At 70.2% G+C, this 57,671-nt stretch carries 46 protein-coding genes (1 of these 46 running past the window's edge); 20 read left to right on the top strand and 26 right to left on the bottom strand.

The window, feature by feature from the left end; all coding sequences use genetic code 11:
- Positions 1-1,455: the 3' portion of an N-acyl-D-amino-acid deacylase family protein gene (locus tag LDO11_RS11145; RefSeq protein ID WP_232141609.1), read on the top strand. It extends 93 nt beyond the left edge of the window; 1,455 of the gene's 1,548 nt are visible here — the last part of the coding sequence; its start codon lies off the left edge, out of view; its stop codon occupies positions 1,453-1,455.
- A gap of 889 nt (positions 1,456-2,344) precedes the next feature.
- Here LDO11_RS11145 and grxD read toward each other — a convergent pair.
- Positions 2,345-3,277 (bottom strand): Grx4 family monothiol glutaredoxin, encoded by a 933-nt coding sequence (grxD, locus tag LDO11_RS11140; protein WP_232141608.1) that lies wholly within the window; start codon positions 3,275-3,277, stop codon positions 2,345-2,347.
- A gap of 59 nt (positions 3,278-3,336) precedes the next feature.
- On the opposite strand from grxD, the gene LDO11_RS11135 reads away from it, so the two are divergent.
- Positions 3,337-4,251: a polysaccharide deacetylase family protein gene (locus tag LDO11_RS11135; protein ID WP_232141607.1), complete on the top strand. Its 915-nt coding sequence runs from the start codon at positions 3,337-3,339 to the stop codon at positions 4,249-4,251.
- A 103-nt stretch (positions 4,252-4,354) separates the two neighbouring features.
- Here the strand turns inward: LDO11_RS11135 and LDO11_RS11130 are convergent, their stop codons facing one another.
- Positions 4,355-4,615 carry a hypothetical protein gene (locus LDO11_RS11130; protein ID WP_232141606.1) on the bottom strand — a complete coding sequence of 87 codons (261 nt, stop codon included), beginning with the start codon at positions 4,613-4,615 and terminating at the stop codon, positions 4,355-4,357.
- A 67-nt stretch (positions 4,616-4,682) separates the two neighbouring features.
- Positions 4,683-5,381, bottom strand: a complete 699-nt coding sequence (locus tag LDO11_RS11125) for a hypothetical protein (RefSeq protein ID WP_232141605.1) — start codon at positions 5,379-5,381, stop codon at positions 4,683-4,685.
- 234 nt (positions 5,382-5,615) lie between these two features.
- Here LDO11_RS11125 and LDO11_RS11120 point away from each other — a divergent pair, with 234 nt between their 5' ends.
- On the top strand, positions 5,616-6,593 hold the full coding sequence (locus LDO11_RS11120; protein ID WP_129136921.1) for a transaldolase: 978 nt from the start codon (positions 5,616-5,618) through the stop codon (positions 6,591-6,593).
- A gap of 36 nt (positions 6,594-6,629) precedes the next feature.
- Here the strand turns inward: LDO11_RS11120 and LDO11_RS11115 are convergent, their stop codons facing one another.
- The 3 genes from LDO11_RS11115 to LDO11_RS11105 are packed head-to-tail and all read right to left on the bottom strand — an operon-like array spanning position 6,630 to position 9,269.
- Complete coding sequence (locus tag LDO11_RS11115) at positions 6,630-7,364, bottom strand: methyltransferase domain-containing protein (RefSeq protein WP_232141604.1); 735 nt, start codon at positions 7,362-7,364, stop codon at positions 6,630-6,632.
- Positions 7,365-7,395: 31 nt separating this feature from the next.
- Positions 7,396-8,019: an SGNH/GDSL hydrolase family protein gene (locus LDO11_RS11110; protein ID WP_100324195.1), complete on the bottom strand. Its 624-nt coding sequence runs from the start codon at positions 8,017-8,019 to the stop codon at positions 7,396-7,398.
- The gene (locus LDO11_RS11105; protein WP_232141603.1) at positions 8,019-9,269 is read right to left on the bottom strand and encodes an aminotransferase class I/II-fold pyridoxal phosphate-dependent enzyme; all 1,251 of its coding nucleotides are present in this window, start codon (positions 9,267-9,269) and stop codon (positions 8,019-8,021) included. The genes LDO11_RS11110 and LDO11_RS11105 overlap by 1 nt, the downstream gene beginning before the upstream one ends.
- Before the next feature lie 136 nt (positions 9,270-9,405).
- Here LDO11_RS11105 and rsgA point away from each other — a divergent pair, with 136 nt between their 5' ends.
- On the top strand, positions 9,406-10,479 hold the full coding sequence (gene rsgA, locus LDO11_RS11100; protein WP_343226126.1) for a ribosome small subunit-dependent GTPase A: 1,074 nt from the start codon (positions 9,406-9,408) through the stop codon (positions 10,477-10,479).
- A gap of 185 nt (positions 10,480-10,664) precedes the next feature.
- On the opposite strand, the gene LDO11_RS11095 is transcribed toward rsgA, so the two are convergent.
- Entirely contained in the window at positions 10,665-11,885 is a 1,221-nt protein-coding gene (locus LDO11_RS11095; protein ID WP_232141602.1) for a S41 family peptidase, read from the bottom strand.
- Between the two features lie 205 nt (positions 11,886-12,090).
- On the opposite strand from LDO11_RS11095, the gene LDO11_RS11090 reads away from it, so the two are divergent.
- Positions 12,091-13,359 carry a flavohemoglobin expression-modulating QEGLA motif protein gene (locus LDO11_RS11090; protein ID WP_232141601.1) on the top strand — a complete coding sequence of 423 codons (1,269 nt, stop codon included), beginning with the start codon at positions 12,091-12,093 and terminating at the stop codon, positions 13,357-13,359.
- Positions 13,360-13,434: 75 nt separating this feature from the next.
- Positions 13,435-15,726 carry an NADP-dependent malic enzyme gene (locus tag LDO11_RS11085; RefSeq protein WP_232141600.1) on the top strand — a complete coding sequence of 764 codons (2,292 nt, stop codon included), beginning with the start codon at positions 13,435-13,437 and terminating at the stop codon, positions 15,724-15,726.
- 48 nt (positions 15,727-15,774) lie between these two features.
- On the opposite strand, the gene LDO11_RS11080 is transcribed toward LDO11_RS11085, so the two are convergent.
- From LDO11_RS11080 to LDO11_RS11065, 4 genes are all read right to left on the bottom strand, one after another.
- Positions 15,775-17,037: a cation:proton antiporter gene (locus LDO11_RS11080; protein WP_232141599.1), complete on the bottom strand. Its 1,263-nt coding sequence runs from the start codon at positions 17,035-17,037 to the stop codon at positions 15,775-15,777.
- 175 nt (positions 17,038-17,212) lie between these two features.
- Positions 17,213-17,575, bottom strand: coding sequence for a response regulator (locus LDO11_RS11075; RefSeq protein WP_232141598.1), 363 nt, complete (start codon positions 17,573-17,575; stop codon positions 17,213-17,215).
- A 16-nt stretch (positions 17,576-17,591) separates the two neighbouring features.
- Complete coding sequence (locus LDO11_RS11070) at positions 17,592-18,032, bottom strand: response regulator (RefSeq protein WP_232141597.1); 441 nt, start codon at positions 18,030-18,032, stop codon at positions 17,592-17,594.
- Positions 18,029-19,837, bottom strand: coding sequence for a sensor histidine kinase (locus LDO11_RS11065; protein ID WP_232141596.1), 1,809 nt, complete (start codon positions 19,835-19,837; stop codon positions 18,029-18,031). The genes LDO11_RS11070 and LDO11_RS11065 overlap by 4 nt, the downstream gene beginning before the upstream one ends.
- Positions 19,838-20,163: 326 nt before the next feature.
- Here LDO11_RS11065 and aceE point away from each other — a divergent pair, with 326 nt between their 5' ends.
- A complete protein-coding gene (aceE, locus tag LDO11_RS11060) occupies positions 20,164-22,851 on the top strand; it encodes a pyruvate dehydrogenase (acetyl-transferring), homodimeric type (protein ID WP_232141595.1) in 2,688 nt (895 codons plus the stop codon).
- 71 nt (positions 22,852-22,922) lie between these two features.
- Here aceE and LDO11_RS11055 read toward each other — a convergent pair whose 3' ends face one another.
- Together LDO11_RS11055 and LDO11_RS11050 are read right to left on the bottom strand one after the other, a co-directional pair.
- On the bottom strand, positions 22,923-24,527 hold the full coding sequence (locus LDO11_RS11055) for a hypothetical protein (protein ID WP_232141594.1): 1,605 nt from the start codon (positions 24,525-24,527) through the stop codon (positions 22,923-22,925).
- 278 nt (positions 24,528-24,805) lie between these two features.
- The gene (locus tag LDO11_RS11050) at positions 24,806-26,926 is read right to left on the bottom strand and encodes an N-acetylmuramoyl-L-alanine amidase (RefSeq protein WP_232141593.1); all 2,121 of its coding nucleotides are present in this window, start codon (positions 26,924-26,926) and stop codon (positions 24,806-24,808) included.
- A gap of 82 nt (positions 26,927-27,008) precedes the next feature.
- Here LDO11_RS11050 and LDO11_RS11045 point away from each other — a divergent pair, with 82 nt between their 5' ends.
- From LDO11_RS11045 to LDO11_RS11035, 3 genes are all read left to right on the top strand, one after another.
- Positions 27,009-27,839, top strand: coding sequence for a helix-turn-helix domain-containing protein (locus tag LDO11_RS11045; protein WP_232141592.1), 831 nt, complete (start codon positions 27,009-27,011; stop codon positions 27,837-27,839).
- Positions 27,840-27,887: 48 nt separating this feature from the next.
- The gene (locus LDO11_RS11040; RefSeq protein WP_232141702.1) at positions 27,888-28,394 is read left to right on the top strand and encodes a hypothetical protein; all 507 of its coding nucleotides are present in this window, start codon (positions 27,888-27,890) and stop codon (positions 28,392-28,394) included.
- 488 nt (positions 28,395-28,882) lie between these two features.
- The gene (locus LDO11_RS11035; RefSeq protein WP_232141591.1) at positions 28,883-31,555 is read left to right on the top strand and encodes a bifunctional diguanylate cyclase/phosphodiesterase; all 2,673 of its coding nucleotides are present in this window, start codon (positions 28,883-28,885) and stop codon (positions 31,553-31,555) included.
- A gap of 12 nt (positions 31,556-31,567) precedes the next feature.
- Here the strand turns inward: LDO11_RS11035 and LDO11_RS11030 are convergent, their stop codons facing one another.
- Positions 31,568-32,404, bottom strand: coding sequence for a class I SAM-dependent methyltransferase (locus LDO11_RS11030; protein WP_232141590.1), 837 nt, complete (start codon positions 32,402-32,404; stop codon positions 31,568-31,570).
- A gap of 280 nt (positions 32,405-32,684) precedes the next feature.
- Here LDO11_RS11030 and LDO11_RS11025 point away from each other — a divergent pair, with 280 nt between their 5' ends.
- From LDO11_RS11025 to LDO11_RS11015, 3 genes are all read left to right on the top strand, one after another.
- Positions 32,685-33,398: an outer membrane protein gene (locus tag LDO11_RS11025; RefSeq protein WP_232141589.1), complete on the top strand. Its 714-nt coding sequence runs from the start codon at positions 32,685-32,687 to the stop codon at positions 33,396-33,398.
- A 330-nt stretch (positions 33,399-33,728) separates the two neighbouring features.
- A complete protein-coding gene (locus LDO11_RS11020; RefSeq protein ID WP_232141588.1) occupies positions 33,729-34,895 on the top strand; it encodes a catalase family protein in 1,167 nt (388 codons plus the stop codon).
- Complete coding sequence (locus LDO11_RS11015) at positions 34,892-35,731, top strand: SDR family oxidoreductase (protein ID WP_129136888.1); 840 nt, start codon at positions 34,892-34,894, stop codon at positions 35,729-35,731. The genes LDO11_RS11020 and LDO11_RS11015 overlap by 4 nt, the downstream gene beginning before the upstream one ends.
- A gap of 53 nt (positions 35,732-35,784) precedes the next feature.
- Here the strand turns inward: LDO11_RS11015 and LDO11_RS11010 are convergent, their stop codons facing one another.
- Positions 35,785-37,047, bottom strand: a complete 1,263-nt coding sequence (locus tag LDO11_RS11010) for a serine hydrolase domain-containing protein (protein ID WP_232141587.1) — start codon at positions 37,045-37,047, stop codon at positions 35,785-35,787.
- 224 nt (positions 37,048-37,271) lie between these two features.
- Here LDO11_RS11010 and LDO11_RS11005 point away from each other — a divergent pair, with 224 nt between their 5' ends.
- Complete coding sequence (locus LDO11_RS11005) at positions 37,272-39,164, top strand: PAS domain-containing hybrid sensor histidine kinase/response regulator (RefSeq protein ID WP_232141586.1); 1,893 nt, start codon at positions 37,272-37,274, stop codon at positions 39,162-39,164.
- Between the two features lie 106 nt (positions 39,165-39,270).
- Complete coding sequence (locus LDO11_RS11000) at positions 39,271-40,479, top strand: MFS transporter (protein WP_232141585.1); 1,209 nt, start codon at positions 39,271-39,273, stop codon at positions 40,477-40,479.
- A gap of 114 nt (positions 40,480-40,593) precedes the next feature.
- Here LDO11_RS11000 and LDO11_RS10995 read toward each other — a convergent pair whose 3' ends face one another.
- Complete coding sequence (locus LDO11_RS10995) at positions 40,594-41,370, bottom strand: hypothetical protein (RefSeq protein WP_232141584.1); 777 nt, start codon at positions 41,368-41,370, stop codon at positions 40,594-40,596.
- Positions 41,371-41,519: 149 nt separating this feature from the next.
- On the opposite strand from LDO11_RS10995, the gene LDO11_RS10990 reads away from it, so the two are divergent.
- Positions 41,520-42,077 (top strand): DUF2242 domain-containing protein, encoded by a 558-nt coding sequence (locus LDO11_RS10990; RefSeq protein WP_232141583.1) that lies wholly within the window; start codon positions 41,520-41,522, stop codon positions 42,075-42,077.
- Between the two features lie 39 nt (positions 42,078-42,116).
- Here the strand turns inward: LDO11_RS10990 and LDO11_RS10985 are convergent, their stop codons facing one another.
- The 3 genes from LDO11_RS10985 to LDO11_RS10975 form a co-directional block, all read right to left on the bottom strand.
- Positions 42,117-42,488, bottom strand: coding sequence for an EF-hand domain-containing protein (locus LDO11_RS10985; RefSeq protein ID WP_129136882.1), 372 nt, complete (start codon positions 42,486-42,488; stop codon positions 42,117-42,119).
- A 226-nt stretch (positions 42,489-42,714) separates the two neighbouring features.
- Entirely contained in the window at positions 42,715-44,736 is a 2,022-nt protein-coding gene (locus LDO11_RS10980; protein ID WP_232141582.1) for a M3 family metallopeptidase, read from the bottom strand.
- Between the two features lie 81 nt (positions 44,737-44,817).
- A complete protein-coding gene (locus tag LDO11_RS10975; protein WP_232141581.1) occupies positions 44,818-45,015 on the bottom strand; it encodes a hypothetical protein in 198 nt (65 codons plus the stop codon).
- 258 nt (positions 45,016-45,273) lie between these two features.
- Between LDO11_RS10975 and LDO11_RS10970 the strand changes: the two genes are divergently transcribed.
- From LDO11_RS10970 to LDO11_RS10960, 3 genes are all read left to right on the top strand, one after another.
- Entirely contained in the window at positions 45,274-46,518 is a 1,245-nt protein-coding gene (locus tag LDO11_RS10970) for a putative DNA modification/repair radical SAM protein (RefSeq protein WP_232141580.1), read from the top strand.
- A 41-nt stretch (positions 46,519-46,559) separates the two neighbouring features.
- Positions 46,560-47,969: a UdgX family uracil-DNA binding protein gene (locus LDO11_RS10965; protein WP_232141697.1), complete on the top strand. Its 1,410-nt coding sequence runs from the start codon at positions 46,560-46,562 to the stop codon at positions 47,967-47,969.
- Positions 47,970-48,134: 165 nt separating this feature from the next.
- Positions 48,135-48,629, top strand: coding sequence for a PepSY domain-containing protein (locus LDO11_RS10960; RefSeq protein ID WP_232141579.1), 495 nt, complete (start codon positions 48,135-48,137; stop codon positions 48,627-48,629).
- 76 nt (positions 48,630-48,705) lie between these two features.
- Here LDO11_RS10960 and LDO11_RS10955 read toward each other — a convergent pair whose 3' ends face one another.
- From LDO11_RS10955 to LDO11_RS10945, 3 genes are all read right to left on the bottom strand, one after another.
- Positions 48,706-49,449 carry a TspO-related membrane protein gene (locus tag LDO11_RS10955; protein ID WP_232141578.1) on the bottom strand — a complete coding sequence of 248 codons (744 nt, stop codon included), beginning with the start codon at positions 49,447-49,449 and terminating at the stop codon, positions 48,706-48,708.
- Positions 49,450-49,603: 154 nt separating this feature from the next.
- A complete protein-coding gene (locus LDO11_RS10950; protein WP_232141577.1) occupies positions 49,604-50,923 on the bottom strand; it encodes a ferredoxin reductase family protein in 1,320 nt (439 codons plus the stop codon).
- Positions 50,920-51,807, bottom strand: a complete 888-nt coding sequence (locus LDO11_RS10945) for a cytochrome c oxidase assembly protein (RefSeq protein WP_232141576.1) — start codon at positions 51,805-51,807, stop codon at positions 50,920-50,922. Before LDO11_RS10945 ends, LDO11_RS10950 begins: the two co-directional genes overlap by 4 nt.
- Positions 51,808-52,132: 325 nt before the next feature.
- On the opposite strand from LDO11_RS10945, the gene LDO11_RS10940 reads away from it, so the two are divergent.
- On the top strand, positions 52,133-52,597 hold the full coding sequence (locus LDO11_RS10940) for a CopD family protein (protein ID WP_129136875.1): 465 nt from the start codon (positions 52,133-52,135) through the stop codon (positions 52,595-52,597).
- 663 nt (positions 52,598-53,260) lie between these two features.
- Here the strand turns inward: LDO11_RS10940 and LDO11_RS10935 are convergent.
- From LDO11_RS10935 to coxB, 4 genes are read right to left on the bottom strand one after another with little or no spacing between them, the layout of a single operon-like run.
- Positions 53,261-53,791, bottom strand: coding sequence for a DUF2231 domain-containing protein (locus tag LDO11_RS10935; protein WP_232141575.1), 531 nt, complete (start codon positions 53,789-53,791; stop codon positions 53,261-53,263).
- Positions 53,791-54,162, bottom strand: a complete 372-nt coding sequence (locus LDO11_RS10930; RefSeq protein ID WP_232141574.1) for a hypothetical protein — start codon at positions 54,160-54,162, stop codon at positions 53,791-53,793. The genes LDO11_RS10935 and LDO11_RS10930 overlap by 1 nt, the downstream gene beginning before the upstream one ends.
- Entirely contained in the window at positions 54,162-56,693 is a 2,532-nt protein-coding gene (gene ctaD / locus LDO11_RS10925; protein ID WP_232141573.1) for a cytochrome c oxidase subunit I, read from the bottom strand. The genes LDO11_RS10930 and ctaD overlap by 1 nt, the downstream gene beginning before the upstream one ends.
- A complete protein-coding gene (gene coxB, locus LDO11_RS10920) occupies positions 56,690-57,412 on the bottom strand; it encodes a cytochrome c oxidase subunit II (RefSeq protein WP_129136870.1) in 723 nt (240 codons plus the stop codon). Before coxB ends, ctaD begins: the two co-directional genes overlap by 4 nt.
- Positions 57,413-57,671: the final 259 nt, after the last annotated feature.

The following is a 57,671-nucleotide window of genomic DNA, read 5'->3' as shown; positions in this document are numbered from 1 at the left end:
CCGCAGGCATTGCTGCTGCGCGATGTAAGGCTGGTCGATGGCACGGGTGCACCGGCGCGTGCCACCGACGTGCTGGTGCGAGACGGGCGCATCGCGCAGGTCGGTCGTGCAGCTGCGCGTGCACCGCGCGGTACACGGGTGGTGGAAGGCGGTGGCCGCGTGCTGGCGCCGGGCTTCATCGACCTGCACGTGCACGGGGATCCGCTGGAGGCGTCGTACGCCAGCTTCCTCGCCATGGGTGTGACCACCGTGGTGCTGGGCCAGGACGGCAGCAGCCCGGCCGGCGCCGCTGCCGGCGGGTTGCGCGGATGGTTCGATGCGGTCGAGCGCGCGGGGCCGGACATCAACGTGGCCGCGCTCGCCGGCCATGGCACGCTGCGCCGGCAGGCCGGCATCGCCGATGACAGGCGCGAGCCCGACGCCACCGGCATCGCGCGGATGCGCGAACTGCTGGGCGCGGACCTCGATGCAGGCGCCTTCGGCATGTCCACGGGCCTGGAATACGTGCCCGGCATGTACGCCGGCGCCGCGGAACTGTCGGTGCTCGCCCGCGCGGTGGCCGCGCGCGATGGCGTCGCCATGAGCCATATGCGTTCGGAGGACGACGACCGCGTGGAGGCCTCGCTGCGCGAACACATCGACGCCAGCCGCCCGGCGCGCACGCACGTGTCGCACCTGAAGGTCGTGTACGGGCAGGGCGGGTCGCGCGCGGAGCGGCTGCTCGCGGCGCTCGATGCGCACCGCCGCGCCGGCGTGGAACTCACCGCCGATGCCTACCCCTATGTGGCCAGCTACACCGGCGTCGGCATCCTGTTTCCGGACTGGGCACTGCCGCCGCACGACTACGCGCAGGTGCTGGCCACGCGTCGCGACGAACTGCGCGACGCGCTGGTCGAGCGCATGAGCCGGCGCGGCGGGCCGCAGGCGCTGCTATTCGGCAGTGGCCCGCACGCAGGGCGCACCCTTGCGCAGGTGGCCGATGCGATGGAGTTGGCGTTCGCCGATGCGCTGCTGGAGATCGGCCCGCGCGGCGGCAGCGCGGCGCATTTCGTGATGGACGAGGCCCTGCAGGCGCGGCTGCTGCGGGATCCGCACGTGGCCATCGCCAGCGACGGTGGGCCGGGCATGCGCCATCCGCGCGCCACCGGCACCTTCGCGCGCTGGATCGAGCAGACCGTCGCCGGCAGCGGGGTCGCGCTGGAAGAAGCGGTGCGCAAGGCCACCGCATTGCCCGCCTCCATCCTGCGCCTGCCCGACCGCGGCATCGTGCGCCCCGGGGCGATCGCCGACCTGGTGCTGTTCGAGCCGTCACGGGTGCGGGCGCGCTCGGACTACATCGATCCGTTCGCGCATGCGCAGGGTTTCGACCTCGTCGTCCTCGCCGGCGTGCCGGTGTTCGAGCAGGGCGAACGCACGGGGCGTGCGGGGCAGGTGCTGCGATCCATGTTGCGGTGACAACGGCGCATTCGGCATTCGGCATGCTCCCGGCCAAGTGTGGCTGCAGGCACCCGGTTGATCGGCCGTCTCCGGAGCAGCGCCGCTCTTCCAACTCCGGGCCATGTCGTATGGCTGAAGTGGCTCCGTTCGCGCGAAAGCCGGAGTGCGGGACGCGTTGATGGAGTGCTTCATTTGGAGGCGCGCCGCCCGTCGCGCGCACCGGGGGGTGTGCTCCCCCGGCCGGAGTCCGCGTCCAGCTACCACGGCCGGCCGCCGGCCATCCATGGCCGGCTGGGAGCACACCCCCCGGTGCACGCGACGGGCTCCGACGTTCGTGGGCTCCGGCGGGGAGTGCAGGAGCCGCTGCTGTGGAGTCGCCAACGGCCGCATGTGTGCGTTCGTCGGTTGCAGTCTGGAGACCGAGAGCGCTCAGCCGAAGTCGTCGATTACCGCGACGGCCTGACGTCCCTTGCCGTTGACCTTCTCCCAGGACGCCACGACAGGTCGGAGCCCGCCGTGGACGCAGGGGGATGTCCAGAGCCGGCCATGGATGGCCGGCGGCCGGATGTGGGAGCAGGACGCGGAGATATCCGGCTGGGCATCCCCCTGCGGCCGCGGTGGGCTGCGGTGACCCCACTGAGCGTCCGCGATGAGGGAACAGACGTCGAAAAAGCAGCCTGTTGTCGCGACCCTGGATGGCCGACCGCCGTGGTAGCAGACGCGGCGATATCCGGCTGGGCATCCCCTTGTGGTGCGGTGGACCAGCTTCGACTCCGAGCAGCCACTGCCCGACAGTCCGCAGGACGGACTCCATGAGCACTTCCCGATCGGGCGGACATCAAAAAGGGCAGCCGCTTCCACGACTGCCCTCCGTGTGCCACCGATGTCGCCTGCGGCGTGGCGCGGATCAGTAGCGCGGGATCGAGGCGTCAACCGTCTGCGACCAGGCGTCGATGCCGCCTTCCACGTTGTGCACGCGGGTGAAGCCCAGCGCGTGGAAATGCTCGGCGGCCTGGCGGCTGCGCACGCCGCCGTGGCACAGGAAGGCCAACGCGATGTCCTTGGGCAGCGCTTCCAGGCGCTCGCGGTTGCCGTCGTCGAGGGTCTCGAACGGCAGGTTCACCGCGGCCTGCGCGCGCTCTTCGGCGGGGCGCACGTCGACCAGCGTCAGCGTGCCCGCGCGCACCTGGGCATCGGCTTCGGCCGGCACCAGCGGCAGCACCGGCTTCGGCGCGTTGGGGTTCTCCACCACCAGGCCCTTGCCGCGCACGTCGTCGACCCAGTCGATGGTGATGCCGTCGGCGCGGCGCGCGCTGGCGGCATCGAACTGGATGCGGATGCCCGCACTCTCCACCGCGATCGCGTTGTCGCTGGCCTGCGCGATCTGGAAGCGCGGCTGGAAGCGGCCGTCGATCGACAGCGCCAGCGCGGTGTTGCTGCCGGCACCGTCGAGCGCCTCGCGCAGCATCTTCGCGGCTTCGGCGGTCACAGTGACGTTTGCCGGCGGGGTGCGGTCGGGTGCGGGCAGGCCGAGTGCGGTATTGAGATCCCCGGAACCGGCCATCTCCTCGATGATGTCGCTGCCGCCGACCAGCTCGCCGTCGATGTAGAGCTGCGGGATCGTCGGCCAGTTGCCGTAGGCCTTGATGCCTTCGCGGATCTCCGCGTCGGCCAGCACGTTGACGTGGGCGTACTCGACGCCGAGTTCACCGAGGATGCCGGCCGCCTTGGCCGAGAAGCCGCACTGCGGCATCGACGGCTGTCCCTTCATGAACAGCACCACCTTGTTGGACTGCAGCAGGGATTCGATGCGCTCGCGCACAGCGGGGGACAGGGTCATGGCAGCGGCTCGGCATTGCGGAAGAACCGCGTATTTTACCCGCGTGGCATCATCCGGGCATGAGCGCCCGGGAAACAGTGCGGCCCCCGTCGACCGCCGCCGAAGCGACGGTTCCGCAGCTTTCGCGCGTGCCGCGTCGCCCGCACGCGTGGCTGTGGTGGGTCGGTGCATCGCAACTGCTGGTGTTGGCGATCTGGCTGGCCTGGGGCTGGCCTGCCGGGCTGCCGGCCATGCTGGTCTCGCATGCGCTGGTGCTGGTGCCCGTGTTCCGGCCCCGTTCGCGGGTATATGCGCCGGTGCTGGCGCGGCTGCCGGTGGACGATCGCCGGGTGTGGCTGACCATCGACGATGGCCCTTCGGACGACACCGTTGCGATCCTCGATCTGCTCGACCGCCACCGTGCGAAGGCGACATTTTTCCTGGTCGGAGAGCGGGCGCTGGCGCGTCCGGATCTGGTGGCCGCGATCGCAGGTCGCGGCCATGGCATCGGCAACCACAGCCATACCCATCCGCAGGCCTGGTTCTGGGCGCTGGGCCCGCGGAGGATGCGCAACGAAGTGCTGCGTGCGCAGGACGCGTTGACCGCGCTGTGCGGACAGCCGCCACGCTGGTTCCGTTCGGTGGTGGGGATGACCAATCCGTTCGTGGCGGCTCCGCTGCGCGATGCCGGGCTCACCCGCGTGGCCTGGAGCGCGCGCGGCTACGACGCGGTGCGCACGGATCCCGCCGAGGTGGTCGCGCTGATCGAACGCGACCTCGCACCCGGCGCGATCGTGCTGCTGCACGAGGGCGCGCCGCATGGGCGCAGCGTGGAGATGATCGACCTGCTGCTGCAGCGGCTGGATGCGCTGGGTTACGCGAGCGTGCTGCCGGAGGCGCTGTCGGGCGCAACGGTGGTCCCCAACGGGATGGCCGCCGGTGCCACCCGATCATCACCAGCTGCCACGCTGGTCGGGACTGCCGAAGGTCGTTGATCCCGCGTCGTCCGCGATGGCGCGCGGATCGCTTGGATACTCCCGCCGCGCCTTGCCCGCTTCCCGCTTCCAGAAGAGGGGCAAGGCACCCCGGCAGGATCGTTCAGCGCGGCTCGCCGTTGTTGCCGCGGCCGACGTCGCTGCGCACGTCGTCCATGAACGATGGGCCGTCGCCGTCGTCGCCGATCTGGCCGTCGAGTTCGGGGTCGAGCAGGTTGGCCTGGTCGTCGAGACCGACGTTGTCCAGTGCCGCCTGCGAGCGCGGGTCGCGCAGTGCCGGCCCGCCGCGCGAGGCGACGGCATCGTTGCGGTCCTGCGTCTGTTCCGGCGATTCCGGGGCGGGTTCGCGGGTGTCCCTGGTCATGGCTGCATCCTCGATGTGGGGCATGCAGGCTGGCATCGCCGGTGTCGCGGCCGCGGCAAGGCGGTGGTCAGTGGGAGCGGGCGCGCTTCGCGGGCGTTCTGGTTGCCTTTGCGGCTTTCGCCGCCTTGCGCGGTGCCGCGCGCTTGGCGGCCTTGCGTGCCGCCTGCTTGCCGCTGTCGTTGTTGCCGGAGGCCTCCCGTGTCGAGCCCTTCGTGGCGGTGGCGGGCACCTTCTTCGCCGCGGCTTTGCTGCGTGGCCGTGCCGCGGCCTTGCGGGCCGCGCCCGTCGCAGGCCCGGCCGCTGCCGTCGCCGCGGCATCTGCGGGTGCGTCTGTCGTGGAGGACGTGCCGCGCGTGGTCGTGCCAGCGCCAAATGCCTGCAGGCCCTGTTCGATGACCGACTGCAGGTCGCCCGTACCGGCGCCGGCCTCGCCCAGCGCGGCAGCGGTGGCCTGCTGCCATTCCGCAAGCGCGGCCTGGAACCCGGTCGCGAAATTCATCTGCCCGCCCAGTGCGGTCTGCGCGGTGGCCTGCAGCTCGCCCAGGCCCTGCGACGACAGCCGCTCCAGCACCTGTGCCGGCAGCGATGCGAGCGCCTGCCAGTCGCCCTGGCGCAGGGCGTCGAGACCCGGCGCGGCGCCATCGCCGAGCTCGCGCGCGAGCAGCGCGGTCCACTGCGCGCGGTTGTCCTCCAGCAGTTCGCCGATCCGCAACCAGAGATCGAGGTTGGCCTTGTACAGCGCCTGCGGCAACGTGGGCATGCTCATCACGGGCTCCTTGTCGTGGACAACGGGACTGCCGGAAGGAATGGCCGCGGCAGGCTGCCGGGGCCGGCGGTGCGCCGCCAGTCTGCACCAGTGCACCCGCCGTCGCCGTCAATGCGCCCGCGGGCCTACATGCGGCGACCGCGCACGTGCCGATGCGTTTGCCGCGACCGGGTGCATGTTCCGCCGTGACAGCCCAGCGGCTATCGTGATGGACCCATTCCGCAGGAGTCCGTCATGTCCGCACCCGCCACCGCCCGCCCGTCCAAGCTCGCGCAGCTGCGCGACATGACCGTGGTGGTGGCCGATACCGGCGATGCGGGCGCGATCGAGCGGCTGAAGCCCGTCGACTGCACCACCAATCCGACCCTGGTGCGCAAGGCCCTGGACCTGCCGGTGTACGCCGACCTGGTGGAACGCGAGCTCGAAGCCGCGCGTGCGCAGGGCGGTGATCCGGCCGAAGCCGCACACGGCGTGGTCGACCGCCTGACCATCGGCGTCGGCGTGCACCTGAGCGGGCTGGTGCCCGGGCGCGTCTCCACCGAGGTCGATGCCGACCTCGCCTACGACACCGATGCCACGGTCGCCAAGGCGCGCGCGTTCATCGCCCTGTTCGAGGCGGCCGGCGTCAAGCGCGACCGCGTGCTGATCAAGATCGCCGCCACCTGGGAAGGCATCCGCGCCGCCGGGCAGCTGCAGCGCGAGGGCATTGACTGCAACCTCACGCTGATCTTCAACCAGAGCCAGGCGATCGCCTGCTCGGAGGCCGGCGCGTTCCTGATCTCGCCGTTCGTGGGCCGCATCCTCGACTGGCACGTCGCCCGCGGCGAGACGCCGGCCAGCATCGACGACGACCCGGGCGTGCGCTTCGTGCGCGACGTCTATACCGAGTTCAAGCGCCGCGGCTCGAAGACCGTGGTCATGGGGGCCTCCTTCCGCTCCGCCGCGCAGGTCGAGGCGCTGGCCGGCTGCGACCGCCTGACGATCTCGCCGGAGCTGCTGGAGGCGCTCGATGCCGACCATGGCGATCTCCCGCGGGTGCTGGTGCCCGAGGCGCCCGACGACGAGCCGCGCACCGCAGTCGATGCCGAACGTTTCGCTGCCGACCTCGAGGCCGATGCGATGGCGTCGGAAAAACTGCGCGACGGCATCAGGGCGTTCGCCGCCGACCTCGATGCGCTGCGTGCGTCGGTGACGGAGCGGCTGAAGGGCTGAGTCGGCCGATCACCTCCGCGGCCCGGGCGCCTGGCGTCAGGGCGCCGCGGTATCGCCGGCCCGCTCCGCAACCACCAGCCAGTTGTTGAAGGGCGTGTTGCCGTACAGCGGTGCAAAGGTCGCCCGCAGTCCGGCAGTGGCCAGCATCGCCTCCAGGCCGTCGCGGGTCGGGTAGCAGCGCGCGCGTTCCTGCATCCAGCCGACCAGGCTGGCGAGGCGGTCGGCGATGCGGGTGGTGCGGCCGCGGCGGCTTTCCTCCGACAGCCCGGTGCGGATCACCAGCCGCGCGCCGGGCGTGAGCATCGCGCCCACCGTCGACAGCAGCGCCTGTTGCGCCGGCTGCTGCAGGTACTGCAGCACGTCGAGGATCGCCACGCTGCCGGCATGCGACGGCGTGGTCCGTGCCAGGTCGACGACATCGAAGCGCACGTCGGCCAGCCCGCTGCGCGCGGCGACGCGGCGGCCGCGGCCGATCTTGTCGGCGTCGATATCGACCCCGTAATACGGCATCGACTGCCCGTCCTGGCGCAGCGCATGCGCGAGCAGGCCGAGCCCGCAGCCGAGGTCCAGCACCGGTTCGCGGGTACCACGCAACGCGGCAAGCACGCCCGGATACAGCGGGTCGCTGCGCAGCTTGATCAGCGTGTAGTAGTAGTCGTGGCGGTTGCCCAGCGGGTGCGCGGGGGCGAACGCGCGGGCGATGCTGCGCGCACGCGCGGGTTCGAGCGGGCGTCCGTGATCGGCGGCGATGGCGCCGGCGGTATGGGTCATGCGGGGGAGTCCTTGTCCGGCAGCGCCGGGGTCATGCAGTCAACAGCCGGCGTGCCTCGGGCAGCGCCAGCGCGGTCCATTGCGCGTACATCTCCGCGGATGGATGCAGGCCGTCGGCCACCAGCATCCGCGCTGCGTCGCGCATGCGGGTGGCGAAGGTGACGTCCACCCAGGCCACGTCGCGCGCCTTGCAGCACTGGCCGGCGGTGGCGTTGTAGGCATCGATGTCGCGGGCGATATGCCGGGTGTCGCGGCCGGAGTCGGCGGCGAACGGGGTCACCCCCCAGTCCGGGATCGACAGCGCCAGCACGCGGTCGGCGCGGCCGCCGGCAAAGCCGATCGCGCGCTGCAGCAGTGCATCGAACTGCTCGCGGTATTCGTCCACGCTGCGGCCGCGGTACTGGTTGTTGACCCCGATCAGCAGCGTCACCAGCCCGTAATTGCCGGTGATGCCGGCGGCGTCGATCGCGGCGTCGAGTTCGTCGGTGGTCCAGCCCGTCCGCGCGATGATGTACGGCGGCGCCACCGGAATGCCTTCGTCGCGCAACGCCGCGGCCAGCTGCCCGGGCCAGCGTTCGTGTTCGGCCACGCCCTCGCCGATCGTGTAGCTGTCGCCCAGCGACAGCATCGCGATGTGGTTGCCGTTGTCGATCATCAGGCCACCGCCACGTGGTCGTCAGTGTCGCGCACCGCCGCAGCGCGTCGCTCGAGCACGCGGTGGATGCGGCCGAACACCTCGCGCACCTGCGCCGGTTCCGGCAGCAGGGTCACCCGGAAGCGGTTGCGCTCGGCGAGGTTGAAGCTCGACCCGGGCACCACCAGCACGTCCTCGGTTTCCAGCAGTTCCAGCGCGAACGCGTGGTCGTCGAAACCTTCGGCGGCCGCCCCGCAGACGGCGGGGAATGCGTACAGCGCACCGGCCGGCGCGTGCAGCGACAGGTGCGGGCTCGCCGCGCAGCTTTCGATCACCGCGCGGCGCGACTCGTACAGGCGTCCACCCGGGGCGCACAGGGCGCCAATGGTGTCGGTGCCGTGCAGCGCCGCCGCGATCGCGAACTGCCCGGGTACGTTGGCACACAGGCGCAGTGCGCCGAGCAGGTCCATCGCGTGGTGGTAGTCGCCGCTGGCCAGCGGATCACCCGACAGCACCGCCCAGCCGACCCGCCAGCCACAGGCGCGGTGCACCTTCGACAGCCCGCCGAACGACAGGCAGGGCACGTCGCCGGCCAGCGGCGCCAGCGGCTCGAACAGCGCGCCGTCGTAGAGGATGCCGTCGTAGATTTCGTCGGACATCAGCAGCAGGCGGTGCTTGGCCGCGATGGCGACGATGCGCTCCAGCAGCGCGCGCGGATACACCGCGCCGGTGGGGTTGTTCGGGTTGATCAGCACGATCGCCCGCGTGCGCGGCGATACCAGTGCCTCGATCTCGTCGGGGTCGGGCAGGAAGCCGTTGTCGGCCTGGCAGCGGTAGTACACGGGGCGGCCGTCGTTGAGGATCGTCGCCGCGGACCACAGCGGATAGTCGGGCGAGGGCAGCAGCACCTCGTCCCCGGGATCGAGCAGCGCGCGCAGCGAGATGTCGATCAGCTCGCTGACGCCGTTGCCGATGAACACCCGTTCCGGGGAGGCGTCCGGCGTGCCGCGGGCGCGGTGGACGTCGGCGATCGCCTCGCGCGCGGCCGGCAGCCCCTGCTGGTGGGTGTAGGGATCGGTGTCGTGGATGTGGTCGGCGATCGCGCGCTGCAGGTGCGCCGGCGCGCGGAACCCGAATGCGCCGGGATTGCCGATGTTGAGCTTGATCAGCGTGCGGCCCTGGGCTTCCAGCTCGCGGGCCCGGCGGGCGAGCTCACCGCGGATCTCGTAGCGCACTTCGGACAGGCGTTCGCGGGTCTTGAGGCTGGGCATCGGGCAGGCGCGTGCGGGAAGTGGGGCGTGGCCAAGCCTAGCGGAAAACCCCTTGCGGGTCGGCCAGCCACGGGCGTGCGGCGGTGTGGGCGCCGGGCGCATAAACTGCGCGCATGCATTTCCTGACAGCCCGCGCGTGACCGCCTCCGCCATCGATACCCCCGCCCACGCCGCGCTGCGGGCGATCGGCTGGCCGCACGCCGGTGACGTGCCCGATGGCCCCTGGCGCGAGGCGATGGCCGCGCATCCGCAGGCCGCGCCGGCGCGCGTGGTCGAGCAGCACCGCACCGGGTATCTGGTCGCACAGGCGCCGGACGAAGCGGTCGGCGTGGAGTCGCTGCCGGAATGGCAGCTGCCGCGCTGCCCGCCGGAACAGCGTGCCGCGGTCGGCGACTGGGTGCTGGTCGAGGACGGGCGCGTGGTGCTGCTGCTGCCGCGGCGCACGGTGATCAAGCGCGGTGCCGCCGGCGAGCATTACCGCCAGCAGGTGATCGCCGCCAATATCGACCGGGTGCTCGTGGTGTGCGGACTGGATGGCGACTTCAATCCACGCCGCATCGAGCGTTACCTGCTGCTGGTGCGCGGCGGCGGTGCCGAACCGCTGATCGTGCTGACCAAGGCCGATCACGACGCCGCCGAGGTCGACGCCGCGCGCGCGGCGCTGGCCGACGTGGTCGGTGCGGAGGTGCCGGTGATCGCGGTCAACGCGCGCGATGCTGACAGCGCCGCCGCGCTGGCGCCGTGGCTGGGCGCCGGCGTGACCGCGGTGCTGGTGGGCAGTTCGGGCGCCGGCAAGTCCACGCTCACCAACACCCTGCTCGGGCGCGAACGCATGCGCACCGGCGAGGTCCGCGCGTCCGACGACCGCGGCCGCCACACCACCACCCACCGCGCGCTGATCCCGCTGCCGTCGGGCGCCTGCCTGATCGACACGCCGGGCATGCGCGAGCTCAAACCCACCGGCGAGGAAGTCATCGCCGAGAACTTCACCGACATCGAAGCGCTGGCCGAACAGTGCCGCTTCCGCGACTGCGGCCACTGCAACGAACCCGGCTGCGCGGTACGCGCGGCGGTGCAGGCAGGCACCCTCGATCCGGCGCGTTTCGCCAATTTCCTCAAGCTGAGCGACGAGCACGCCGCCGCGGCCCGCCAGCTGGAGGAGCGGCGCCGCAACCCGCAGCCGACGACGGGATCGCGCCGGCGGCGCTGAAGGCCGCCCTGCCAGGCGTCGCCCGCGAAGTACAACGGCCACAACCGGATGTTCGCGCTGATCCGGGTGATATGACCGGTGCGCCTGTGGAACGGACTGCTTTCTCGCCGGTTCCGTGCGGCCTGCCCCGGACCGGCTGCACCCGTCCGGACAGTCCTGGATGTGCCCACGGGCCAGACGCGCGCCTACGGCATCAGGGTCGCCAGTTTCTCCAGTGCGGCGTCCAGCACCGGATCGCCGCCCTCGCGCACCGCCTGCCAGTCCAGGTCGACCTCGACGTCCGGCAACACGCCACGTTTCTCGAGCGCCTGACCGCCGGCGGTGGTCAGGCCGAACATGCCGAGGTGCAACAGGCCGCCATCGGGCAGGTCGATGCCGCGCGTTGCGACCACCGCGCCACGGGTGCGCTGGCCGACCACCAGGGCGCGGCCGGTTTCCTGCAGGCGGGCGGCGAGTATCTCGGCCATGCTCGCGGTGGTCGGCCCGACCAGCACCACCATCGGCTCGCCGCGATGGTGCGGCATCGGTCCGGCCACGTAGGTCTGGCGGAAGAAGCGGCGCTGCAGCGTGAGGAGGGGCTGCGTCCCGGGATGGAAGAAGGCGTGGGTGACGGTGGCCATGCCGCCGTGGCCGCCGCCATTGCCGCGCAGGTCGAGCACGATGCCGCGCGGCCGCGCTTCCTCCAGCGCGTCCATCTGCTCCAGCAGCCAACGGTGCGTCTCGCGATCGAAGGCCTCGAACCGGAGGTGGGCGATCCCGCCGTCCAGGCGCCGGAGTTCGTGCCGGGGCAGCGGCGGCATCATCCGCGGCGTCCGCGCCAGCAGGTGCTCGCGGTCATGTTCGTCGAGCAGCCGCAGCGTGCGGCGGACGCCGTCGGCCGGTGGTGCGGCCAGCGCGGTCGGCACGCCATCGATATCCACCAGCCGCCATCCGGGCAGCACGCCCGCCCCGGCCGCGGGCGAATCCGGGCGCACGGTCGATACGAAGTAGGTCTCGCCGACCAGCTGCGTGCGCAGTCCGGTGTCGGCGACTGCGGTGCCCGCACGAAGGGCGTCGTGGCGCACGCGTGAGCCCGGGCTGGTGACGTAGCTGTGGTCGTCGTCGAGCCTCTCCAGCAGTGTGCTGAGGCCGGCGTACAGGCCGGCCTCGTCCGGTTGCGCCACGACCGCGTCGCGCTGTGCTGCGGCATGCGCGCGGAAGTCGCTGATGGCCTCGCACCGATGGAACCGGCGAACGACATGGCGCACCACGGCGTCGTATACGCGGGCGTTGAGTGCGGCACGGTCGGCCGAGCCGTCGGTCACCTGGGCCGGCTCCGGGGTGGCGTCGTCGCGGGCCCAGGGAACGCTGGCGCAGCCGGCAAGCAGCAGGCTCGCCGCGACCAGCAGGTGGAGGATCCGTCCCATGCCCGAAGGGTAATGTGTGCCTCCGCGGCGGAGCCAGCGCCGCCTATGCGCGGGTCGCGCGGTAAGGCTGCAGGCCGCATCCGCGGAAGTCCGACGGAGGGGGAACGGGCCCGGGCGCTCTGCGCAATCCGGGCCACGGGCGCTGGCATGGCCGGGCACGCAGCGATCGGCTAGCGTGGGCCGCCTGTCGCCAGTGGATCCACCGATGCACGACGCCGTCGCCCACCACGCCGCGCTCGACCGGCGCATGATCGCCGCGGCACGCGGCATCCGCGTGCTGGCGCTGGCGAGCTGGCCGGCCAGCGTGCAGCGGCGCTTCCTCGACGAGGCGATGGCCGGGCGCCTTGCCCTGCCACGCGTGGTGTATCCACCGCAGGACTTCAGCGATGCCCGGCGCGAACTGGATGCGGTCGCCCGCGAGGCCGATCCGTCGCATCCGCTGGGCATCTACCTGATCGATTCCGCGCGGCAGTGGTCGATCGCCGCGGAGCTTGTGGAAGCGCTGGGCACGCCGGCGGTGTGCACGCATTCGCTGGCGCTGTACGGCGGCCCGGCAGAGCGACTGCCCGGCAGCGAGCTCACCGCGCGCGACGCCGCCCGCCACTTCATCGGCATCGCCGACGAGTTCGATACCGAACTGATCGCCCCGCACGAGCAGGTGGAGATTTCCGCCACCGCGCTGCAGCTGTGGCTGCAGGGCGAGCTGGACCAGTTCTTCGCCGGCCGCGTGGTGCAGGTGGAACTCGACCCGGAGCTGATCGCCAAGGCCGCCGCCGGCGCGCACCGCATCCGCCTGCGCAGCAGCGCCGCCTACACCGACTACGACCGCCACCAGCTGCTGCAGCACGAGGCGCTGGTGCATTCGCTCACCGCCCTCAATGGCCGCGAGCAGCCGGTGCTGGGCAGCCTGGCGATGTCCTCTCCACGCATCACCACGGTGCAGGAAGGCCTGGCCACGCTGGCCGAGCAGATCACCGGCAACATCGACATCGAACGCCTGAAGCGCATCGGCCTGCGCATCGAGGCGGTCGCGCTGGCGATGGATGGCGCCGACTTCATCGAGGTCTATCGCTACTTCCTCGATGCCGGGCAGACCGCCGCCGAAAGCTTCGCCTCCGCGCAGCGGGTGTTCCGCGGCGTGCCGGTGGAGGGTGGCCATGCCTTCACCAAGGACACCGTGTACCTGCGCGGGCTGATCGACGTGCACACCTTCTTCCGCCGCGCACTCGGGGCCGGGCGCCTGCGCCTGTGCCGGCTGCTGTTCGCCGGCAAGATGACGCTGGAGGACGTGATCCGCTTCGAGCCGCTGTTCGACGACGGCACTCTCGCGCCGCCACGCTGGCTGCCGCCCTGGGTGGCGCGCGCCAACGGGCTGGCGGGAATGCTGGCGTTTTCGCTGTTCGCCAACCGCATCCGCCTCGGCGCCATCGACGGGCCGACCGGCAGGGGGCCGCTCGACCCGCCGGCCGGGTAGGCGGCCGCGGACCCGGTCCGGGCCCGGGGGTTAGAATCGGGAGCCCCCTCGCGTACTTCCGGCAGACCGCTCCCGATGTCCAACGACGATTTCAAGCAGGCCGCCCTCGACTACCACCGCCAGGCACCGGCGGGGAAGATCAAGGTCAGCGCCACCAAGTCCATGCTCACCCAGCGCGACCTGGCGCTGGCGTATTCGCCGGGCGTGGCCTATGCCTGCGAGGCCATCGTCGCCGACCCCACCACCGCCAGCGACTACACCGCGCGCGGCAACCTGGTGGCGGTGATCTCGAACGGCACCGCGGTGCTGGGCCTGGGCGACATCGGCCCGCTGGCCGGCAAGCCGGTGATGGAAGGCAAGGGCGTGCTGTTCCAGAAGTTCGCCGGCATCGACGTCTTCGACATCGAGGTCGACGAGCGCGACCCCGACAGGCTGGTCGACATCATCGCCAGCCTCGAGCCGACCTTCGGCGGCATCAACCTCGAGGACATCAAGGCACCCGAGTGCTTCATCGTGGAGCGGAAGTTGCGCGAGCGGCTGAAGATCCCGGTGTTCCACGACGACCAGCACGGCACCGCGATCATCGTCGGCGCTGCGGTGGTCAATGCGCTGGAGATCGCCGGCAAGAACATCGCCGACATCCGCATCGCCACCACCGGTGCCGGTGCCGCCGGCATCGCCTGCCTGGACATGCTGGTGGCGCTGGGCGCGCGGCCGGAGAACATCATCGCCTTCGACCGCGAAGGCGTGATCCACAGCGGCCGCACCGACCTCGACGAGGCCAAGGCGCGCTATGCGCGCGACACCGGCATGCGCAGCCTGGGCGAGATCGTCGCCGGGGCCGACCTGTTCCTGGGGCTGTCGGCCGGCGGCATCCTGACCACCGACATGGTCGCCACGATGGCGCCCAACCCGGTGATCCTCGCGCTGGCCAACCCGTATCCGGAGATCATGCCCGAGGCCGCCAAGCACGCGCGCCCGGACGCGATCATCGCCACCGGCCGTTCGGACTACCCGAACCAGGTCAACAACGCGGTCTGCTTCCCGTACATCTTCCGTGGCGCGCTCGACGTCGGCGCCACCGGCATCAACGAGGCGATGAAACTTGCCTGCGTGCGCGCAATCGCCCAGCTCGCCAAGGAAGAGGCCAGTGACCTGGGCAGTGCCTACGGTGAGGAGATCCCGAGCTTCGGTCCGGAGTACATCATCCCGCGCCCGTTCGACCAGCGCCTGCTGACCCACCTGGCGCCGGCGGTGGCGCAGGCGGCGATGGATTCCGGCATCGCGCTGCGGCCGATCCACGACATGGACGTGTACCGCGAGAAACTCAAGCAGTTCCTCTACCGCACCGGTCTTGCGATGAAGCCGGTCTACGACCGCGCGCGTGCCGACCTGCAGCGCGTGGTGTACGCCGAGGGCGAGGAGGAACAGGTGCTGCGCGCAGTGCAGACGGTGATCGACGACCGCCTCGCGTTCCCGATCCTGATCGGCCGCCCGGAAGTGATCGACAACCGCATCCGCCGGCTGGGCCTGCGCATGCAGGCCGGTCGCGATTTCGAGATCACCAACATCAACGACGACCCGCGCTTCAACGAGTACTGGCAGCAGTACCACGCGATCGTCGAGCGCCGCGGCGTGACCCCCGACTCCGCCAAGAGCCTGCTGCGCTCGCGGCCGTCGCTGATCGCGGCGCTGATGGTGCGGCGTGGCGAAGCCGACGCGATGCTGTGCGGCATCGTCGGCCGCTTCCACAAGAAGCTCGGCTATATCCGCAGCGTGTTCCCGCTGGAGCCCGGCGTGCAGAGCACCTCGGCGATGACCGGCGTGGTCAACGAGCGCGGCATCTGGTTCTTCCTCGATACCCACGTGCAGCTCGATCCCACCGCGGAGCAGCTGGCCGAGAGCACGCTGCAGGCCTCTTACCGGCTGAAGCTGTTCGGCATCGAGCCCAAGGTCGCGTTGCTGTCGCATTCCAGCTTCGGCAGCCACGACAACGCCAGCGCCCGCAAGATGCGCGAGGTGCGGGAAATCCTCGCGCGCCGCGCGCCCAGGCTCGAGGTCGACGGCGAGATGATGGGCGATGCCGCCTGGGACGAAATGCTGCGCAAGCGCATCTTCCCCAACACCACGTTGTCGGGCCGGCCGAACCTGTTCGTGCTGCCCAACCTCGATGCGGCCAACATCACCTACAACATGATCCGGGTGATGACCGACGGCGCCGCGCTCGGCCCGATTCTCATGGGGCTGTCTGCGCCGGTGCACGTGATGACCTCCACGGCCACGCCGCGCCGGGTGATCAACATGACCGCGATCGCCGCGGTCGATGCACAGATCCGCAAGGCACAGCGCGGGCAGGAAGAGGGCTGACCTGCGGGTTGGGGTCCGCCCCAGCACCCTGGCCCAGGGGCGGATCCGCTACCGCGTCCCCGCCGCGAGTTCCGGGTCACGCGCCGCGTGCCGGCGCATGATCCAGTTGAACAGCGGCGTGGCCATCAGCGTGCTGGTGATGGCCATCAGCACCAGGATCGAGAACAGGCCCGGCTGGATCACGCCGGCCTGCAGGCCGATGTTGATCAGGATGAGTTCCATCAGCCCGCGTGCGTTCATCAGCGCGCCGATCGCCTGCGCATCGCGCGGGCTCTCGCCGGCAACGCGGGCCGCGGCCCAGCAGGCCAGCCCCTTGCCGGCGAACGACGCCAGCAGGATCGCGATCGCCGCCAGCAGGATGTCCGGGTCGAGCATCATCCCGAGCCGGGTGTTGAGCCCGGAATAGGTGAAGAACATCGGCAGGAAGAACACCACCACGAACGGCTGCAGCATTTCCCGCAGACGCGCGGTGAGCGCGCCGCGCGGCATGCAGGCGCCGAGCAGGAAGCCGCCGAACACCGCATGGATGCCGATCGCATCCATCGCCCAGGCGCTCAGGCAGAACAGCACCAGCACGATCGCCAGCATCGTCGCCGACAGCGGCTGGTCCGGCTGCACGCGTTCGGCCAGCAGCCGCAGCCCGCGACGGCCCACGGTCAGCATGAAGACCGCATAGGCCGCGCCGCCGCCGATCGCCCACCAGGCGCTGTCCCAGCTGCCGCCGAAGCTCGCCAGCACGATCGCGAGGAAGCACCAGGCCGCGGCGTCGTCCACTGCACCCGCGGTCAGTGCCAGCGTGCCCAGCGGGGTCCCGGCCATACCACGCTCGTGGATGATCCGCGCCAGCATCGGGAAGGCGGTGATCGCGATCGCCGCGCCCAGAAACAGCGCCGCCTCGCGGTAGGCGATGTCGGCGGCGAACAGCCCGGGCACGCCGAGCAGCCACGGGGTCAGCAGCAGGGCCAGCGCGAACGGCGCGACGATGCCGGCCATCGACACCATCAGCGCGCCGCGGAAGCGGTGGCGGAAGTGTTCGGTGCTGAACTCGGTGCCGACCAGGAACATGTAGAAGCCGACGCCGAACTGTGCGAACACGTACAGCGTGCCCAGGGTTTCCGCCGGGAACAGCGCGGCCTGCGCCTGTGGCATCAGCCAGCCCAGCAGCGATGGGCCGAGGGTCACGCCGGCGATCATCTCGCCGACCACCTGCGGCTGGCCGAACCGCCGTCCCAGCGCACCGACCAGGCGGCAGGTGGCGAGGATCACCGCTGCCTGCAGGAAGAAGTAGACCGACAGCTGTGCAGTGGGCATGCGCGTGGGCGTTCAGGCGGTGACGGAGCGCCGATGATACGCGCGCGTTCGGGGCGTCCGGTCGACCGGCAGGAACGCGATCGCGCGCAGGCGCGCGCCTACCGCGACGCGGTCCTGTGTGTGTGTCGGAGCGGCCATGGCCGCGGAAGCGCCGCGGACGCGCCCGCAGCTGCGATCAGCCGCCGAGCAGCCGGCGTACCAGTGCAGGCAACGGCGCGAGGTCGTCCTTCAGCAGCAGGCCATGGACGTCGGCCGGTGGCTCGTCGACGACGAACAGCGAGCCGGTGAGGAACACGAACGGCAGCGCCGGGTCGTGCGCGCGCACCAGCTCCAGTGCTTCCCCGCCGGAGAACCCCGGCAGGTTGAGGTCGGAGATCACCAGGTGCGGGTCGAACTCCGCCAGTGCCGCGCGCACCGCATCGGCGGTGTCGGCGCGGCGGCAGTGGAAGGCGAGGCCGGCATCGCGCAGGGCGATCTCGGTCAGCTCCGCATCGTCGCGGGAATCATCGACGAGCAGGATGCGCCAGGGACCGTCCACGCCGGCCGCCATTGCTTCAGTCCCGTTCCGGCGCTTCGTTGAACACCGCCCAGAACTTGCCCAGCGTGCGCACGGCCTCGAAGAACTGGTCGACGTCGACCGGCTTGACCACGTAGGCGTTGACGCCGAGGTCCCAGCTGCGCGCCAGGTCGCTTTCCTCGCGCGACGACGACAGGATCACCACCGGCAGGCGCTTGAGCGATTCCTCCTCGCGCAGCTGCTTGAGCACTTCCAGCCCGTCCATGCGCGGCATCTTGATGTCGAGCAGCAGCACCGCCGGATCGGGATCCTTGCGGTCGGCGTACTTGCCACGACGCAGCAGGTAGTCCAGCGCCTCCACGCCGTCCTCGACATGGACGATGGGGTTCACCAGGTGGGCCTCGCGCAGCGCGTCGATCGCCATCTCGGCGTCGTGCGGGCTGTCCTCGGCCAGGAGGATCGTGCGGATCTCGGTCATTGCGTCTTCTCGTGCTGGTTGGCGATGTCGCCGGTCGCGGGGAGGGTGAAGTGGAACGATGCGCCCTTGCCGGGCTCGGATTCGGCCCAGATGCGGCCGCCATGGCGCGACAGGACGCGTCGCACGCTGGCCAGGCCGATACCGGTGCCGGTGAACTCGCTCGGCGCGTGCAGACGCTGGAACACGCCGAAGAGTTTGTTCGCGTACTGCATGTCGAAGCCGGCGCCATTGTCGGTGATATGGAACAGGTGGCTGCCGTCGTCCTGCATCTCGTAGTCGACGCTGACGCGCGCGGGCTCGACGTTGGCACTGTACTTGACCGCATTGCCGAGCACGTTCAGCCACACCTGGCGAAGCATGTTCTCGTCGGCGATCACCACCGGCAGGTGGCCGATGTCCCAGTGGATGCGGTGTTCGGGGTTCTCCGTGTGCGCGTTGGAATCGAGCATCGAGCGGATGTCGTTGACCATTGACTGCACGTCGACCATCTGCAGCCGCAGCGCGCTGCGGCCCAGCCGCGAATACACCAGCAGGTCGTCGATCAGTGCCGACATGCGCCGTGCCGAACCCGAGATCACTTCCAGGTAGTGGCTGCTCCTGTCGTCGGCCTGGTCGCCGATATGGCGGCCGAGCTTGTCGGCGAAGCCGGCGATATGGCGCAGCGGCGCGCGCAGGTCGTGGGAGACCGAGTAGCTGAAGGCCTCCAGCTCGCGGTTGACGTCGGACACCTGCTCGACCTTGCCTTCCAGCTGGCGGTTGAGCTCGCGGATCTGGCGCTCGTGGATCTTCTGCGCGCTGATGTCGCTTGCGGTCAGCAGCACCGCCATGTCGTCGGAATCGGGCAGCACCATGCGCCGCGCCGACAGCAGCATGATGCGTTCGACGTCGTCGGCGGTGCGCTGGGTGACCTCGAAATCCCACAGCTCGCGGCCGCGGGTGAGCACGTCGGTGAGCCGGCGCAGCACCTGCGGGTCGTTCCAGGCGCCGCCGCCGAAGTCCACCAGCGGCTCGCCGCGCGCATCGTCGGCATCCACGCCGTAGAGCTCGGCGAACGCGGCGTTGTACATCAGCACCCGGGTGTCGGCATCGATCAGCGCGATCGGCTCGCGCACGGTGTCGAGCACCGTGGTGGCACGGCCGCTGGCCAGCACCGCGTCGCGCTCGGCTTCCAGGCGCTGCTGGCCCTGGCGCAGCGCGAACCACGCCAGCGTGCCCAGCAGCACCAGCTGCGCGGCCAGCGCGAACCAGCCCAGCTGGTCGGCGCGCCGCATCGCGCTGGCGGCCAGCGCCTGGCGTTCCACGAGCAGGCGGTGCTCCTCGTCGTTGATGTCCTGGATCAGGTAGTGGATCGGGTAACGGGTGAGCAGGGTCGCCACCTCGTCGGTGGTCGGCCGCCGGTCGGAGTTGACCATCCGCTCCAGTTCGTCCAGGCGCAGGTCGAGCATCGAACGGAACTGGCCGAGCATGCGCTGTTGTACCGGGTTGTCGCGGGTCAGCTCGTCGAGCTCGTCGAGCTGCGGCTCGATGCGCGGGCGGCTCAGGTCCATGCGCTCGCTGAGCAGGTCGGCCTCCACCCCGAAGGCGACGCCGAGCGCACTGGATTCCAGATTGCGCACGTCGGCGGCGAGCGAGCTCAGCCGCGCCTCCACCTGCAGGCTGTGGGCGACCAGCCGCTGCGCGTCGCGGCTGGTCTGCGACGCGGTCTGGCTGAGCAGGAACGGGGCGATGACGATCGCTGCGATCGCGAGCACGAGGCCCGGCAGCTGCAGCTTCGACCAGGTGGATGCAATGGGTGAGGCGAACATGGACTCGGTACTGACCGCGAAGGATGGGCGTCGGTACCGGTGGTCCTCCCCCCAAGGAGTGGTCGCGCAGCGGCGCATCCGTGGCAGCCGGGCAACCGCGGGATCATCGCCAGAACACGTGAAAACGATGTGAAGGACGTCTTCACGCCGGCGGCGGCGCGTTCGCGTCCGCGCTGCCATAACGTACTGCCACGCATGGAAAAAGCGGCGGCAGCCCGCGGTGGTAACCGATTCCAGCGGACCGGTGGAAGCGGCATGCCCCTGTTAGAATCCGGGGTCTCTTCCCCGATGACCCAGCGGCCGCGCGGCCGCGAGCGGAGCTAGCGATGAACTGGTTGAACGAGCTGTTGGAAAACGACACCGACCCCACCGAGACCCGCGAGTGGGTGGAGTCGATCAAGGCGGTGATCGATGCCGACGGCCCGGAGCGTGCCCACCACCTGCTCGAGAACATGGTCGAGCTGACCCGCCGCGCCGGTGCCCACATGCCGTTCGCGCCGACCACCGAATACATCAACACCATCCCCGCGCACCTAGAGCCGAAGATGCCGGGCGATTCCGACCTCGAATGGCGGATCCGCTCGATCATCCGCTGGAACGCGATGGCGATGGTGGTGCGCTCCAACCGCCGCCCCGGCGACCTCGGCGGCCACATCGCCAGCTTCGCCAGCGCCGCCACCCTGTATGACGTCGGCTTCAACCATTTCTGGCGCGGTCCGGAAGGCGACCACCCGGGCGATCTCATCGGCGTGCAGGGCCACAGCTCGCCGGGCATCTACGCGCGCTCGTTCCTGGAAGGCCGCATCAACGAGTCGCAGCTCGACAACTTCCGCATGGAGGTCGACGGCCGCGGCGTGAGTTCGTACCCGCATCCGTGGCTGATGCCCGACTACTGGCAGCTGCCCACCGTGTCGATGGGCCTGGGCCCGATCGCCGCGATCTACCAGGCGCGCAACTGGAAGTACCTCGAGGCGCGCGGGCTGATGCCGAAGTCCGACCGCAAGGTGTGGTGCTTCCTCGGCGACGGCGAGACCGACGAGCCGGAGAGCCTGGGTGCGATCTCGATCGCCGGCCGCGAAGGCCTCGACAACCTGGTGTTCGTCATCAACTGCAACCTGCAGCGCCTCGACGGGCCGGTGCGTGGCAACGGCAAGATCATCCAGGAGCTGGAAGGCAACTTCCGTGGCGCCGGCTGGAACGTGGTGAAGCTGATCTGGGGCAGCTACTGGGATCCGCTGCTCGCGAAGGACCGCGACGGCATGCTCAAGCGCCTGATGATGGAAACCGTCGACGGCGAGTACCAGAACTGCAAGGCGTTCGGCGGCGCGTACACGCGCGAGAACTTCTTCGGCAAGTACGAGGAAACCGCCAACCTCGTCGCCAACCTGAGCGACGAGGACATCTGGCGCCTCAACCGCGGCGGCCATGATCCGCACAAGGTCTACGCCGCCTACCAGAACGCGAAGGACACCCGGGGGCTGCCCACGGTGATCCTGGCCAAGACCGTCAAGGGCTATGGCATGGGCACCGCCGGCGAGGCGCTGAATCCCACGCACCAGACCAAGAAGCTCGACGACGACGCCGTGCGCGCGTTCCGCGACCGCTTCAGGATCCCGGTCACCGACGACATGCTCAAGGATGGCGCGGTGCCGTTCTTCCACCCGGGCGAGGATTCGGAGGAAGTGCAGTACATGCGCGAGCGCCGCAAGGCGCTCGGCGGCTATATCCCGCAGCGCCGTCGCAAGGCCAGCCAGGCGCTCACCGCGCCGAAGCTGGAGGTGTTCGACCGCCTGCTCAAATCCACCGGCGAGCGTTCGATCTCCACCACCATGGCCTTCGTGCAGGCGCTGGGCATCATCCTGCGCGACAAGGAGGTGGCCCCGCGCGTGGTGCCGATCGTCGCCGACGAGGCGCGCACCTTCGGCATGGAAGGCCTGTTCCGCCAGCTCGGCATCTATTCGCCGCAGGGCCAGATGTACAAGCCGGTCGACCGCGACCAGCTGATGTACTACCGCGAGGACGCCGCGGGCCAGGTGCTGGAGGAAGGCATCACCGAGGCCGGTGCGTTCGCCAGCTGGATGGCCGCGGCCACCAGCTACAGCACCAATGACCTGCAGCTGCTGCCGTTCTACATCTACTACTCGATGTTCGGCTTCCAGCGCATCGGCGATGCCGCCTGGCAGGCGGCCGACATGCGCGCGCGCGGCTTCCTGCTGGGTGCCACCGCCGGTCGCACCACGCTCAACGGCGAGGGCCTGCAGCACCAGGACGGCCACGCCCTGCTGCTGGCCGGCGCGATCCCCAACTGCCGCAGCTACGACCCGACCTTCGGCTACGAGGTCGCGGTCATCCTGCAGCACGGCATGAAGCGCATGCTCGAAGAGCAGGTGGACGAGTACTACTACCTGACCCTGATGAACGAGAACTACGGCCACCCGGACATGCCGGAAGGCGCGGCCGAAGGGATCATCAAGGGCATGTACCTGCTGAAAGACGCCGGCAAGCCGAAGAAGAACGAGCTGCGCGTGCAGCTGCTGGGTGCCGGCACCATCCTGCGCGAGGCCATCGAGGCAGCCACGCTGCTGGACAAGGACTTCGGCGTCACCGCCGACATCTGGTCCTGCCCGAGCTTCAACGAGCTGCGTCGTGATGGCTTCGATGCCGAACGCCACAACCGCTTCCACCCGGAAGGCGAGCAGAAGAAGCCCTACGTCACCCAGTTGCTGGAAGGCCGCCAGGGCCCGGCCATCGCCGCGACGGACTACGTGCGCGCCGTGGCCGACCAGGTCCGCGCCTTCGTGCCGATGACCTACACGGTGCTCGGCACCGACGGCTTCGGCCGTTCCGACACCCGCGCCAACCTGCGCCGCCACTTCGAGGTGGACCGCTTCCACATCGCCCATGCGGCGATCGATGCGCTGGCCAAGGACGGCAAGATGACGGCGAAGGACGTGGCGCGGGCGATCAAGCTGTACAGGATCGACAGCGATAAGCCGAATCCGGTTGGGGTCTGATCTAGTTGGAACGCAAAAGAAGGCGGCCCTTGGCCGCCTTCTTCGTGAAGCCCGGAACGTGGCGTGTCCCGTTACGGCGCGTTCTTCGCAGCGTCGATATAGCTGCCGTAGTCCGACATCGCTTCGGTGAACTCGTAGGGGAAGCTGCTGGAGTTCAGGATCACGGTCTGGATGAAGTTGTTGGATTCGCTCTTGATCCCTTCGAGATACGCGTAGTCCTCCGGCAGTGCCTCGATGATGGCCGACTTCGCCTCGGCGGTCAGGCGACCCTGCGCATCGGTCAGGGCCTTGGTGCCGAGTTCGGTCAGCTTCTTCGTGATGGCCTCCTGCACTTCCTCGGACAGGCCGCCCAGGGCATCGGAGACTGCTTCGGAGATTACACCGGATGCGAGCTTGCCACCCACCGGGATGGCTGAAATGGCGGTGTCGAGCAGGAAGCCCACGAACGCATCGCGTGCGGCGATGTCGGTGCGCAGGTCCACATAGCCGGAAGAGACGGCGTCCTGCATCACCGCGCCGATCATCGCGGTGCGTCCTTCGCCGGCATCCACCGCGCGCTTGTCGTCGCCGTCGACCACGCCATCGCCGTTCACGTCGGTCGCGTCGGACATGCTGCCGACACGGATGTTCTCGCTGGTGAATGCGCTGATGCGGTCCATCACCTCGCCGCCGCGCGGGTTGTCAGGGTTCAGAGCGGTCATGCGCACCAGGTTGGACAGCGCGGCGAGGTTCTCGCCGACCAGGGTGCTGCCCTCGTTGGTGGCGCCGGGTGTCTGGGTCGGGCTCGGCAACGTCAGGCGGTCGAGGACGGCATCGGAGTGGTTCAGGAACAGGCCCGCAAGCGCCTCGGCGCGTTCGCCCAGTGGGCGGTTGTCATGGGTGTAGTAGTGGTTACCTGGCCCGTTCCCGGTGGCGTGGTCATTGATGTAGTGGATGAGGTCGATGACCTCGTCGGTGCTGCCGTGGGCCGAGGTGGTGTCGATCAGGATCGCCATCGGATCGCGCACGTTGCCGGGGCCGCCGTTTGCCGCATCGTATTTGGCGCCGTACTCCGACATGGCGTTACGCAGGTCGGTGCGCTGTTCGGCGGTCAGGCCCGAGAGCACGTTCTGCACCGACTGCGTGCCGCCTGACTGCTCCAGTGCGTTTAGGACCATTGCGCCCCAGCCAGCGCGCGCCCAGGGTTCCGGCATGTTGTCCAGGAGCACATGGTTGGCCAGGAATTCCCCGGCGAACTTCTCGATGAAGGCGCTGGAATTGGGGCCGTTGGCACCGGTCAGGGTATCGAGCAGTGCGTTGATGTTGTCCTCGTTGGCAAGAGGCCCGGTGGCATCGCCCAACACGTTGACGAAGACGAATGCCTGCTCGTAGCTGATGGATCCGTTGACGTACGCCTCGCCGAAGGCGTCGAAGATCGCGTCGCGCTCGCGCGGGGTGATCGTGCCTTCGGAAACAAGCGTGTTCAGGCGATCCACGGTGAGCCATGAATTCAGCGCGCCGCGATCCTGCGACAGGATTTCGGCGAACAGGTCGTCGCGCTGTTGCGGGGACAGCTTTTCGAGTTCCTGCGCGAAAACATCCATGCGCTGCTCATAGTTGTCGGTGATCGGCCCCCAACGCACACCGACATCGAGGATCTCGGCGGCCTTCTGCTGGATTTCGGTCATGGTCTTCACGGTGTTCGGGAATTGATCCCGATTGTCCGCAGTCGTACGCAGCTGCCCAGTTGGGGCGGACCCTAGAGCCGGCCCAGTGGCCAGGACCGGCCCTGAGAGCGGCGGCAGGCCGGTGGCTTCCGCGGGACCCGGCGCGGTCTTTCCTGCCGTACGGCGAGCAGCGCCGGGGGGCCTGTACGCCTGTAGCGTCCCCTGCATCGTTGCAGGCGTTGGATGCGGCGCGAGACGGCAGCCGGCACGCGCCGGCTGCCGTCCGCTCACAGGTCACGGGCGACGCATCACTCCGCCCACACGCCGCGTTCGGGCGTCCAGTACAGCGTGCGGCGTTCGAACTGCTGCTTGCGGCCGGTGCTGCCGTGGGCCTGTTCGTCGGTCTTGGGGTAGCCCAGCGCCGCCTCGCGGCCGTTGGTCTCGAAGTGGGCGAGGATCGCGCCATGCACGGCGTGCGCACCGGTGGCCGGGGTCCACAGGAACAGGCCGTTCTCGAAGTACTGGTACTTGCCGCGCTGGCCGGAGACCGGTGACGGTGCGGCATCGAGCTCGTCCATCAACGCGAAGCCCCAGCGCGTCTCGGAGTTGGTGGCGCGGTAGTGCTCGAGGATCTTCCCGTTGACCGCGAACGCGCCGGTGCGCGAATGCCACAGGATCATGCCGTTCCTGAACTGCTGGTAGCGCCCGCCGAGCTGCGCGGCGGCCTCGGCGAACTCGGGCACGCCCAGGTGGCTGCGCACGCCGCCCATCGCGTAGTACTTGCGGCCGATCTCGCCATGCGGGAGCACCTCGCAGCGCGGCAGGTCGTAGCCGTCGTTGTCGCGCCCCTCGTCGTTGCCCCAGCGCGACAGGTAGTAGGCCGACACGAACTGGTTGGCGGGGCCGACGTCGAGGTCGGTCCTGAGCCACCAGCGGTTGAAGCTTGCGCCGCTGCGGATCTCGCGGCCCCAGGTCTTGCAGTACACGTAGTGCCGGCCGGTGTTGAGCGTGCCGCTCTGCGTGGTGCTGGTGGACGAGGGGAAGCCGGGTGCGTTGGCGAACGTGTCCACCCAGTAGGTGGGCGTGGCGGCCGGCGGTGGCGGCGCGCCGTTGTTGATCAGGGTGTAGAAGCTCGCCCACGGGAAGTAGCGGCCGGGGTCGTAGCGGTTCTGGTTGCTGGTCAGCATGCCGTGGCCCTTGATGCGCACGCTGTCGGGCACGACGTTCCAGTAGTCGTAGCCCGGCCCCCGCCAGGCCGACGCGCAGTTGACCGGCTGGCGTGCGCAGATGCTGCGCACCAGGCGCGCGGATGCGTTGACCATCGCTGCCGTCCAGTTGCCGGCATCACCGGCGCGGCCGTCGTGCTCGATGCCGATGGTGTAGTGGTTGTGGTACGCGGCGTGCCAGGCCTGGTGGTGCTCGCGCACCATCTGGGTGATCTGGCCATCGGACCGGCGGATCACGTAGTGCGCCGACACGTTCGACGATGGGTTCCGGAACCACGAGATGCCGCCGGCGTAGCTGCCTTCGATGGTGTGCATGATCACCGCCGAGCGGGTGTTGTTGGCGGTGCTGTAGTTGCTGCCGTGCGCGGGATTCCACAGCGCCTCGCCGAAATCGAGTGCCTGGGTCGTGGCATCGGGCGTGCGTGCGGTGCGTTGCACGGCGGGAGGTCGCGTCGCGGCGTCGTCGTTCGCGGTCACCGCATCGCGGGCGTGGTCCAGCTTCAGTGCCGGTGCGCTCAACAGGCGCAGGCGTTCGGCAGGAAACGCCTGCTGCATCTCGATCGGCAGCTTCGGCACCCGTATGCCGTTGCCATCGGTGCCGCGCGACAGGGTCTGCAGCACCTCGTAGGCGAAGCTCTGGCGCGCGAAGCCTTCGATGTTGCCGTCGCCGCGGCCGTAGCCCGCGTAACGCGCCAGCGCACCGGACACCGCTTCCACGCCGGCGTCGCGCGAGGTGCGCGTGCCGTCGCGCTGCATCGCGCGCGCCAGCAGCGCGGCCGCGGCGAGGATGTTGGTTTCCGGATCGCGCAGCACCAGCGTTTCGCCGACCCCGAGCAACGCAGCGCCATCCGCCACCTGGTTGTCGAAGCCGCCGCCGCGGTACAGGCCCATCACGCCGTACGAGGCGGGCATATGGTGGTGGCCGGCGTTTCCGTGGGCATCGGGTTCGACGTGCACCCAGTTGGTTTCCACCAGCGCGATCGCTTCCAGCACGCCGCGCGGGATTTCCGGGAAGCGCTCGTAGGCGCGGCGGAAGTACAGCGGGTACTGCGCGCGCTGCCGCGCCTGCAGCGCCTGTGCATCCTGGCGTTCGCGTTCGAAGAGCCGCAGTTCGGTGGCGGTCGGTGCGCGTTCCTGCGCGACCGTCGGTACTGCCGCGGCCAGCAGCGCAATGGCTGCCGCCGACATCATCAACCTGTTCATCGAATATCCCTGCCCGTGAGTGCTCCCCTGCGCCTGCAGTCGGCCACACCCGGGCGTGCCGGCGTCAGCTGGGGCTCGCCCCATGGCGTATTGCACGGTCGGCCGGACGCAGCATGGCGTGCCGACGCTTCAACCGGCGCCGGCTTTACGCGGGTTCGGCATCCAGCTGGTGGCCAACGCCTGCAAGCCGGTGGACCGCAGCGGCCTGATCGAACGGTTGACCGCGGATGTGGAGGCCTTCGACCCGCATCGCCTCGACATGCTGGTGTACCGGCTGCGCCGCAAGTGCGAACAGGCGTCGAAGCATCCGCTCCCGCTGCGCGCGGTGCGCGGTGCGCGGCGTCGGCTACATGATCGACTGGTAGGCGGCCGCAGGACCGGCCGGCGGGGCACGGCGGGCCGCGGGCGCGGCGGAAGGTGCGGAGGGTCGCGGGTTCGGGCTCACACTTCCTTCACGACGGCATTCACCGGGTCATGGCGGGCGCATCTCGGAAGCCGATGTGCACGCGCATTACCGGCAGCAGATGCAGGCACTCACGGACTTCGACAGCGAAGCGCTCTGCAACCGATGGCGGCGGACTACGCGGTCCGCAGTGTCGAGCACCTCGACGGCAGGTCACTGCGGCACACGTTGGACCGCACCACGGGCTGCCAGCAGATGGAGGACGCGCTGGCGCTGATGCGCGTACTCCACAACCAGACCGGCGGCCTGGTCGGGATCGACTTCAGCTACGAGATCACCCGGATCGACATCGCACCCGGCGGACGCCGGGCGATCGTGGAGGCGACCGCCACCGCACGGATCGCGGGAAGACTGCTGACGCGCAGCCGCTCGAAGGGAGAGTTGTCGCGGTCCCTGTGGCGCGTACGCGACCACGGCGGACAGGTGCAAAGCTGGAACTACGGCGGCTGAGCGCAACGCGCGCCGCCCGACGGCACCTGCCCGGCACACGCCGGGCAGGTGACAGGCACTCAGATCCGGCTGCCGGAGCCGGTGCTGCTGGAGCCGCCGCTGGTGCTGGAGCCGGTCGAGCTCGAGCCGCCGGAGCTGCTCGAACTGCCGGAGCTGCCGGAACTGCCTGAACCGGTGGAGCCCATGGCGCCGCCCGAGCCGGTGGAACCGCTGGAGCCCATCGAACCACCGGCGCCGGTCGAGCCACCCGACGAGCCGCTGCTGCCCGAACCACCCGATCCACCCAGGCCACTGGTACCCGCGCCGCCCGACGCGCTGCCGCCGGAAATGCCGCCGCTCGAGCCCATGCCGCCGGAGCTGCCGGAACCCATGCTGCCGCCCGAGCCCGAGCCCGAGCCCGAACCCGAACCCGAACCCGAACCCGAACCCGAGCCGCCGGAACTGGCGCCCGAGGAACCGGAGCCACCCATGCCGCCCGAAGACGTGCTGCTGCTGCCGCCCATGCTGCTGGCGGACTGGCCGCCATTGCCGGAGGACGACCCGGACTTGCCGTAGGTCGAACCTTCCATGTCACCGACCGGATCGCCATGCGGCGGGGTCCGGTCACCACGATCGGTGCTGCTGCCCTTGCTGAAGAACATCGAGTCGCCGCTGCCCTGGCGGCGTTGCCACGCACGGTAGGCGACCATGCCCACCGCGCCCGCTGCGATCAATCGGAAGAGTCCCATGTCGGCCTCCTTGTGTTGGATGGGTGCGCAGAATGGGCATGGAGCCGGTGATCCCGACGTGACTTTGCAGCGTGGTGTTTAGTTGCCGCTCAAACCCGCCGATGGCGACGGCTGTTCATCACTAAACGCCCCCCCGCGCAGTGCGGATGTCCCCGGGCTAGGATGGGTTGTCGGCACGGCTGACCGTGTCGCGACTGCTGCTCTCCGGGACGCGCCGATGATCAAGAAACTCCCGTCCAGCCCGATACCGCTCTTGCGACGGCCCGCGCGTGGCCGCAGGAGCGAAGGACCGGTCTGAGGCCGATCGAGTGACGCATGCGTACCCAGGACACACAGGACGATCCGCCGGTGCCCCCGCCGGCCGGTGAGCGCAAGGACCGCCGCAGCGTGTTCCAGGCGCTGCCGCCACTGGCCTGGGCGCTGCTGGTGCTGGTGGCCGGCCTGCTGCTCACCGCCGAGCTGGCGCGGCGCGACCTGCGCGACAGCCGGCAGCGCGCCGACATGCTCTACAACTCGCTCGCCGATGCCGCGCAGGTGCGGCTCGACGATGCGCTCGACACCGCCGCCGTGGCGCTGCGGGCGATGCAGACGGTGCTGCTGTCGGCGGGTGACCTCGACCAGACCACCTATGCCCACTACCACGACAACCTGCGCGCGGTGGATGACCTGCCCGGGTATCTCGCCACCGCGTTCGCGCGTCGGCACGCGGTGACCGCCGCCGACGGCACGCCGCTGTACCGCTACGAGCTGCTGGCCCCCCTCGAGGGCAACGAGATGCTGTTGTGGCTGGACATCACCACCCAGCCGGACAACCTTGCCGCGCTGGAACGTGCGCGCGATGCCGATCGGCCGTCGATGTCGGCACCGTTCCAGCTCACGCAGTTCAGAGATGCGGGCGACGCCGGCCTCGGCATCACCCTGCGGCTGCCGGTGTACTCGCGAGGGCGGGCGCCGGAAACCGTCGACGCGCGCCGCGCACGCGAGACCGGTGTGCTGGCGATGAGCCTGCGGCTGGAGCCTCTGGTGCGCACCGCGCTGCAGGGGCGGATCCTCGAATACATGCACGTCGCGCTGCGCGACACCGGCGCCGCGGACAATGGCCATGTGTTCGCGAGCGGGCCGCTGCCGGTGGAGGCCGGTGCACCTGCGTACACCCGCATGCTCGAGTTCGGCGACCCCCGCTGGGAGCTGCGCATGCAGCCGCTGCAGGCGCCGGCCGACGGTGACCGGTCGCAGTCGATCATCCTGCTCGGCACGCTGATCAGCGTGCTCGCCGCGCTGCTGCTGTGGTCGATCGCCGGCACCCATCGCCGCGCGCTGGCGCTGGGCCAGCGGATGAGCGCACGCGTCAGCGAGAGCGAGGCGCGCTTCCGCACCCTCAATGAGCTGCTGCCGGCCCTGGTACTGCTGGCCGATGCCGACGGCACCATCACCTATGCCAACCAGTTCGCGCGGCGGCGGCTGGGCGACGTGGTCGGCACCCGGCTGGACGCGCTGTACAGCGACCCGGGCCCGCGCATGGCGGTGGCCGACGCCAGCGGCCGCGAGGCGGGCTGGGAAGAGCGCGAGATGGAGATCACCACCGGCAAAGGCAGCTTCTGGGCGCGCGTATCACTGGCGCCGGTGGTCGTGGATGGCCAGCCGCACATGCTGCTGACCGCCACCGACATCAGCGAGCAGCGCGAGCTCAACGCGCGCCTGCGCTACCAGGCCTCGCACGATGCGCTGACCGAGCTGTGCAACCGCCGCGAGTTCGAGCGGCAGCTGGCGCTGGCACTGGCCGGGCGCCGCGCGCACCCGGAGACGCCGCCGTTCGCGTTGCTGTACTTCGATGTCGACCAGTTCAAGCTGGTCAATGATCTGTCCGGGCACCGGGCCGGCGACCAGATGCTGGTGGAGATGGTGCTGGCGATCGGCCAGAACCTGCGCGAGGGCGACCTGTTCGCGCGCCTGGGCGGCGACGAGTTCGGGCTGCTCGCCTATGGCGTCAACGAGACGGAAGCACTTGCGCTTGCCGAACGCCTGCGCCGCTGCATCGACAGCGTGCGCTTCGTCTGGCAGGGCCGGACGCATTCGGTCAGCGCAAGCATCGGCGTGGTGATGTCCGACCGTGCCGGCGCGACCCTGCAGGATGTGATGGCCTGGGCCGACAGCGCCTGCTACCAGGCCAAGGAGAACGGCCGCAACCGCGTGCACCTGTACCGCGAGGACGACGACAGCACGCGCCGCCACAGCGAGATGGAGTGGGCCAGCCGGATGCGCAGCGCCATCGAGCAGGGGCGCCTGCTGCTGGACTACCAGGAGGTGGTGCCGCTGACCACGGCAGCCGCCGATGGCCCGCATATCGAACTGCTGCTGCGCCTGCGTGACGAGAATGGCGCGGTGGTGCTACCCGGTGCGTTCATGCCCGCCGCCGAACGCTACGGGCTGATGCCCACCGTCGACCGCTGGGTGATCGGCACCGTGCTGGGCAACTTCGCGCGCCTGCATCCGGCCGGAGCGCAGTTGCAGACCTGCGCGATCAACCTGTCCGGCGCAAGCATCGACGACGAGGATCTTGCCGCCTTCATCCTCGACTGCATCGCGCGCCACAAGGTGCCGGCGCAGCGGGTCTGCTTCGAGATCACCGAGACGGTGGCGGTGCGCAGCCTGCTGCGCGTGACCCGGGTGATCGAGCGCCTGCGCACCGCCGGCTGCCGCATCGCGCTCGACGACTTCGGCTCCGGCATGTCGTCGTTCGGGTATCTGAAGAACCTGCCGGTCGACGTGATCAAGATCGACGGCAGCTTCATCCGTGAGGTGGATACCGATCCGATGAGCCGCACCATTGTCAGCGCGATCGTGCAGATCGGCCACCAGCGCGGGTTGAAGGTCGTCGCCGAGTGGGTGGACAACGACGGCGCACGCGGGGTGCTGGACGAACTCGGCGTCGACTACGGCCAGGGCTTTGCCCTGCACGAACCGGAACGGGTGATGTTCCAGCGCTGACGCTGCCGCGGTTCAGCGGCGCGTGGCGTACACGCCGTCGAGCTCCGGACGGGCGTGGAAGCCGCAGGCCTGCAGGCGGCGCACCACCTCGCGCGGCACGTCGCGGCCACTGGTCAGGCGGTTGGGGCTGCCGGTGTAGTGGAACAGGCGGCCGCCGCGGCGCAGCACTCTCGCAAGTTGTTCATAGAAGGCTTTCGAGTACAGCTCGCCGGCAATGCCGAAGCGCGGCGGATCGTGCAGCACCGCATCCATCGAGGCATCCGGCAACGCGGTGATCGCCGCGGTGACGTCGGCATGCTGCAGCTGCAGGCGACCACCGGCATCGGCGGACGCCTGATCCGGCGACCACGGGTTGATGCTGCGCAGCCACAGCACGTCCTCGTTCTTCTCGAACGAATGGATACGGGACACGCCCGCCTCCAGGCAGCACGCCGCGAAGTAGCCGAGCCCGCCGCAGGTGTCGAGTACCACCTTGCCGCGTGGTGCCACCAGCGCCACCTTGCGGCGCGCATCAGCCAGCGGCGACTCGCGGGCGGTGGGCAGCATCTTGATGCCGTCGATCTCGAACGTCGGCACGCCCCATGGCGTCGGCACCAGTTTGATCAGCGACCGCGCGTACCGCGACACCGGCAACCATTCGTCGCCTTCGCGCAGGTAGATCGTGCGGTCCTTCAATGCACCGGGATACGGCTGTGGCTGGCCGCGCCACACCCAGTGGTCGGCGCACGGCGTCACGGTGTCTTCGCTGCGGCCCAGGTCGAAGGAGCCGGTCCAGCTGCCGGCGGCGCGTGCCGCCATCAGCGCGGACGCGATGTCGCGGGTGAGCAGGGGTCCGGCGTATCGGCGCATGGAGGCAATCGGATGACGGGCGCGCATCGTAACCGCGACATGCCGGATCCAGTGATGTGTCGCCGGTCACGCCGGGCATGGGCCGGTGCTCACCGGTTGCTCATCGCGTTGAATGCGCCTTGAACCTGCCCGTTAGCGCTGCGTGGTGGAGGTGTGAACGTTGTGACGCGCTTCAGTTCGGGCCCTCTTAACTGCGGCCGCGGATGGCCACCTGCATGCGCCTCCGCCCGACCCGTCCATCCCCCAACGGGTCGCGTCATAAAAAATCAGGAGAGTCCCGATGAAGAAAGCCCTACTCCCCGTTGCACTTGCGGCCGTCGCCCTCAGCCCCGCCGCGTTCGCGCAATCGCGCGGTGGCGATACCTATCGTCCCGACCTGGCCGTGGGCCAGGGCAACTGGTTCCTCGCCGGCAATGTCGGCCGCACCGATGGCGGCACGGCCGACACCTTCGGCAGCGGCGACTTCAACGTGTTCGAAAGCCGCGACGGGCGTCGCACCGGTTACGGCCTGGCCACCGGCTACCGCTGGAAGCTCGCGCCGAGCTTTGGCCTGGGCGTGGAAGGTGGCTACACCGACCTCGGCAACATCAAGGTGAGCAACGCCTTCCGCAGCGACGAAGAGGTGAACCAGCGCGACGACACCAATGCGTTGCGTGGCTGGCACGTCGGCGGCAATGCACGCTGGAACGTGACCCCGGCCTGGTACGTGGGTGCGCGTGGGGGCTACTTCCGCGCATCCGACAACAACCTCGACTACTACAACTCGGTCGGCCAGGACCTCGGCCTGGAGAGCGGCGGCAGTGACGGCCGCAACAGCTGGTATGCCGGCGTCGGCACCGGCTGGAACGCCACCGAGAACTTCAGCGTCGGCGTGCATTACGACTACTTCCGCGCCAAGTCCGGCGAGGTGCGCGACCCGGTGACCGGCGTGCGTTTCGACGGGCCCAAGCGCTCCACCGCACTGCTGGGCCTGACCGCCGAATACGCGTTCTGACCCGACGGTCAGCGGTTCCGAACGGGCGCCACGTGTGGCGCCCGTTCCCCATTTCGGCGATCGTGCGAGCAAGTCAAGACGTCAGCCCCGGGGCTCCGGTGTGGACGCCGTCGGTGGCGGGGCCTGCACCTCGGCCCGGTCGGACATCCATGTCTGACTCGCCGCCGCAGGCCATCCATGGCCTGCTATCCGCATAACGCGCCACCGACGCCGCATCGCCCTTTGCTTGCGCGGCTTCTTTGGCGATGGGCGGTCGTCGTCGGTTCCGACGTGCACGATCCCGTGACCGGTCGCGCAGCACTCTGTGACGACCCCCCGAGGAGCACTCCGATGCCTGCAGCCGATGCGGATCGCTACGCACGCTATGACGAGCGCATGGCCGAATCGCGCGAGGACGAGCCGGAACTCGAGCTCGAACTCGGCCATGTGCTGATGGAGATCGTGCGCACGACCTGGCAGGACGAGGGTCGCGCACTGCGCGCCGTGCATGCCAAGAGCCATGCGCTGCTGGAAGCCGAAGTTGAAGTGCCGGCACTGCCGCCGGAGTTGGCCCAGGGCGTGTTCGCGACGCCGGCGCGCTATCGCGCGGTGCTGCGGATATCCACCACCCCGGGCGACCTGTTGCCCGATCGGGTGTCGACGCCGCGCGGCATCGCGTTGCGGCTGTTCGACGTTCCCGGCGAGCGACTCGACGGCGCCCACCATCTGCGCAGCCAGGACTTCCTGCTGGTCAACGCGCCACGCTTCAACGCACCCGATGGCCATGCCTTCCTGCGCAGCCTGCGACTGCTGGCGAAGACCACCGACCGCGTGCCGCGCACCAAGCAACTGGTGTCGGCGATCGCGCGTGGCGCCGAGCGCACACTGGAGACGCTGGGCGGCGAGAGCAGCGCGCTCAAGGCGATGGGCGGCCAGCCGCCGGTGCATCCGCTCGGCGAGACCTACTTCACCCAGGTGCCGCACCGCTTCGGCGCGCACATCGCCAGGCTGCAGCTGGTGCCGGTGACGCCCGCGATGCAGGCGCTTGCCGGCGACGCCATCGACCTCGCCGATGACGACGCCCTGCGCGCAGCGCTCGGCGATTACTTCGCGCGCCATGGCGCGGAGTGGGAACTGCGTGCGCAGCTGTGCACCTCGCTCGAGGAGATGCCGGTGGAGGATGCCAGCGCCGAATGGGATACCCGGCGCAGCCCCTACCGCACCATCGCCACCGTGCGGGTGGCACCGCAGACGGCCTGGAGTGAGGCGCGCAGTGCGGTGATCGACGATGGCATGGGTTTCAGCCCGTGGCTCGGCGTGCAGGCGCACCGTCCGCTGGGGCAGATCATGCGCCTGCGCCGGCGCACCTATGAGCGCTCCCAGGCGTTCCGCGAGGACCGGATGGGCCCGTTCGTCACCGGCTGCCCGTTCGCGGCGATGCACGGATCCACCGGCTCACGGGATCTGGACGGCGGCGGTCCTAGCGTGGTGCCCCCCAACCGTCCGGAGGCGACATGAACCAGCCCGAGCAGCAGCAGGAAGTCCCCGGCGTCGAGAAGAAACTCGACCCGCCCGCCGACCACGGCGAGAAGAGCTATCGCGGCAGCGGCAGGCTCGACGGCAAGGTCGCGGTGATCACCGGTGGCGACAGCGGCATCGGCCGCGCGGTGGCCATCGCCTATGCACGCGAAGGCGCCGACGTGCTGGTGAGCTATCTGTGCGAGGACGAAGACGCGGAAGAGACCAAGCGCTGGGTCGAGGAGGCCGGGCGTCGCTGCGTGCTGGTGCGTGGCGAACTCGCCGACCCCGCGCACTGCCGCTCGGTGGTGCAGCAGGCGGTGGATGCATTCGGCCGCATCGACGTGCTGGTCAACAACGCCGCCTTCCAGATGTCGCGTGAATCGCTGGACGACATCCCCGACGAGGAATGGGACTACACCTTCCAGGTCAACGTCACCGCGATGTTCCACCTGTGCAAGGCCGCGCTGCCGCACATGAAGGCTGGCGCGTCCATCATCAACACCAGCTCGATCAACTCCGACAAGCCCAACCCGGGCCTGTTGCCGTATGCGGCCACCAAGGGTGCGATCGCCAACTTCACCGCGGGGCTCGCGCAGATGCTGGCGGAGAAGGGCATCCGCGTGAATTCGGTGGCGCCGGGCCCGATCTGGACGCCGCTGATCCCGGCCACGCTGCCGCCGGATTCCGTCAAGGACTTCGGCCAGCAGGTGCCCCTCAAGCGCCCCGGCCAGCCGGCGGAGTGCGCGCCGATCTACGTGCTGCTGGCGTCCGACGAGGCCAGCTACATGACCGGCGGGCGCTACGCGGTCACCGGCGGCACGCCGATCCTGTAAGGCGACCAGGTGCCTCCGCGGGTGTCGCCCGCGGAGGCCTCGCTGCACACAGCTTACGGATCCGCGGTGGCCGTGGCGGTTGCCGCCGGCACGTCGCCCGCGGCGAGCTGTTCCTCGATGGTGGTGAATGCCGAGCGCGTCCCGGGGGGCGCGTCCTGCATGCCCGTGGCGAAATACACCACGCCGCTGCCGGCGACACGGTCCACCCACAGCCCCGACAGCAGGCCATAGGCCGACCCTGCGTGGCCGACGCGCTCGCGGCCATCACCGAACGGGTCGTCCCTGCATCCCTCAAGCGGCGTGGCCAGCGTCTGCGCTGCCAGGCCGTAGCGGCAGAAGAAGCCCTCGCGCGACTGCCCGCTGGCGTCCTCCTCGGCGGTCACGCCGTTGTCGCCGGCGCGCACCCAGGCCGGCGCCAGCAGCGTCGCCACCGAGGCCGGTGACAGCAGGCGCACGCCATCGACCTCGCCCTCGCCCAGCAGCAGCCGGCCGATGGTTGCCAGGTCGCGCGCGGAAATGCGCAGGCCGCCCTGCGGCGAGAACAGCGCACCGTTGCGGCCCGGTTGCCATTGCGCGAGGTCGCAACTGCCGTCGGAGGCCGCGCGCACCGGGCACGCGGGACGCCCGCTGCGGGTGTCGTCGGTGCCGGATTCGCGCCCGGCGTCGTAGAGGATCACCGCCCGTGAGCGTTGCGCATCGTCGCAGGTGGACCAGCCGAAGCAGGCCGACAATCCCAGGGGCTCGAACAGCAGGCGCTGCATCAGCCGGTCGAAGCGCTCGCCGGTGGCGCGTTCCATGGCCGAGGCGACGAACGGGAAGTTGAGGTTGGCGTAGCGAAAGTACCGGCCGGGCGCATGTGCGCTGTCCCACGCGCGCGGATCGGCGAGCAGATCCGCCAGCGCGCCGTCCAGCGGCACCTGCCAGTAACCGGCATCGTCGGTCAGCCCGGCGCGGTGCGACAGCAGCAGGCGCAGGGTGATCGGCACCTCCGGATGGTCGGGGTGGCGGAGCTTCCAGCCGAGCAGCGCGGAGACGTCGGCGTCGAGGTCCAGCGCACCGGCCTCGACCAGGCGCATGACGCCAAGGGCGACCACCAGCTTGGAGATCGAGGCGATGCGCACCGGGTCGTCGGCGGTGACCGTACGCCCCGCCTGCAGATCCGCATGTCCAGCCGTACGTACATCGGTGACGTGGTCGCGGTCGAAGGTGATCCGCACCGATGCCACCGGCGTGGTGGCATGCGCCACGGTGGATGCCAGCAGCAGGGCCAGCAGGCTGCAGGCCAGGGGCAACGGCCGACGGCGGAGATCACGCATGCGTACATTCCCGGAACAGGGCGACGCCGATGTATAGCGCAGATGCACGTATCCGGCATGCTCCGTCGCGGCCCGGTGTGCGCGGCTTGCGGCGAAGCGGACAGGGGCGCGGCGCGTACTCGCCGCGCTCGGCACGGTCGGCTACATTGGCCGTCCTGCCACACGCCCGGCGATGCCGCTGCAGCGGTCACGTTATGGATGTCAGCGGCCCCACCGGATCCGGTATGCGCCCCAACGAGTCCCTTGAATTCCGCCGGCTTGCCGACACCGCGCCGGCGATCCTGTGGGTAACCGACGCCAGCGGCCAGTGCACCTTCCTGTCCCGCGGCTGGTACGAGATGACCGGGCAGAACGAGGCCGAAGCGCTGGGTTACGGGTGGCTCGAAGCCCTGCATCCCGACGACCGTCCGGCGATGCGGGCGCGCTTCGCACGTGCCAGCCGTACCGGCAAGGCGTTCGCCCTCGACTACCGCGTGCGCTGCCGGGATGGCCGTTACCGCTGGGCGCTGGATGCCGCCAACCCGCGCCATGCCGACGACGGCAGTTTCGCCGGCTTCGCGGGCTCGGTCATCGACATCGACGACCGCCGCCGCTCCGAGGACAACTACCGCGCGCTGTTCAATTCGATCGAAGAGGGCGTCTGCATCCTGCAGGTGCTGTTCGATGGCAGGCAGCAACCGCGTGATTACCGCTTCCTCGAGGTCAACCCGGCCTTTTCCCGCCACACCGGGCTGGCCGACCCCGTCGGGCACACCGCGCGCGAGATGCTGCCCGACCTGGAGGAACACTGGTTCGAGATCTATGGCCGCGTGGCGATGTCGGGCGAGCCGGAACGCTTCGAGCAGGGTTCCGACGCCATGGGGCGCTGGTTCTCGGTCTATGCGTTCCGCATCGGTGACCCCGCCGGGCACACGGTCGCGCTCCTGTTCACCGACATCACCGCGCGCCGCCGCCAGGAGCAGGCGCTGCGCGATGCCGAGCAGCGCAAGGACGAGTTCCTCGCCACCCTGGCCCATGAGCTGCGCAATCCGCTGGCGCCGATCCGCACCTCGCTGTACGTGCTCAAGCTCAACCAGGACCCGGAAACGGCCACCCGCATGCTCGACATCCTGATGCGACAGGTCGACCAGCTGACCCATCTGGTGGACGACCTCACCGAGGTCTCGCGCATCACCCGTGGCCGCATCGAGCTGCGTGCGGTCGACATCCCGCTGGCCTCGGTGCTGCGCAACGCCGCCGAGAGCGTGCAGCCCACCCTCGCCCAGAGTGGGCAATCGCTGCAGATCGACGTTCCGCCGGAGCCGCTGTGGCTGCGCGCGGACCCGGTGCGGCTGGGCCAGGTGTTCATCAACCTGCTCAACAACGCCGCGCGCTACAGCCGCGAGAACACCACCATCCGCGTGGTTGCCAGCGCCGAGGGCACCGACGCCGTGGTCTCGGTACGCGACGAGGGCATGGGCATCGCGCGCGAGCACCTGCAGAGCATCTTCGACCTGTTCACCCAGGTCGACCGCCAGCACAGTGCCGACACCCGCGGGCTGGGCATCGGCCTGGCGCTGGTGCGCAGCCTGGTGCAGATGCACGGCGGCAATGTCACCGCACGCAGCGAAGGCCGCGGGCAGGGTGCGGAATTCATCGTGCGCCTGCCGCTGCACGCGCCGGGTCAGGCCGCGGCGACACCCGCCGATGGCACCGCCAAGCCGTTCTCCGGCCTGCGCGTGCTGGTGGCCGACGACAACCGCGACGCCGCGGAAAGCATGGGCGAGTGGCTGAGCGCATTCGGTGCCGAGACCATCGTCGTCCACGACGGCCATGCCGCGCTCACGATGGCGCAGATGCACCTGCCGCATGTCGCGCTGCTGGACCTCGGCATGCCGGAACTGAGCGGGCTGGAAGTGGCGCAGCGCTTGCGTGCGGTGCCGGGTGCCGCGGACATGCGCCTGATCGCGATCACCGGCTGGGGGCAGGCGCGTGACCGTGCCGGCACCGAGGCGGCGGGCTTCGACCACCACATGACCAAGCCACCGGATATCGCATTGCTGCGGTCGCTGCTGCAGGAGGCGCACCGCGAGCTGGCCGCCCCTGTCGTCGCAAGCGACGCCGCGCAGGACGGCTGAGCGTAGCCAATCCGGTGGGCTGAACCCCGCCTGCGGCCGGACGGCACGTGGGTAGGCAGCGTGGGTGCTGCATCGCACAATAATGCGGCCGTCCGATGCCGCTGCGATGACCCCGACCGCCCACCACCACCATCCACTCAGCCCGCGCCAGCAGGGCTGGGTGCTGTTCGCACTGGCGATCGGCGGCTTCGCCATCGGCACCAGCGAGTTCGCGCCGATGGGGATGATGCCGGACATGGTCGCCGACCTCGGCGTCAGCGAACCGCAGCTGGGCCACTCCATCAGCGCCTACGCGCTGGGCGTGGTGGTCGGCGCGCCGCTGCTGGCGGTGCTCGGTGCACGCCTGTCGCGGCGCGCGCTGCTGCTGGCGACGATGGCGCTGTACGTGCTCGGCAACCTGGCCAGCGCGCTGGCGCCGGGGTATCTGTCGCTGACCGCGATGCGCTTTCTGGCCGGCCTGCCGCATGGCGCCTATTTCGGCGTGGCCGCACTGGTGGCCGCATCGATCAGCCCGCCCGGTCGCCGCGGCACGGCGATGGCGCGGGTGATGCTGGGCCTGTCGGTGGCGCTGCTGGTCGGCAATCCGCTCGCGGCCTGGCTTGCGCAGGTGGCGGACTGGCGCTGGACCTTCGCGCTGGTGGCCGTGCTCGCCGTGCTGACGATGGTGCTGGTGGCACGGCTGCTGCCGCCCGACCCGCACGAACCCCGGCACGACATCCGCCGCGAACTGCGCGACTTCAACCGCTCGCAGGTGTGGCTGGCGCTGGCGATCGGCGCGATCGGCTTCGCCGGCATGTTCTGCGTCTTCAGCTACCTGGCGCCGACGATGATCGAGGTCACCGGCATCGCCCCACGCCATGTGCCGCTGGGGCTGGTGGCGTTCGGCGTGGGTGCGATCGTCGGCAACCTGGTCGGCGGCTGGCTGTCGGACCGTTACCGCTTCCGCGCCGCGGGGATCGTGCTGGTGTGGTCGCTGGTGGTGTTGCTGCTGTTCCCGCTGGCGACCCGCTCGGCGTGGTCGATCCTGCTCGCGGTGGTGGCCGTGGGCAGCATGGGGGCGCTGGCCACCGTGCTGCAGGCGCATCTGATGGATGTCGCCGGCGGTGCGCAGACGCTCGCCGCCGCCTCCAACCATTCCGCCTTCAACACCGCCAATGCGCTGGGCCCGTGGCTGGGTGGGCTGGCGATCAACGCCGGCTGGGGCTGGACCTCGACCGGCTACGTCGGTGCGGCCACCGCGGTGGCGGGACTGCTTCTCTATGCCTGGGCGCGCCATGACGCACGGCGCCTGCGCGCGCTCGAGGCGGCGGGCTGACCCACCGCGCGGTCATGGCGCGATGCAGCGGTGCCGCGTCCCCGTCCGCGGCGGAAAGCCGCGTGACCGCCGGGGGCGCGTCGCCGATCCGCCGCCGGTGGTGCTGACGGCGGCTCAGCGGCCGTCGCGGTCGGCATCGCCGGGCAGGGCGCGCTCGACGCGGTGCCAGGCGTCGCGCACCGCGTGTTTCGCCTGTTCCCACGACAGCCGCGAGCCGCCGCGCTCGCGTTCCCAGTCGCGTCCGAGCCGGGCCTCGGTGGCATCGTCCCAGCGCGCATCGCGGTCGGTGGCGCGTGCCCGGGTGCCATAGCGGTAGGCGGCGCGGTAGTCGTCATAGCTGTAGTCGTCGCTGTAGTAGTCGGCGCGGCTGTAGTGCTCGCCGTAATAGGCGTCGACGTCGGTATAGGTGCGCCAGGTCTGGTCGGTGCGTTGCCAGGCGTCGGCTACCGCGGGACGTGCCTCGTTCCACGACAGGATCGACGCGCCGCGCGCGGTTTCCCAGCGCTCGCGCAGTTCCGGCTCGGCCTCGTCGAAGGCGCGGATATCCGCATTGCGTGCCTCGGTGCCGTAACGGTATGCGGGCGCGTAGTCGCGCTCGTAGTCGGCGTCGCCGCGGTAGTAGTCGCGGGCCGGGGCGCTGTCGCGCCAGTACTCGACTTCCACGGTCGGGTCCACGCGTTCGGCGACCGCCTTGCCACCGGCAGCGCCGCCGAGGGTTCCGATCGCGCCGCCCACCAGGGTGCCGATCGGGCCGAACAGGCTGCCGACCGCGGCGCCGGCGACCGCGCCCAGGGTCCCGCCCGCGGCGACGCCGCCGGGATGTGCGCCCGGGGCGCCGGAGATCGGATCGCGGTTGGCGTCGGGCTGGCGGGGCGTGTGCTTGTCGCGCATGGCGGGGCTCGCTGGATGGGGGTCGTTGCCACTGTCCGCCACCGCGGCGTGCAGGCGACGTGCACTGCCGCCGCTGCCGGCGCGCCGCCATTCACCATCCGGCGGGGATGCGCCGTCCTAAGCTATGCGGTCGTCCCGGATCATCTGCCATGCCCTACTCCCTGTTGCGCCTTGTCCTGCCGATCTGCCTCGTCGCGTCCGTGCTCACCGCCTGTGGTGGCGGCCAGGCCGGCAAGCCCCGGCCGGCCCTGCTCGGCGAGACCTTCGAGTTCGACGACATGTACTCGCGGGTCTTCGCCACCCGGCCGGAGGTGGCCTGCGAGGCCGCGCGCCGCGCGCTGCTGGGGCAGGGCTACGCCGTCGGTCGCGCCGAGGCCGCCTCGGTGGAGGCGAGCAAGAACTTCCAGCCGGAATCGGATTCGCACCTGCAGCTCGCGGTGCGCGTGTCGTGCGTGCCGCAGGAAGGCAAGGCGCTGGTGTTCGTCAGCGCGCTGCAGGACCGCTATGCGCTGCGCCGCAGCGCCAACTCGGCAAGCCTCGGCGTCAGCGCGCTGGGGTCGGTGTCATTGCCGATCGGCAGCACCGAGGATTCGCTGGTGCGCGTCGCCAGCAGCACCGTGCAGGATGCGGAGTTCTATGCGCGGTTCTTCGAGCGCGTGCAGAGCTACCTGCCCGCGCACGTACGCACCGTCGACGACGAGCGCTGACGGCGCGGGGGGCGCCCCGCGCCACGCCCGCGCATTGCCTCAACGGATCCAGCCGCGCAGTTCCTCGCGGCCCAGGCGCCCGTCGGCATCGGTGTCGACGCCGGCGAACTCCGCCGCCAGGGTCGGATGGGCGGCGGCCTCCCGGCGGTCCAGATAGCCGTCGCCATTGCTGTCGAGCGCGTCGAAGTCGACCCGGTACTGGTCGCGCAGCACCGCGTCCGGCTCGTACGAGCGCACGATGACCTGTTGCTCGCCGGGGTTTCCGAAGGTGGTGATACCGGTCTGCGAGCCCTGCGCGCTGGCGCGGGCCGGCGCGTTGTCTGCCTGCGGCAGGGGGCGGGTTTGCGTCTGCGCGAAGGCCGCAAGCGGCAGCAGCGCGAGGAGGGCGAGGCTGTAGCGGGGCATGGTCATGGCAGGGCCTCCAGTGATGATGGGTCCGCGATCGCGGGTGATGCCATCCGAGTCTAGGCCGGGACCTGTCAACGCCTGTTCGATCCGCCGGCGGGCATCGCCCGCAGGCGGGCGCGACCCGGCCGGGCCCTGGCGTGCCGCCCGCAGGCCAGGGTGCGACGCCTGGCGAACAGGGCGCGCGCCCGTGCGATCGGGTATGCGGCGCAATGGGCCCGGCGCGATCCGCTCAGGCCGCCATGCCGTTGTGCCGCAGCAGCGCGTCGATCTGCGGGTCGCGGCCGCGGAAGGCGCGGAAGTTCTCCAGTGCGGGCCGGCTGCCGCCACGCGCGAGGATCTCGCGGCGGAAGCGCGCGCCGGTGTCGGCCAGCGCATCGGGTTGCTCCTCGAACGCGGCATAGGCGTCCGCGCTCAGCACCTCGGCCCATTTGTAGCTGTAATAGCCCGCCGCGTAGCCGCCCGCGAAGATGTGCGCGAACTGGTGCGGGAAGCGGTGCCAGGCCGGCGGCCGGTTCACCGCGACCTCCTCGCGGATGCGCTCCAGCAGCGCGAGCACGTCGGCCGGCGGCTCGCCGGCATGCAGCTCCATGTCGAACAGCGCGAACTCCAGCTGGCGTACCGTCTGCATGCCGCTCTGGAAGTTGCGCGCGGCGAGCATGCGCTCGAACAGCGCGTGCGGTAGCGGCTCGCCGGTGTCGACGTGCGCGGTCATCGCCTCCACCCGCGGCCATTCCCAGCAGAAGTTCTCCATGAACTGGCTGGGCAGTTCCACCGCGTCCCATTCCACGCCGTTGATGCCGGCCACCGGCAGTTCGCCGACTTCGGTCAGCAGCTGGTGCAGGCCGTGGCCCATCTCGTGGAACAGGGTCGTCACCTCGTCGTGGGTGAACGTTGCCGGTGCGCCGTCGACGCCGCGCCCGAAGTTGCAGACGAGATACACGATCGGCGTCTGCGTGCTGCCGTCGGCGCGATGGCGGCGGTTGCGGCAGTCGTCCATCCAGGCACCACCACGCTTGCCTTCGCGCGCGTAGAGGTCGAGGTAGAACTGCCCGACCAGTCGCCCGTCGCCATCGACCAGCCGGTAGAAGCGCACGTCCTCATGCCAGACCGGTGCGCTGTCCTGCTCGACGCGCAGGCCATAGAGGCTTTCGGTCACGTCGAACAGGCCGGCCAGCACGCGCGGCTCGGTGAAGTAGCGCTTGACCTCCTGCCCGGAGTAGCTGAAGCGCGCCTCGCGCAGCTTCTGCGATGCCCAGTCGAGTTCCCACGGCTGCAGGGTGTCGATGCCGAGGCTGTTGCGTGCGAAGGCTTCCAGTTCGGCACGGTCGCGGCGCGCATGCGGCAGCGCGCGCGAGGCGAGGTCGCGCAGGAACGCCAGCACCTCGTCGGCGTGACGTGCCATCCGCGTGGTGAGCGCGAGCTCGGCATAGTGCGCATGCCCGAGCAGGCGCGCCTGCTCGGCACGCAGCGCGAGGATCGCGTCGATCAGTGGGCCGTTGTCCAGTTCGGCGGGGCCTGTTTCCGAGGCCAGCACGCCATAGGCGCGGTACAGCCGTTCGCGCAGGGCGCGGTTGTCGGCCCAGGTCTGCACCGGCAGGTAGCAGGGCATCTTCAGGCCGAGGCGCCAGCCGGCTTCGCCTGCGGCGTCCGCGGCGGCACGGCACTGCGCACGGACATCATCCGGCAGGCCGGCAAGTTCGCCTTCGTCGGTGGTGGTGTATGACCACGCATCGGTGGCATCAAGCACGTGCTCGGAGAACTTCGCCGAAAGCTCCGCCAGTTCCTGCTGGACCTGCGCCAAGCGCGCCCTTGCGTCGGGTTCGAGCTCGGCGCCGCCGAGGCGGAAGTCGCGCAGGGCGTTGTCGACCACGCGCCGGCGCGCCGGGCTCCAGCCGGTTGCTTCGGGCGCGTTCGACAGCGCCCTGAAGCGCTCGTAGAGCGCCTGGTTCTGCTGCATCGCGCTGTGGAAGCGTGTGACCCTCGGCAACGCGGCGTTGTAGGCCTCGCGCAGTTCGGCTGTGTTGACCACGGCGTTGAGGTGGCCGACCTGGTTCCAGGCGCGCCCGAGACGTTCGGTGGCGTCATGGAGGGGTTCGACGAAGTCGTCCCAGGTGACGGCCGCCGTGGTGGTGGCCTGGGTGACGGCGGCATCGGCATCCGCCAACAGGGCGTCGATCGCCGGAGCGATATGTTCCGGCCGGATCGCGTCGAAGCGCGGCAGCGCGGAGAAGTCGAGCAGGGGGTTGGTCATCCCCACATGGTGGGGGCAGGCCCCGCGCGATTCCAGCGGGGCCGGTGCACGAACGCGGCTGACAGCGCCGCGCGTACCGCGTCAGGGCGTTGCCAGGATCGAGACGATGCGGTTCTGCAGCCAGCTGGTGTCCTCCGCGGACATCTTGCCGCGCAGCAGCGAGCGGGTCTCGCGCGAGAACGCGGCCCAGAAGTCGCTGTCGTGCGGGTTCTGCTGGTGCATCTGCGGCAGCCTCTGGCGGAGATCGCTCAGGCGGATATCGAGTTCGTGGCGGGACATGGTTCAAACCTCTGCTTTCAGGCATCCGCGCGACGGTGGGACCATCGGCTTGCCGGGGAATCTGGTCGCGCTGCGCGGGACTGGCCGTGTGACACGGATGACAGGCGGGCGCGGCGCGTGTCCCAAGCTAGCCCCGGGATGTGTACGGCGGTGTGAAAAACCGCGTGGAATCAGCGGTTTGCGCGCTGCGCGTGTTCAGGCGGATGAATGGCGCCGCCTGTCTCACGGACTGAGACATGCAGCCGCCACCCTTGCACGGTGGAAACCGTCGACAAGCTTGCGATCCTGGCCGATGCCGCCAAATACGATGCGTCGTGCGCGTCGAGCGGTGCGTCGAAACGCCATTCGCTGGGCACCGGCGGGATCGGCAGCACCGAAGGCACGGGCATCTGCCATTCCTACACCCCGGACGGGCGTTGCGTCTCGCTGCTGAAGATCCTCCTCACCAACTTCTGCATCTACGACTGCGCCTACTGCGTCAACCGCGTCAGCAGCAATGTGCGCCGCGCACGCTTCAATACCGATGAAGTGGTGAAGCTCACGCTCGACTTCTACAAGCGCAACTACATCGAGGGGCTGTTCCTCTCCAGCGGCATCATCCGCTCGAGCGACTACACGATGGAGCAGCTGGTGGAAGTCGCGCGCAGCCTGCGCGAGGACCATCGCTTCGCCGGCTACATCCACCTCAAGACCATTCCCGACGCGGCGCCCGAACTGCTGGCGGCCGCGGGGCGCTACGCCGACCGGTTGAGCATCAACGTCGAACTGCCGACCGAGGCCGGGCTTGCCGAACTTGCGCCGGAGAAGAAGCTGCCCGGCATCCGTGCGGCGATGGGCGAACTGCGCTGGCGCATCGAGGAGAACCGCGAGCAGCGCCGCGGACAGAAGCTGCTGCGTGCGAAGCCGCCGCGGTTCGCACCGGCCGGGCAGAGCACGCAGATGATCGTCGGTGCCGACGGTGCCAACGACCGCAGCATCCTGCACACCAGCGACAACCTCTACGGCAACTACCGGCTGAAGCGCGTGTACTACTCGGCGTTCTCGCCGATCCCTGACGCCTCGATCCGGCTGCCTTCGAAGGCGCCGCCACTGGTGCGCGAGCATCGCCTGTACCAGGCCGACTGGCTGCTGCGCTTCTACGGCTTCGGTGTCGACGACATCGCACCCGCCGAAGCCGGCGGCATGCTCGATCTCGATATCGACCCCAAGCTCGCCTGGGCACTGCGCCATCCGGAGCAGTTCCCGGTGGACGTCAATCGCGCCTCGCGCGAACTGCTGCTGCGGGTGCCGGGGCTGGGGACGCGCAACGTGGACCGCATCGTCGCCTCGCGTCGCACCGGCGCGCTGCGGGTGGACGACCTGACGCGGCTGCGGGTGCCGCTGCGCAAGGCGCTGCCATTCCTGCTGCTGCCCGACCATGTGCCGCGCGGCGGCCTCGACAACCCTGCAAGGCTGCGCGCGCAGCTGGCACCGCCGCCGCGGCAGGCGGACCTGTTCGCGTGAGCGGCGACCTGTTCGGCGATGCGGTGACCGCGGCCGGCGCGGTGCAGGCGGTTGTCGATCCACCCTGGGATGGCGATGCCTGGCGGGTGCTGGCGCGCCAGGCGTGGTGTGCCGGCCTCGCTCCGGAAGACCTGGTCTGGGATGGCGACCCGCAGGCGATGCTGGCGGCCGGCCCTGCGCTGCAGGCGCTGCCGGCAACGCGTCCGCCGCCGCGCGTGGCGGCGGACTTTCCCGCGCTGGCCGCAGCGGTCGCCTGCCACACCGACCCGCAGCGTTTCGCCCTGCTGTACCGGCTGCTGTGGCGCATGGCCTCGGGCCAGCCGCGGCTGCTCGAGCGCGCCAGCGATCCGGATGTGCAGCGGGTGCGCATGCTGGAACAGGCGGTGCGCCGCGACAGCCACAAGATGAAGGCGTTCGTGCGCTTCCGCGAGGTGCCGGGGCGCGACAACCACTACATCGCCTGGTTCGAGCCGGCGCATCGCATCCTCGATCGCGTCGCGCCGTTCTTCGCCCGGCGCTTCGCCGGCATGCACTGGGCGATCCTCACCCCGTACCGCAGCGTGGCGTGGGATGGCGAGGCGCTGGCGTTCGCGGCGGGTGCCACCCGTGGCGACGCGCCGGCCGACGATGCGCAGGAGGCGCTGTGGCGCACCTACTACGCCAGCATCTTCAATCCGGCGCGGCTCAACCCGACGATGATGCGGTCGGAGATGCCGCAGAAGTACTGGAAACACCTGCCCGAGGCCGCGCTGCTGCCGACGCTGCTGCGCGAGGCCGGGCCGCGCGTGCAGGCAATGGCCGAACGCGCGCCGGAGCCGCCGCGGCGGCGCATCCCCGCGCCTGCGCCGGAACCGTTGCAGGTGATCGAGGGCCTCGACGCCCTGCGTGACGCCGCCGCCGCATGCCGGCGCTGTCCGCTGTGGGAGCCGGCCACGCGCACGGTGTTCGGCGAGGGGCCGCACGACGCACGGGTGGTGGTGGTCGGCGAGCAGCCCGGCGACGAGGAGGACCTCAGCGGGCGCCCGTTCGTCGGCCCCGCCGGGCGCCTGCTTGACCGCGCGCTGGGCGAGCTCGGCATCGATCGCTCGCGGTTGTGGCTGACCAATGCGGTCAAGCATTTCCGTTTCGAGCCGCGCGGCAAGCGTCGCCTGCATCGCAATCCCGATGTCGCGCACGTGCGTGCGTGCCGGCCGTGGCTGCAGCAGGAACTGGCGGCGCTGCAGCCGGACATCGTCGTCTGCCTGGGCGCCACCGCGGCGCAGGCGGTGTTCGGCAGCGGCTTCCGGTTGATGGAAGCGCGCGGACGCTGGCTTCCGCTCGAGGCCGCGCGCGGGCTGGCGACCGTGCACCCCGCCTGGGTGCTGCGCCAGCCTGACGCCGCGCGCGAGGCGGCGTATGCCGGCTTCGTCGACGACCTGCGCCTGCTGGTGGAGGCTGGCGCCACGCCGTAGTGGCGCCGGCGGCCGTGCTCTGCCACCCGTGCTGGCGCGATTGCCGGCGTCCCAGGCAGCCGCCGTACGGCCGGGATGCCCTCGCGGGCATCGCAGCGTGCGGCTTCACCGTGGATTGCCGGGGGCGGGAGGACACTCCGGTCACCCCACCCAGGAGCGACTTCGATGAAGCAACGTCATGTCCCCCACGTCCGCGTCGCGCTGCTGGCGCTGGCGCTGTCGGCCGCTGGCACCGCCGTCGCCCAGCAGACCGGCAATGCCGGCGCCATGCAGGCCGATACCAGCCATCACGGTGCCCACCAGGCCACGATGACCGAGGCGCAGGTGCGCGCCGCGCTCGAGGGCGAGGGCTTCCGCAACGTGCGCGACCTCGAGTTCGAACACGGCCTGTGGAGCGCGGATGTCGACAGCGCCGACGGCAACAAGATCGACGTCTATCTCGACCCGGCCAGCGGCGAGGTCTTCCCCGACAACGCCACCGCGCGGATCTCCGAGAACGAGGTACGCGCAAAGCTCACCGCCGGCGGCTACCAGCACATCGAGGATGTGGAGTTCGACGATGGCATCTGGAAGGCCGAGGCGCGCAATGCACAGGGCCAGAAGCTGAACCTGCGCATCGCCCCCACCGACGGGCGCGTGCTGCACGAACGCATCGACTGACGCCTCACCGGGTCGATGGTGGAAATGCCCGGCCAGCGCCGGGCATGTCCGTATGCGCGATCCGGGGACGGGCCGGTCAGCGCGCGAAGCCGCGATTGCGACCCCGTCCGCGCATGCGCAGCCATACCGTCTGCGCCACCAGCGCGATCGCCAGCGCCAGCGCGGCCCAGCCTGCGGTGGGTGCGTCATCGCCACGAGCCAGCGCCACGGTGACCGCGACGAAGCCCCAGGCCGCCGCCAGTGCGTAACTGAAGGCGCCGCGTAACGCCGCATTCGCGGCGAAGGCCAGCCCGGCCGCCACCACCAGCAGGCCGAAGCTCCAACCCAGCTGGTTGTCGGCCGGCAGCACGCCTTCCCCGAGCAGGGCCTGGGCGAGGTTGAGGATCGCCGCGATCGACAGCCACCCCGCATGCAACCCCAGCGCGGTGCGCGTCCACAGGTCGGCATTGCCACGGTATGCGGTCCAGGCCGCCCACAGCAGCGTGCCCAGCGCGATGAAGATCAGCAGCACGCACAGCCACAGCCATTCCTGCGAATACACCGGCATCCATACCGCCGTGCAGGCAAAGCCCAGCGCGGTCGCGGGGGCGATCCGCGCCAGCAGCCGGTCGCGCTTGCGCACGCCGGTGGCCTGGCGCAGCGCGTAGACCACGTCGAGCAGGAAGATCAGGCTCCAGATCGAGAATGCGTAGCCGGCCGGCTGCACCAGCAGCGGATAGCGCGACGAGATCTCGGCCTGGTCGGGCCCGAAGGTGCCCTGGTTGGAGAACCACGCCACCACCGGCATGGCGATGGCGGCAATCAGCACAAGCAGGCGCATGGAAAGCTCCTCCGGGACAGGCCCCGATCCTCGGCCCCCGTCCGCAACTGCGCGGTGAAGGCGGTCAGCGCAGCCAGGCCACCGCGATTGCAATGGCGACCAGCAGCAGGCTGGCGATGGTGCCCGCGCGGCGGGCATGTCGATGCATCATCGGTCACACCATGTCGAAGCGTTCGGAATAGAGATTCTTCGCCGGGATGCCGCGTTCGAGCAGGACGGGTTCCACCGCGTCGGCCATCGGGGCGGGACCGCACACATAGGCCAGCATCGTGCCGACCTCGGCCGGCAGGTGTCGTTCCAGCATGTCCGCGTCGATGTGACCGGCCTCGCCGGTCCATCCGTCGGGTGGATCGTCCAGCACGTGGACGACCCGCAGCGGCAGCTCGCGTGCAAGGACATCGAGTTCCTCGCGGGCGATGATGCTGTCGGCATCGCTGTTGGCATAGAACAGCCAGAGGCGGTCCTGGCCACGGCGCGCGCGCGCGGTGCGCAGCATCGACAGGAACGGGGTGATGCCGACGCCGCCGGCCACGAACACCGCGCCGTGCGGGGCGAAGCCGGGTTGCCAGGTGAATACCCCGTACGGCCCCTCGATCCAGGCGCGGCTGCCGATCCGGGTGCTGGCGATGCCGCCGGTGAAGTCGCCCGCCGGCTTGATCGTGAACCAGATTTCGGCCTGGTCCGCCGGCGAGGTCATCGAGAACGGATGCTGCTGCATCCGCCATGGCGAATCGCCGAGGGTCACCCAGGCGAACTGGCCGGGCACGAAGGCGAGCCCCGGGTGGCCGTCCGGGCGCAGCCGCAGGGTGGTGGCGCCGCCGGGTTCCGGCGCCACGTCCACGACCGTCCAGGGCCGCCGGCGTCGCTGCCAGGGGCGCCGGAGCCGGGTTTCGACGGTCAGCCACAGCGCACTGCCCACGACCACCACCAGCGCCACCTTCTTCCAGGCCTGCGCGGTGTAGTGGTCCACCAGCAGCACGTGCCCCAGCGCCAGCGCCACCACGCCGAAGGCCAGCACGCCGTGCAGTGCACGCCAGCGCTCGTACGAAAGCCCGAATTGCTGCCGCCACAGCGACGTCGCCAGCAGCAGGCTCACCGCGGCCAGAAGCAACCACAGCGATCCCGCCCGCAACAGGTCCTCGCGGGGGTCCAGCCAGGCAAGCTGCGATGGATCGGCGGCGAACATGGCCAGCGGATGCACCAGCACCAGCAGCCATGCGGCCTCGCCGGTGCGGCGATGGAACTGCAGCAGGTCGTCCTGCCCCAGTCCGCGCGCGAACCAGCGCTGGCGGCCCGACACCACCGCCTGCATCGCCAGCAGGCCCAGGCCGACGAAGCCGAGCAGTGCGGCGGCTTCCTTCAACCGGGTGCGGGTGGCCGGCAGCTCGCCTGCCAGCGCGATCGCCATCGGCAGCAGCACCAGCGCCATCCACGCCGCGATCCAGCCGGTGAAGCGCAGCCAGCCGAGGTTCACGGCCCGGCGTCCCGGGTCGGGCTGCGTCGCTCGTTGCGTGCAAGCCCCTGCCACAGCAGCCACAGCCCGCCCGCAAGGTAGGGGATGCAGCTCGGCACCCACATCAGGATGCCCGCCAGTTGCTGGTCGGCCAGCGCGGCGAGGCCGATTTCATGTGCGCGCACGGCATACACCGGGTACAGCGTGCGTGGCGAGAACGCCAGCAGCGCGCCCAGGAAACCCATCTGCATCATCACCGCCAGCAGCGCCACGACCCCGCCGCCGGCGCCGCTGCAGGGGTCACGCAGCCGCCGCCACGCCGCCGCCCAGAACCACATGCCGGCGAGCAGGAAGGACAGATGCATCAGGTGGTGCAGCGGTTCGCTGGCCAGCACCGCCTCGAGCGCACCGGGCAGGTGCCAGGCCCACATCACCGCACTGTGGGCCACCGCGGCCGGCACCAGCCAGGCCGATATCCGCATCAGTGGCGCATGCAGGCCGGCGTGCAGGGCGCTCGACCAGCGTCGCGGCAACGCGTAGGCGACCACCGCGAACGGCTTGCCGGCCAGCAGCAGCGGCGGCACCAGTGCCAGCAGCAGCATGTGCTGGGCCATGTGTGCGGCCAGCGACCAGGCACCGTATGCATCCAGCGGCCAGATCGCCGCCAGCGCCAGCGCCAGCATCCCGGCCCAGAAACCGGCGACGCCGGCAATGCTGACGCCGCGGCCGATGCCGGCCTGCCGCCACAACCCGGCGAGCCCCACCGCGTACAGCACCGCCAGCAGCACGAAGGGCACCAGCACCATCGGCGAGAGCGTCCACGCCTGCGCAAGCGTGGGCGGATGGGCGTGGCTGCCATGCGCAAACGCCGCTCCCGGCATCAACAACGCAAGGGCGGCAGTCACCGGAAACGGCACGGCGCGTAGGAGTCGAGGCATGCGCAACACGGTAACAATCCGGTCGGCTTCACCCTGTGCACGGCGCGTACACGTGGCACCGGCGGCGGATGCACTAACGTTCCCGGCCGTGCATGCCGGAAGCGGACCACACCGGCACGCTTCCACTTCCACACAACGGTTCCCGCGCAGGACGTCGATCGACTGCAGCCGATGCCGATGGCGGTTCCCGCCCTTCTCCGCGTGCGGGGAAGACTGCCGCCGGCGAAGGCCGGGGCGAGGCGAGGACGGCCCGCATGAAGGTTCCGCCAGTCACGCGCTTTCCGGAGACCCCATGTACTTCTGGCTGAAGTTCTTCCACATCGCGGCGATGGCCATCTGGTTCACCGGGCTGTTCTTCCTGCCGCGCCTGTTCGTGGCGTTCCAGCGCAAGGAGGCCGACGGCGAGGCGGCGTACTTCAACCCCGTCGCCAACGTGCTGTTCTTCCGCATCGCCACGCCGGCGGCGATCGTCACCATCACCCTCGGGCTGGTGCTGATCGCATGGCGCCCGGATGGTGCATGGCTGGTGCTGAAGCTCACGGTGGTCGCGGTGGCGGTGCTGTTCCACCTCTACTTCGGGCTGCTGCTGTACCAGCTCGGCAAGGGCAACGACCGCCACGGCGCATGGTTCTTCCGCACGCTCGGCTGGGTGCCGTTGCTGCTGCTGCTGGCGATCGCCGCGATCACCGGCGCCAAGCCGCGCACCCTCGGCGACCTGCCGCCCCCGCCAATGCATGGAGTCGACCGCGAGGACTGAGCTCCAGGGTGCGCGCGATCCACCCTGATTGCAGCGAGCCGTGCCCGGTCGCAGGCGTGAAGGACCCGCTTCCACGGCGGACACGCGCGCCGACGATGGAACCCATGCACCGAGGATCGGGTGATCGCCCACTCCACGACGATGGCATGGGCCAGGAGCAGTCACGCGCGCTGAGCGGCTTCGATGGGGTCGGCCTGCCCGTCGCGCGCACCGGGGGGTGTGCTCCCCCGGCCGGAGTCCGCGTCCGGCTACCACGGCCGGCCGCCGGCCATCCATGGCCGGCTGGGAGCACACCCCCCGGCGCACGCGACGGGCTCCGGCATTCGTCGGCTCCGGCACCAGGAACACAGCTGTTGCGGGCGGATCACCTGCAACCGACACGCTCTGGCGTTCGGCAGTCCTGCGTGGAGGTCAACAGCGGCCAGCTGAAATCGCCGATTGCCACGACGGCCCAACGCTCTTCGCCCTTGACCTTCTTCCCGTCGCGGCCACAGGTCGGTGCCCGCCGCGGACGCAGGGGGATGTCCAGCCGGCCATGGATGGCCGGCGGCCGGATGTGGGAGCAGGACGCGGAGATATCCGGCTGGGCATCCCCCTGTGGCTGTGGCGGGCCCCCCCGTTCCAGTCGAAACCGCCGCCGGTTCGACCGGAACGGCCGCTGCATCACTCCGCCGGCGGCCTGTCGTCGGCCTCGTGCTCGTGCGGATTGCCCTCGCCGTAGACGCCGATGCCGTGGCGGAAGCTCAGCGTGCCGCCCAGCCAGCCGGCGACCATTACCAGCAGCATCAGCACGCCCGACTGCAGCAAGCCCCAGGGCCATACCGCGGCGGCGGGGTCGGGCGCGCGCAGCCAGACACCCAGCCCGGCCATCGCGAGCACCATCACCGCGACGATGAAGTGGTTCCACGCCGAGACGTGCTGGCGCACCACCCGGATCAGGAACATGTCGGCGGTGCCGGCGATGCCCGCGACGATGCCGATCGCAAGGCCCACCGCGTTCAACCAGAACGCGGTCTGCGACCAGAACACGGTGTCGAACCACAGCGACAGCAGGTCCGCCGGGAACACCAGGCTCAGCAGCGCCACCGGATACACCACCAGCATCGGATGCAGCGGATGCTTGGCGATCGCCACCCGGCTGCGCACCGAGTGGGTGGTGGTGCTGGGCTTGGGTTGTTCGAGGGTCTTGCGCATCAGGCACAGGGGGGCAGCATGAGGACGGGAATCGTCGTGAAGGTGATCGCGATGCTGGCCAGCAGGCCGGAAAGCGCGGTGATCGCCGACGCGAAGCGCTCGCGGCGGGTGGCCACGTCGGGCTGTACGTCGCGACGCGCGTGCCGCCACGCGCGCAGCCCACGCACGCCCAGCCAGACAGTGGCCGCCACCGCCACGATGCCGATCGCGGCGAGGATCCAGGTGGCGATCTCCGCACCCGCCACGTCGCGCCGCAACACCTCCTCGGCGCACACCACGCCCTGCAGGCTGTAGACAGTGACGAAATGCACCGCCCACACCGCCCACGGGGCGGCGATGCCGGTCAGCCGGTGCGGCGACAGGGCCTGCATCAGATCACCCTCGGGAACACGTGGATCACCACCCAGGCAACCAGCCCGATGCCCACCGTGTAGCGCCAGAACCCGGCGACCACGCGTGGTTCGAGCGGGCGGGCCGCGGTCACGTAGCCCGCCCGCGCGCGTGCGGCCACGAACACCGACATCAGCACCGCGATCGCCACGTGCAGCATGTGGAAGCCGGCCAGGGTCCACACCACCGAGGCGTAGGCATGCGCCTGCGGCGCACCCACCGGGCCGGCCAGCGCCCAGGATTCGACCACGATGAAGCCGGTTCCGAGCGCCGCGGCGGCCAGCATCGTGCCCACCACCCGGCCGATGGCGCCGGCTCGCAATGCGCGTCCGGCCCACCAGGTGGCCGCGCCCTGCAACAGCAGCAGCCCGAGGGCGATGAGCGGCAGCGCCAGTCCGCCGAGTGCGATGCCGGCCGGTGGCCAGGCTTCGGTACCCAGCCACAGGTAGAAGTAGGCGAACACCAGCGACGCGAACAGCGAGCCGTCGATCAGCAGGCTGATCACCAGCGCCCACCAGCCCGGCGCGTTGCGCGCGCTGTACTGGGTCGGCAGCAGGCGGCCGTCGCCGATGTCCACCGTGGCCGGGGCGTGGCGGTCCCCCGTCGTCCACAGCCAGCCGGCGAACATGCCCAGCAGCGGCAGTACCAGCAGCGCGGCGCCCCAGTAGACCTTGGCGATGAAACACGCGAGCAGCGCCGCGATGTTGAGCGCTGCCAGCAGCGGCCACCAGGTCGAATGCGAGATCCGGATGACCTGCTCGGGCTCCGCGCCCAGCATGCCTGTGCCGATTATCTCGCGCCGGCCGTCGCGCGGGTCGCCGAGCAGGCCCTCGGCACGCGCGGTCTCGTCGATGAGCGCCGGGCGCGACCACACCGGGTAGCGGTCGTCGACCACCGGTATCGAGGCGAAGTTGTACGTCGGTACCGGCCACGCCAGCGCCCACTCCAGGGTGCCCGCTTCCCACGGGTTGCGCTGCGGTGCGCGCCGGCCGAGGCGGAACGACAGCCCGAGGTCGACCAGGATCGCGACGATGCCGGCGGCGAGCACGAAGCCGGCCGCCGTGGAGATCAGGTTGAGCCACTCGACATTGAGATCGGCGGGGTAGGTGTACACCCGGCGCGGCAGCCCGAGCAGGCCGGTGAGGTGCATCGGCAGGAACGCGAGGTTGAAGCCGATGAAGACCATCCAGAACGCGGTGCGGCCGATGCTCTCCGACGGCATCCGCCCACTGACCATCGGCAACCAGTAGTACAGCCCGGCGAACATCGGGAACATCAGCCCGCCGATCAGCACGTAGTGCAGGTGCGCGACCACGAAGTGGGTGTCGTGCGCCTGCCAGTCGAACGGCACGAACGCGAGCATGACGCCGGTGAGCCCACCGAGCACGAACACGAAGAAGAACCCGAACAGGTGCAGCATCGGCAGCCGGAACCGTGGCCGCCCCGCCCACAGCGTGGCGATCCACGCGAACACCTGGATGCCCATCGGGATCGCCACCGCCATGCTCGCCGCGCTGAAGAACGCCAGCGCCAGCAACGGGATGCCCACCGTGTACATGTGGTGCACCCACAGCCCGAAGCTCAGGAAGCCGGTGCCGACATAGGCCAGCACGATCCACGTGTAGCCGACCATCGGGCGCCGCGCGAACGTGGCCACCAGCATCGACACCACGCCCGAGGCCGGCAGGAAAATGATGTAGACCTCGGGGTGGCCGAACAGCCAGAACAGGTGCTGCCACAGCAGCGGGTCGCCGCCGCGTGGCACGTCGAAGAACGCGAAGTCGAACGCGCGCTGGATCTCCAGCAGGATGCTGGCCAGGATCAGTGGCGGGAAGCCGAACGCGATCATGAAGGCCATCACCAGGATCGCCCAGCAGAACAGCGGGATGCGCTGCAGCCCCATGCCCGGTGCGCGGGTGATGAGGATGGCGACGATCAGCTCCACCGCGGCGGTGACCGCGGCGATCTCGGCGAACGTCACCCCGATCAGCCAGAAATCCGCACCCAGGCCCGGCGAGTAGGTGCTGTCGGTCAACGGCACGTACATGAACCAGCCGCCATCGGGCGCGGCATCGAACAGGAAGCTGGAATAGAGGAACAGCCCGCCGAACAGGTAGCACCACCAGCCGAATGCCGACATGCGCGGGAACGGCAGGTCTCGCGCGCCCAGCATCTTCGGCACCAGGTACATCGCGAAGCCTTCCATGATCGGCACCGCGAACAGGAACATCATCGTGGTGCCGTGCATGGTCACGAACTGCGCATAGCGTTGCGGGTCCAGCACCTCCATGCCGAACCATGCCAGTTGCAGGCGGATGAACATCGACAGCATCCCGCCGATCAGCAGGAACGCCAGCCCGGTGACGATGAAGCGCATTGCCACGGTGCTGTGGTTGACCGCGGTCAGCTGCGCCACCAGGCCGCGACCGGTGCCCCAGATCTCCGCCAGCGCATCGAGCCGCCGGCGGTTCTCGACCTCGTCGATGCGCCCCGGGCCGTGCGCCGTGGTCATCGCAGGCCTCCCGCGGTCATGCCACCGCTGTCGCGCCACGCGCGCCACGCATCGGGCTCCATCACCTCGACGGCGAAGATCATGTGGGTGTGCTCGAGGCCGCAGAACTCCGCGCACTGGCCGCGCAGCGGGCGACCGCCGTCGTCGTCCACGCGCAGGCGCAGGGTGTTGATCCGTCCGGGCACGGCGTCGCGCTTGCCCCCCAGCCGCGGGATCCAGAAGCTGTGGATCACGTCCTCGCTGGTGATGTTGAATTCCACCATCTCCCCGCGCGGCAGGTGCAGGACCACGTCGCTGGTGGCACGCACGCGGCCCTCGTCGTCGCGGTAGCGGAACTCCCACTCCCATTGCCGGCCGATCACGTCGATCACGTGCCGGGGTGTCTCGTCCAGCCCGGTGACGCGGCCGCTGGTGGCGGTGCCCCAGACGAGGAGGCCGGTCAGCACCATGAGCGGCATCAGCAGCCCGCCGGCCACGATCAGGTGGGTGGGCCGACCCAGCGCACGCGTGTTGCGGCCGCGGAACAGCGCCCAGCACACCAGCACCATCACCAGCAGCCAGATCGCCGAGAACAGCCCGAACATCACCCACCAGGTCAGCGCGATGCCCTCGGCGGCGGGGCCAGCAGGGTCGAGCGTCGACTGTGGCCCCTGCACGCATGCGGCCAGCAGCGCGAGCGTCGCGCACGCAATCAGGAAGGAGCGGTGGTGTCGCCGCATCGTGGTCGGGTCGTCCTCATGCTGTCCCCGCGCCAACTGCAGGCGCCGTCACACGCTAGCGACGCCGATGGGCAGGGCGCGTGAACGTGGCATGCAGCCTGGCTGCTAAAAGGCCCGCGCTGAGTGCTGCGCGTGCGCTGGGCGCGGCCTCCGCATCACCGGCCAGGCGCGCCGCCGGCGCCCGGCGGTGGGTGCTCCGGATCGCAGGTCCGATTCCTGACGACCAGGACCCGAACAGCGGCGCGGCGCCCCTGGGGCG

Origin of the sequence: Alterluteimonas muca (assembly GCF_021191595.1) — a bacterium.
GTDB lineage: Bacteria > Pseudomonadota > Gammaproteobacteria > Xanthomonadales > Xanthomonadaceae > Luteimonas > Luteimonas muca.
This window is presented reverse-complemented; position numbering and strand designations above follow the sequence as displayed.

What these genes read in the sequence shown, in the direction of transcription:
- grxD (WP_232141608.1), bottom strand. Translation starts at nt 3,277, where the DNA reads ATGACCCTGTCCCCCGCTGTGCGCGAGCGCATCGAATCCCTGCTGCAG.
- LDO11_RS11135 (WP_232141607.1), top strand. Translation starts at nt 3,337, where the DNA reads ATGAGCGCCCGGGAAACAGTGCGGCCCCCGTCGACCGCCGCCGAAGCG.
- LDO11_RS11130 (WP_232141606.1), bottom strand. Translation starts at nt 4,615, where the DNA reads ATGACCAGGGACACCCGCGAACCCGCCCCGGAATCGCCGGAACAGACG.
- LDO11_RS11125 (WP_232141605.1), bottom strand. Translation starts at nt 5,381, where the DNA reads ATGAGCATGCCCACGTTGCCGCAGGCGCTGTACAAGGCCAACCTCGAT.
- LDO11_RS11120 (WP_129136921.1), top strand. Translation starts at nt 5,616, where the DNA reads ATGTCCGCACCCGCCACCGCCCGCCCGTCCAAGCTCGCGCAGCTGCGC.
- LDO11_RS11115 (WP_232141604.1), bottom strand. Translation starts at nt 7,364, where the DNA reads ATGACCCATACCGCCGGCGCCATCGCCGCCGATCACGGACGCCCGCTC.
- LDO11_RS11110 (WP_100324195.1), bottom strand. Translation starts at nt 8,019, where the DNA reads ATGATCGACAACGGCAACCACATCGCGATGCTGTCGCTGGGCGACAGC.
- LDO11_RS11105 (WP_232141603.1), bottom strand. Translation starts at nt 9,269, where the DNA reads ATGCCCAGCCTCAAGACCCGCGAACGCCTGTCCGAAGTGCGCTACGAG.
- LDO11_RS11095 (WP_232141602.1), bottom strand. Translation starts at nt 11,885, where the DNA reads ATGGGACGGATCCTCCACCTGCTGGTCGCGGCGAGCCTGCTGCTTGCC.
- LDO11_RS11090 (WP_232141601.1), top strand. Translation starts at nt 12,091, where the DNA reads ATGCACGACGCCGTCGCCCACCACGCCGCGCTCGACCGGCGCATGATC.
- LDO11_RS11085 (WP_232141600.1), top strand. Translation starts at nt 13,435, where the DNA reads ATGTCCAACGACGATTTCAAGCAGGCCGCCCTCGACTACCACCGCCAG.
- LDO11_RS11080 (WP_232141599.1), bottom strand. Translation starts at nt 17,037, where the DNA reads ATGCCCACTGCACAGCTGTCGGTCTACTTCTTCCTGCAGGCAGCGGTG.
- LDO11_RS11070 (WP_232141597.1), bottom strand. Translation starts at nt 18,032, where the DNA reads ATGACCGAGATCCGCACGATCCTCCTGGCCGAGGACAGCCCGCACGAC.
- LDO11_RS11065 (WP_232141596.1), bottom strand. Translation starts at nt 19,837, where the DNA reads ATGTTCGCCTCACCCATTGCATCCACCTGGTCGAAGCTGCAGCTGCCG.
- aceE (WP_232141595.1), top strand. Translation starts at nt 20,164, where the DNA reads ATGAACTGGTTGAACGAGCTGTTGGAAAACGACACCGACCCCACCGAG.
- LDO11_RS11050 (WP_232141593.1), bottom strand. Translation starts at nt 26,926, where the DNA reads ATGAACAGGTTGATGATGTCGGCGGCAGCCATTGCGCTGCTGGCCGCG.
- LDO11_RS11045 (WP_232141592.1), top strand. Translation starts at nt 27,009, where the DNA reads ATGGCGTATTGCACGGTCGGCCGGACGCAGCATGGCGTGCCGACGCTT.
- LDO11_RS11035 (WP_232141591.1), top strand. Translation starts at nt 28,883, where the DNA reads ATGCGTACCCAGGACACACAGGACGATCCGCCGGTGCCCCCGCCGGCC.
- LDO11_RS11030 (WP_232141590.1), bottom strand. Translation starts at nt 32,404, where the DNA reads ATGCGCCGATACGCCGGACCCCTGCTCACCCGCGACATCGCGTCCGCG.
- LDO11_RS11025 (WP_232141589.1), top strand. Translation starts at nt 32,685, where the DNA reads ATGAAGAAAGCCCTACTCCCCGTTGCACTTGCGGCCGTCGCCCTCAGC.
- LDO11_RS11020 (WP_232141588.1), top strand. Translation starts at nt 33,729, where the DNA reads ATGCCTGCAGCCGATGCGGATCGCTACGCACGCTATGACGAGCGCATG.
- LDO11_RS11015 (WP_129136888.1), top strand. Translation starts at nt 34,892, where the DNA reads ATGAACCAGCCCGAGCAGCAGCAGGAAGTCCCCGGCGTCGAGAAGAAA.
- LDO11_RS11010 (WP_232141587.1), bottom strand. Translation starts at nt 37,047, where the DNA reads ATGCGTGATCTCCGCCGTCGGCCGTTGCCCCTGGCCTGCAGCCTGCTG.
- LDO11_RS11005 (WP_232141586.1), top strand. Translation starts at nt 37,272, where the DNA reads ATGCGCCCCAACGAGTCCCTTGAATTCCGCCGGCTTGCCGACACCGCG.
- LDO11_RS11000 (WP_232141585.1), top strand. Translation starts at nt 39,271, where the DNA reads ATGACCCCGACCGCCCACCACCACCATCCACTCAGCCCGCGCCAGCAG.
- LDO11_RS10995 (WP_232141584.1), bottom strand. Translation starts at nt 41,370, where the DNA reads ATGCGCGACAAGCACACGCCCCGCCAGCCCGACGCCAACCGCGATCCG.
- LDO11_RS10990 (WP_232141583.1), top strand. Translation starts at nt 41,520, where the DNA reads ATGCCCTACTCCCTGTTGCGCCTTGTCCTGCCGATCTGCCTCGTCGCG.
- LDO11_RS10985 (WP_129136882.1), bottom strand. Translation starts at nt 42,488, where the DNA reads ATGACCATGCCCCGCTACAGCCTCGCCCTCCTCGCGCTGCTGCCGCTT.
- LDO11_RS10980 (WP_232141582.1), bottom strand. Translation starts at nt 44,736, where the DNA reads ATGACCAACCCCCTGCTCGACTTCTCCGCGCTGCCGCGCTTCGACGCG.
- LDO11_RS10975 (WP_232141581.1), bottom strand. Translation starts at nt 45,015, where the DNA reads ATGTCCCGCCACGAACTCGATATCCGCCTGAGCGATCTCCGCCAGAGG.
- LDO11_RS10960 (WP_232141579.1), top strand. Translation starts at nt 48,135, where the DNA reads ATGAAGCAACGTCATGTCCCCCACGTCCGCGTCGCGCTGCTGGCGCTG.
- LDO11_RS10955 (WP_232141578.1), bottom strand. Translation starts at nt 49,449, where the DNA reads ATGCGCCTGCTTGTGCTGATTGCCGCCATCGCCATGCCGGTGGTGGCG.
- LDO11_RS10940 (WP_129136875.1), top strand. Translation starts at nt 52,133, where the DNA reads ATGTACTTCTGGCTGAAGTTCTTCCACATCGCGGCGATGGCCATCTGG.
- LDO11_RS10935 (WP_232141575.1), bottom strand. Translation starts at nt 53,791, where the DNA reads ATGCGCAAGACCCTCGAACAACCCAAGCCCAGCACCACCACCCACTCG.
- LDO11_RS10930 (WP_232141574.1), bottom strand. Translation starts at nt 54,162, where the DNA reads ATGCAGGCCCTGTCGCCGCACCGGCTGACCGGCATCGCCGCCCCGTGG.
- ctaD (WP_232141573.1), bottom strand. Translation starts at nt 56,693, where the DNA reads ATGACCACGGCGCACGGCCCGGGGCGCATCGACGAGGTCGAGAACCGC.
- coxB (WP_129136870.1), bottom strand. Translation starts at nt 57,412, where the DNA reads ATGCGGCGACACCACCGCTCCTTCCTGATTGCGTGCGCGACGCTCGCG.